At 68.0% G+C, this 57509-nt stretch carries 46 protein-coding genes and 2 pseudogenes (1 of these 48 running past the window's edge); 25 read left to right on the forward strand and 23 right to left on the reverse strand.

Annotated elements, in window-relative coordinates; genetic code table 11:
• Positions 1 to 326 precede the first annotated feature (326 nt).
• Both HWX14_RS35055 and HWX14_RS35060 read left to right on the forward strand, forming a co-directional pair.
• Complete coding sequence (locus HWX14_RS35055) at positions 327 to 1397, forward strand: porin (protein WP_175886623.1); 1071 nt, start codon at positions 327 to 329, stop codon at positions 1395 to 1397.
• 228 nt (positions 1398 to 1625) lie between these two features.
• On the forward strand, positions 1626 to 3032 hold the full coding sequence (locus HWX14_RS35060; RefSeq protein ID WP_175886624.1) for a methyl-accepting chemotaxis protein: 1407 nt from the start codon (positions 1626 to 1628) through the stop codon (positions 3030 to 3032).
• A gap of 21 nt (positions 3033 to 3053) precedes the next feature.
• On the opposite strand, the gene pbpC is transcribed toward HWX14_RS35060, so the two are convergent.
• Both pbpC and HWX14_RS35070 read right to left on the reverse strand, forming a co-directional pair.
• Positions 3054 to 5486 (reverse strand): penicillin-binding protein 1C, encoded by a 2433-nt coding sequence (gene pbpC, locus HWX14_RS35065; RefSeq protein ID WP_175886625.1) that lies wholly within the window; start codon positions 5484 to 5486, stop codon positions 3054 to 3056.
• Positions 5487 to 5540: 54 nt separating this feature from the next.
• Positions 5541 to 11549 (reverse strand): alpha-2-macroglobulin, encoded by a 6009-nt coding sequence (locus HWX14_RS35070; RefSeq protein ID WP_175886626.1) that lies wholly within the window; start codon positions 11547 to 11549, stop codon positions 5541 to 5543.
• Between the two features lie 295 nt (positions 11550 to 11844).
• Between HWX14_RS35070 and HWX14_RS35075 the strand changes: the two genes are divergently transcribed.
• The gene (locus tag HWX14_RS35075; RefSeq protein WP_175886627.1) at positions 11845 to 13113 is read left to right on the forward strand and encodes a lipoprotein-releasing ABC transporter permease subunit; all 1269 of its coding nucleotides are present in this window, start codon (positions 11845 to 11847) and stop codon (positions 13111 to 13113) included.
• Between the two features lie 26 nt (positions 13114 to 13139).
• Here the strand turns inward: HWX14_RS35075 and HWX14_RS35080 are convergent, their stop codons facing one another.
• The gene (locus HWX14_RS35080) at positions 13140 to 13961 is read right to left on the reverse strand and encodes a hypothetical protein (RefSeq protein WP_175886628.1); all 822 of its coding nucleotides are present in this window, start codon (positions 13959 to 13961) and stop codon (positions 13140 to 13142) included.
• Positions 13962 to 14514: 553 nt separating this feature from the next.
• Here HWX14_RS35080 and HWX14_RS35085 point away from each other — a divergent pair.
• Entirely contained in the window at positions 14515 to 16485 is a 1971-nt protein-coding gene (locus HWX14_RS35085) for a Xaa-Pro dipeptidyl-peptidase (RefSeq protein WP_175886629.1), read from the forward strand.
• A 236-nt stretch (positions 16486 to 16721) separates the two neighbouring features.
• Here HWX14_RS35085 and HWX14_RS35090 read toward each other — a convergent pair whose 3' ends face one another.
• On the reverse strand, positions 16722 to 17651 hold the full coding sequence (locus HWX14_RS35090; RefSeq protein ID WP_175886630.1) for a 2-hydroxyacid dehydrogenase: 930 nt from the start codon (positions 17649 to 17651) through the stop codon (positions 16722 to 16724).
• A gap of 167 nt (positions 17652 to 17818) precedes the next feature.
• Between HWX14_RS35090 and HWX14_RS35095 the strand changes: the two genes are divergently transcribed.
• The 6 genes from HWX14_RS35095 to HWX14_RS35120 all read left to right on the forward strand — a co-directional run bounded on the left by HWX14_RS35095 (position 17819) and on the right by HWX14_RS35120 (position 22992).
• A complete protein-coding gene (locus HWX14_RS35095) occupies positions 17819 to 18742 on the forward strand; it encodes an ABC transporter substrate-binding protein (protein WP_175808395.1) in 924 nt (307 codons plus the stop codon).
• Positions 18739 to 19917, forward strand: a complete 1179-nt coding sequence (locus tag HWX14_RS35100) for an ABC transporter permease (RefSeq protein ID WP_175886631.1) — start codon at positions 18739 to 18741, stop codon at positions 19915 to 19917. The genes HWX14_RS35095 and HWX14_RS35100 overlap by 4 nt, the downstream gene beginning before the upstream one ends.
• Positions 19914 to 20867: an ABC transporter ATP-binding protein gene (locus tag HWX14_RS35105; RefSeq protein ID WP_175886632.1), complete on the forward strand. Its 954-nt coding sequence runs from the start codon at positions 19914 to 19916 to the stop codon at positions 20865 to 20867. Before HWX14_RS35100 ends, HWX14_RS35105 begins: the two co-directional genes overlap by 4 nt.
• Positions 20864 to 21631 carry an ABC transporter permease gene (locus HWX14_RS35110; RefSeq protein ID WP_175886633.1) on the forward strand — a complete coding sequence of 256 codons (768 nt, stop codon included), beginning with the start codon at positions 20864 to 20866 and terminating at the stop codon, positions 21629 to 21631. Before HWX14_RS35105 ends, HWX14_RS35110 begins: the two co-directional genes overlap by 4 nt.
• 36 nt (positions 21632 to 21667) lie before the next feature.
• Complete coding sequence (arr, locus tag HWX14_RS35115) at positions 21668 to 22063, forward strand: NAD(+)--rifampin ADP-ribosyltransferase (RefSeq protein ID WP_175886634.1); 396 nt, start codon at positions 21668 to 21670, stop codon at positions 22061 to 22063.
• A 236-nt stretch (positions 22064 to 22299) separates the two neighbouring features.
• Positions 22300 to 22992, forward strand: a complete 693-nt coding sequence (locus HWX14_RS35120) for a lytic transglycosylase domain-containing protein (protein ID WP_175886635.1) — start codon at positions 22300 to 22302, stop codon at positions 22990 to 22992.
• 309 nt (positions 22993 to 23301) lie between these two features.
• Here the strand turns inward: HWX14_RS35120 and HWX14_RS35130 are convergent, their stop codons facing one another.
• The 8 genes from HWX14_RS35130 to HWX14_RS35165 form a co-directional block, all read right to left on the reverse strand.
• Entirely contained in the window at positions 23302 to 24654 is a 1353-nt protein-coding gene (locus tag HWX14_RS35130; protein WP_175886636.1) for a HipA domain-containing protein, read from the reverse strand.
• The gene (locus HWX14_RS35135) at positions 24654 to 24989 is read right to left on the reverse strand and encodes a helix-turn-helix transcriptional regulator (RefSeq protein WP_175886637.1); all 336 of its coding nucleotides are present in this window, start codon (positions 24987 to 24989) and stop codon (positions 24654 to 24656) included. The genes HWX14_RS35130 and HWX14_RS35135 overlap by 1 nt, the downstream gene beginning before the upstream one ends.
• 255 nt (positions 24990 to 25244) lie before the next feature.
• Positions 25245 to 25685 carry a dihydroneopterin aldolase gene (locus tag HWX14_RS35140; RefSeq protein ID WP_175886638.1) on the reverse strand — a complete coding sequence of 147 codons (441 nt, stop codon included), beginning with the start codon at positions 25683 to 25685 and terminating at the stop codon, positions 25245 to 25247.
• The gene (locus tag HWX14_RS35145; protein ID WP_175886639.1) at positions 25682 to 26314 is read right to left on the reverse strand and encodes a sarcosine oxidase subunit gamma; all 633 of its coding nucleotides are present in this window, start codon (positions 26312 to 26314) and stop codon (positions 25682 to 25684) included. The genes HWX14_RS35140 and HWX14_RS35145 overlap by 4 nt, the downstream gene beginning before the upstream one ends.
• A complete protein-coding gene (locus HWX14_RS35150; protein WP_175886640.1) occupies positions 26304 to 29315 on the reverse strand; it encodes a sarcosine oxidase subunit alpha family protein in 3012 nt (1003 codons plus the stop codon). Before HWX14_RS35150 ends, HWX14_RS35145 begins: the two co-directional genes overlap by 11 nt.
• On the reverse strand, positions 29312 to 29623 hold the full coding sequence (locus tag HWX14_RS35155) for a sarcosine oxidase subunit delta (RefSeq protein WP_006749887.1): 312 nt from the start codon (positions 29621 to 29623) through the stop codon (positions 29312 to 29314). Before HWX14_RS35155 ends, HWX14_RS35150 begins: the two co-directional genes overlap by 4 nt.
• Before the next feature lie 21 nt (positions 29624 to 29644).
• Positions 29645 to 30889, reverse strand: a complete 1245-nt coding sequence (locus HWX14_RS35160; RefSeq protein WP_006480591.1) for a sarcosine oxidase subunit beta family protein — start codon at positions 30887 to 30889, stop codon at positions 29645 to 29647.
• Positions 30890 to 30903: 14 nt separating this feature from the next.
• On the reverse strand, positions 30904 to 32289 hold the full coding sequence (locus HWX14_RS35165; protein WP_175886726.1) for an L-serine ammonia-lyase: 1386 nt from the start codon (positions 32287 to 32289) through the stop codon (positions 30904 to 30906).
• 286 nt (positions 32290 to 32575) lie between these two features.
• On the opposite strand from HWX14_RS35165, the gene HWX14_RS35170 reads away from it, so the two are divergent.
• From HWX14_RS35170 to denD, 8 genes are all read left to right on the forward strand, one after another.
• Positions 32576 to 33649 (forward strand): GlxA family transcriptional regulator, encoded by a 1074-nt coding sequence (locus HWX14_RS35170; protein ID WP_175886641.1) that lies wholly within the window; start codon positions 32576 to 32578, stop codon positions 33647 to 33649.
• A gap of 192 nt (positions 33650 to 33841) precedes the next feature.
• Positions 33842 to 34546: an FCD domain-containing protein gene (locus HWX14_RS35175; RefSeq protein ID WP_175886642.1), complete on the forward strand. Its 705-nt coding sequence runs from the start codon at positions 33842 to 33844 to the stop codon at positions 34544 to 34546.
• A 58-nt stretch (positions 34547 to 34604) separates the two neighbouring features.
• The gene (gene ltnD / locus HWX14_RS35180) at positions 34605 to 35495 is read left to right on the forward strand and encodes an L-threonate dehydrogenase (RefSeq protein ID WP_175886643.1); all 891 of its coding nucleotides are present in this window, start codon (positions 34605 to 34607) and stop codon (positions 35493 to 35495) included.
• A gap of 19 nt (positions 35496 to 35514) precedes the next feature.
• Entirely contained in the window at positions 35515 to 36816 is a 1302-nt protein-coding gene (otnK, locus tag HWX14_RS35185) for a 3-oxo-tetronate kinase (RefSeq protein WP_175886644.1), read from the forward strand.
• A complete protein-coding gene (locus tag HWX14_RS35190) occupies positions 36813 to 37451 on the forward strand; it encodes an aldolase (RefSeq protein WP_175886645.1) in 639 nt (212 codons plus the stop codon). The genes otnK and HWX14_RS35190 overlap by 4 nt, the downstream gene beginning before the upstream one ends.
• 131 nt (positions 37452 to 37582) lie before the next feature.
• Positions 37583 to 38905 carry an MFS transporter gene (locus tag HWX14_RS35195; protein WP_175886646.1) on the forward strand — a complete coding sequence of 441 codons (1323 nt, stop codon included), beginning with the start codon at positions 37583 to 37585 and terminating at the stop codon, positions 38903 to 38905.
• Positions 38906 to 38980: 75 nt separating this feature from the next.
• Positions 38981 to 39757 (forward strand): 2-oxo-tetronate isomerase, encoded by a 777-nt coding sequence (gene otnI / locus HWX14_RS35200; RefSeq protein WP_175886647.1) that lies wholly within the window; start codon positions 38981 to 38983, stop codon positions 39755 to 39757.
• A gap of 29 nt (positions 39758 to 39786) precedes the next feature.
• The gene (gene denD / locus HWX14_RS35205) at positions 39787 to 40758 is read left to right on the forward strand and encodes a D-erythronate dehydrogenase (protein ID WP_175886648.1); all 972 of its coding nucleotides are present in this window, start codon (positions 39787 to 39789) and stop codon (positions 40756 to 40758) included.
• 79 nt (positions 40759 to 40837) lie between these two features.
• Here denD and HWX14_RS35210 read toward each other — a convergent pair whose 3' ends face one another.
• On the reverse strand, positions 40838 to 41926 hold the full coding sequence (locus HWX14_RS35210) for a lysylphosphatidylglycerol synthase domain-containing protein (RefSeq protein ID WP_175886649.1): 1089 nt from the start codon (positions 41924 to 41926) through the stop codon (positions 40838 to 40840).
• Complete coding sequence (gene hpnI / locus HWX14_RS35215; protein WP_175886650.1) at positions 41923 to 43092, reverse strand: bacteriohopanetetrol glucosamine biosynthesis glycosyltransferase HpnI; 1170 nt, start codon at positions 43090 to 43092, stop codon at positions 41923 to 41925. The genes HWX14_RS35210 and hpnI overlap by 4 nt, the downstream gene beginning before the upstream one ends.
• A 143-nt stretch (positions 43093 to 43235) precedes the next feature.
• Here hpnI and HWX14_RS35220 point away from each other — a divergent pair.
• A pseudogene (locus HWX14_RS35220) lies at positions 43236 to 43391 on the forward strand (cytochrome b/b6 domain-containing protein); the annotation flags it as partial.
• Positions 43392 to 43567: 176 nt separating this feature from the next.
• Here HWX14_RS35220 and HWX14_RS35225 read toward each other — a convergent pair.
• Together HWX14_RS35225 and HWX14_RS35230 are read right to left on the reverse strand one after the other, a co-directional pair.
• Complete coding sequence (locus HWX14_RS35225) at positions 43568 to 43843, reverse strand: DUF4148 domain-containing protein (RefSeq protein ID WP_175886651.1); 276 nt, start codon at positions 43841 to 43843, stop codon at positions 43568 to 43570.
• Between the two features lie 72 nt (positions 43844 to 43915).
• Positions 43916 to 44260, reverse strand: coding sequence for a DUF4148 domain-containing protein (locus HWX14_RS35230; RefSeq protein WP_175886652.1), 345 nt, complete (start codon positions 44258 to 44260; stop codon positions 43916 to 43918).
• Positions 44261 to 44467: 207 nt separating this feature from the next.
• On the opposite strand from HWX14_RS35230, the gene HWX14_RS35235 reads away from it, so the two are divergent.
• From HWX14_RS35235 to HWX14_RS35245, 3 genes are all read left to right on the forward strand, one after another.
• Positions 44468 to 45157 (forward strand): aspartyl/asparaginyl beta-hydroxylase domain-containing protein, encoded by a 690-nt coding sequence (locus tag HWX14_RS35235; protein ID WP_175886653.1) that lies wholly within the window; start codon positions 44468 to 44470, stop codon positions 45155 to 45157.
• Positions 45158 to 45266: 109 nt separating this feature from the next.
• Positions 45267 to 45536 carry a MoaD/ThiS family protein gene (locus HWX14_RS35240; RefSeq protein WP_089500577.1) on the forward strand — a complete coding sequence of 90 codons (270 nt, stop codon included), beginning with the start codon at positions 45267 to 45269 and terminating at the stop codon, positions 45534 to 45536.
• Between the two features lie 76 nt (positions 45537 to 45612).
• Positions 45613 to 46761 carry an exo-alpha-sialidase gene (locus HWX14_RS35245; protein ID WP_175886654.1) on the forward strand — a complete coding sequence of 383 codons (1149 nt, stop codon included), beginning with the start codon at positions 45613 to 45615 and terminating at the stop codon, positions 46759 to 46761.
• A gap of 81 nt (positions 46762 to 46842) precedes the next feature.
• Here the strand turns inward: HWX14_RS35245 and HWX14_RS35250 are convergent, their stop codons facing one another.
• Positions 46843 to 47766 (reverse strand): LysR substrate-binding domain-containing protein, encoded by a 924-nt coding sequence (locus HWX14_RS35250; RefSeq protein WP_175886655.1) that lies wholly within the window; start codon positions 47764 to 47766, stop codon positions 46843 to 46845.
• Between the two features lie 147 nt (positions 47767 to 47913).
• Between HWX14_RS35250 and HWX14_RS35255 the strand changes: the two genes are divergently transcribed.
• Entirely contained in the window at positions 47914 to 48339 is a 426-nt protein-coding gene (locus HWX14_RS35255; RefSeq protein ID WP_175886656.1) for a PACE efflux transporter, read from the forward strand.
• A gap of 9 nt (positions 48340 to 48348) precedes the next feature.
• Here the strand turns inward: HWX14_RS35255 and HWX14_RS35260 are convergent, their stop codons facing one another.
• From HWX14_RS35260 to HWX14_RS35280, 6 genes and pseudogenes are all read right to left on the reverse strand, one after another.
• Positions 48349 to 48975, reverse strand: a complete 627-nt coding sequence (locus tag HWX14_RS35260; protein ID WP_175886657.1) for a trimeric intracellular cation channel family protein — start codon at positions 48973 to 48975, stop codon at positions 48349 to 48351.
• A complete protein-coding gene (locus tag HWX14_RS36830; protein WP_279611860.1) occupies positions 48972 to 49100 on the reverse strand; it encodes a hypothetical protein in 129 nt (42 codons plus the stop codon). Before HWX14_RS36830 ends, HWX14_RS35260 begins: the two co-directional genes overlap by 4 nt.
• Positions 49101 to 49276: 176 nt before the next feature.
• Positions 49277 to 50224 carry a choline ABC transporter substrate-binding protein gene (locus HWX14_RS35265; RefSeq protein ID WP_027808673.1) on the reverse strand — a complete coding sequence of 316 codons (948 nt, stop codon included), beginning with the start codon at positions 50222 to 50224 and terminating at the stop codon, positions 49277 to 49279.
• 104 nt (positions 50225 to 50328) lie between these two features.
• A complete protein-coding gene (locus HWX14_RS35270; protein WP_174385425.1) occupies positions 50329 to 51327 on the reverse strand; it encodes a GlxA family transcriptional regulator in 999 nt (332 codons plus the stop codon).
• A 107-nt stretch (positions 51328 to 51434) separates the two neighbouring features.
• On the reverse strand, positions 51435 to 52331 hold the full coding sequence (choW, locus tag HWX14_RS35275) for a choline ABC transporter permease subunit (RefSeq protein ID WP_006480571.1): 897 nt from the start codon (positions 52329 to 52331) through the stop codon (positions 51435 to 51437).
• Positions 52324 to 53615: pseudogene (locus HWX14_RS35280) on the reverse strand (glycine betaine/L-proline ABC transporter ATP-binding protein); the annotation flags it as partial. The gene choW and the pseudogene HWX14_RS35280, both read right to left, overlap by 8 nt.
• Before the next feature lie 485 nt (positions 53616 to 54100).
• Between HWX14_RS35280 and HWX14_RS35285 the strand changes: the two are divergent.
• Together HWX14_RS35285 and HWX14_RS35290 are read left to right on the forward strand one after the other, a co-directional pair.
• Entirely contained in the window at positions 54101 to 57475 is a 3375-nt protein-coding gene (locus HWX14_RS35285; protein ID WP_175886658.1) for a DUF2339 domain-containing protein, read from the forward strand.
• A protein-coding gene (locus HWX14_RS35290; protein ID WP_175886659.1) for a DUF3999 domain-containing protein crosses the window boundary here: on the forward strand, positions 57472 to 57509 show its 5' end (the start). It continues 1315 nt past the right edge of the window; 38 of the gene's 1353 nt are visible here — the first part of the coding sequence; it begins with the start codon at positions 57472 to 57474; its stop codon lies off the right edge, out of view. The genes HWX14_RS35285 and HWX14_RS35290 overlap by 4 nt, the downstream gene beginning before the upstream one ends.

Here is a 57509-nt window from a genome sequence, read left to right on the forward strand (position 1 = left end):
AGATCATGCGGCGCCTGCTGCGCTCGCTCGCGAAGGGCGAGGCGATCACGCAGGACACGTCCACGCTCGAGAATCCGGCCATCCTCGAGCAGTTGAACCACTCGATGTGACATCGCCCGCCACGGCGGGTGGATCGCTTCACCACGGCGCCGCAGTATGGCCGCTTGCCCCTCTCTCACACCGGGCTCTCGGTCGTGCTGCGGCGCCGGCGACAAGCATCGCCGTGCGTTCCCCGACGGCACGGCATGCAGGCGGCTCGCAATGATTCCGCCACTGCATTTTTAATTAGTTATACGTATTACAACACTCAAAAACGGAGACAGACGATGAAGAGCATGACATGGACGATTTGCGCGGCGCTGCTCGGCGCGGCGGCAAGTACGAACGGCTTCGCGCAGAGCAGCGTCACGCTGTACGGCGACCTCGACGCCGCATTGCTCTATACGAGCCGATCGCTCGACGCGACAACCGGCGGCAACGCCGGCCGCCAGTTCGCGCTGACCGACACGGGCATGACGCCGACCAACTTCGGCATCACGGGCACGGAGGATCTCGGCGGCGGGCTGCACGCGAGATTCAAGCTGGAAAGCGGCTTCAACATCACGGACGGCGCGTTCGGCCATTCGAACGGCAACTTCTTCGGCCGCCAGGCGTGGGTCGGGATCGACGGCGGCGTCGGCGAAACGAAGGTCGGCCTGCAGTTCTCGCCGTTCGTGCTCGCGATTCTCGGATCGGACCCGCGCAACGTGTCGCACTTCGGCGCCGCGCTGGTGCCGTACGTCGACAACGTGCTCGTCACGGGCCTCTTCAACCCGAACGCGATTTCGTACACGAGCCCGACGATCGCCGGGCTGACGGCCAGCGCGATGTTCGGTTTCGGCGGCAAGGCCGGCGACTTCCAGGCAGGACGCCAGTATTCCGGCAGCGTCACCTATACGAACGGCGGCTTCATGCTCAACGCGGCGCTCTACGACGGCAACGGCGGCACGTCGCCGACGCCGGTGCCGAGCACGGTCGCGTTCGTCGGCCGCACGATCGGCGCCGGCTATACGTTCGGGCCGGTGACCGGCAAGGCGTCGTTCACCAGTTACAAGGTCGCCGGTTCGTTCAGCAACAACGTGTATAGCGCGGGCCTCGACTACCGCGTCACGCCGGCTCTCGACCTGAACACCGGCGCGTGGTACACGACCGACCGCAACGATTCGCACAATCATTCGCTGCTTGCCGCGATCGGCGCCGACTACAGCCTGTCGAAGCGAACCGGCCTGTATGCGCAGGTCGGCGTGGTCAACAACCACGGCGCGATGAATACGGGCCTCGGCATCACGGGTGGCGCGTTGTACGGGTTGCCGGGCACGACGGTCGGCGTCAACGCCGGCATCCATCACGTGTTCTGATACAGCGCCCGAGGACGGGCGGCCACCACGAGCCGCCCGTCCGGCCACGGAAACGTCGCGCAAACGTCGCGCAAACGCGCCCCACCCGGCACCGGTCCGGCCATCCGGCGCGCCGATCTCGATGTTTACCCGACCTCAAGTCCGCGGCTGCGCAGCCGTCAAGTCAGGAACGCACGCCCAACATCCGCCGGGAACCCGGCGCGCATGCCCTCAAGGAGACCCACCAACGTGAACCTCTTCGGAATCGGCCGCGGCCGCCGCTCGTCGCGCGCGCTCGTCGGCGACATCGCCGAGCAGGCCGGCAGGCTCGGCATCGAGATCTGCGACGTGTCGGGCCACGTCGAGGAAGTCGCGGCCCGCGTCGCCCGGCAGGCGGAGGTCTGCCACACGCTGCGCGAATCGGCCGCGCTCACGCTGCGCGGCAATCACCGGATTGCCGAAGCCGCACAGCAGGTACGCGACGTCAGCGCCAACGCATCGAATGCGGTTCGGCAGTCGCAGCAGACGATCGAGGCATCGCTCGCGGACATTCACGGGCTCGTCGAGGGCGTCACCACGATCAGCGACCAGATGGGCGCGCTGCGGGACGCGCTCGATCACGTGCGCGCCGTGTCCGAGGAGATCTCCGTCATCGCGCGCCAGACCCACCTGCTTGCGCTGAACGCCGCGATCGAAGCCGCGCGCGCCGGCGAGTCGGGCCGCAGCTTCGCGGTGGTCGCGGCCGAGGTCAAGAACCTGTCCGCGAAGACCGGGCAAGCGACGGCCCAGATCGAGACGACCCTCGCACGGCTCGCCGAGCAGACCGAGCACCTGCTCGCGGAAGGCACCGACAACGCCGCCCGCGCGCATCGCGTGCGCGAGGGCACCCGCACGATCGGCGAGGTCGTGCACGCGACCGGCCACGCGATCACCGAGCTCGCGGGTGAAGCCGAACAGATCGCATCGCTGACGGACGAGATCGAGGCGCAGTGCCACCGTCTCGACGAGCAGGTGGGCGAGATGGCGTCGGGCGTCGAGAACTCGGCCGACAATTTCTCGCAGGCCAAGGACCGGCTCGGCAATCTGCTCTCCGTCTCCGAGACGCTGATCGAACTCACCGCCGCGACCGGCATCGAATCGCCCGACACGCGCCTGATCGATACCGCGCGGAACACGGCCGCCACGATCAGCAAACTCTTCGAGGACGCGGTCGGCCGCGGCGATATCACGCTCGATGCGCTCTTCGACACGCACTACGAACCGATTCCCGGCACCGACCCGCAGCAGTTCATGACGCGCTTCACGGCGTTTACCGATCGCGTGCTGCCCGCCATCCAGGAGCCGGTGCTCGACGTCGACGCACGCGTCGTCTATTGCGCAAGCTTCGACCGGCAGTGCTACCTGCCGACCCACAACCGCAAGTTCTCGCTGCCTCAGCGTGCGGACGCCGCGTGGAACGCGGCGAATTGCCGGAATCGCCGGATCTACACGGACCGGACGGCGCGCATGTCCGTCGCGCATGACAAGCCGTTCCTGTTGCAGACCTATCGCCGCGACATGGGCAACGGCCAGTTCGTGCTGATGAAGGACGTGTCCGCGCCGATCGTCGTCGGCGGACGGCCATGGGGCGTCCTGCGGATCGGCTACAGCGTTTGAACCGGCGCGCGCGAGCCGCGCCTATTGCTCCAGCCCCACCCCCAGCGGCCGCTGATCGCTGCGCCCGTGATCGTCGACCACGCGCACCGTATAGCTGCCGGCCGTAGGCGGTTGCCAGAACAGCGCATCGCCCGGCGCGCTACGGCCGACGTACGCATCGTTGACGAACCAGTACAGCGCATGCGCGCTCGCATCGGCGCTCGCGTTGAACGCGATGCGCGTTTCGTCGGTGCTTTTCACGCGCATCGCATACGTACTGCCGCGCAGCGGCGACGTGATGCGCGGCGGATCGCCTTCGACCTGCCCGGCATCGCGACAATCCGCATTCTGCGGCGGCCGCCGGCGCGGAATGCCGGCCTGCGCGAACACCTGCTGCAAGTCCGACGGCCAGAACTCGAAGATCTCGGTATGCGTGCGCTTGCCGTCGTACGGCGGGCACGCGGCCTTCCCCGTTGCATCGTCGATCACGACGGGCCGGTGCACGGTGCTCACGCGGATCGGCGACGTGCCCGGGATGAACCACGTCCAGCCCTGCTGCGGACACCACTCGTTCGGCAGGTCGCCGCTCGCGAGGCAGACGCGCACGCGCTTCAGTTTCGGCGGCACCGCGCGCGGCGGCTCGACGAGCGTGCGCTCCGCGTTCATCGCATCGACGACCTGAAAGAACAACGGCGCGGCCGCATCGACACCGACGAACGCGGTGTTGGTCGAATTGTCGAAATTGCCGACCCACACGACGAGCACGTACGGACCGAACACGCCGGCCGTCCACGCATCGCGAAACGACCATGACGTGCCGGTCTTCCAGTACACGGGCACGCTCGACGGCTGCGCGCCGCTCTTCTCGTCGGGGCGCAGGTGCTGGCGCAGCATGTCCATCGTCATGTAGCTCGCCTCGGCGCTCAGCAGACGCCGGCCGGGCAGCGCCGGCTCGTCCGCGCGCAGCCGCAGCGGCCGGAACTCGCCGCGATTCGCGAGCATCGCATACAGCGCCGCGAGATCCTGCATCGTCACTTCGCCGCCGCCGAGCACGAGCGCGAGCCCGTAGTGCTGCGCGCTCGCGAGCCGGCGCACGCCGGCGTCCTGCAGGAACCGGTACAGGTCGGGCGACTTGAGCTGCGACGCGACCCACACGGCCGGTACGTTGCGGCTGCGGTTCAGCGCGTCGGTCGCCGTGATCGGCCCGAGGAAATGGCCGTCGAAATTCTCCGGCGCGTACGGGCCGAACGACGTCGGCACGTCGCGCAGCACGGTCTGCGGATGCAGCACGCCCTGGTCGAAGCCAAGCGCATAGATGAACGGCTTGAGCGTCGAGCCCGGCGAGCGCCGCGCCAGCGTGCCGTTCACCTGCCCGTCGATCGTCCGGTCGAAGAAGTTCGCGGAGCCGACCAGCGCCTTCACGCCCATGTCGCGCGTATCGACGAGGATGGCCGCCGCGTTGCGCACGCCGCGCGTATCGTTGCGCGCGACATAGCGCGCAATCTGCCGTTCTAGCGTGCGTTGCAGGTCGAGATCGAGCGTCGTCGCGAGCCGCGCGCCGCCGTCGCTGTCGCTGTCGCGGTTGCCATCGGCCGCCGAGTCGCCCTGCTGCGTCGTGCGCCACGCGTTGCGTGCGGCCAGCGCCTGGTCGACCGCGTGCGGCGCATCGAACGGCAGCGCGGACAGCGGCCGCATCGCGAGCGGCAACGCGAACAACGGCTCGAGCGACGCATCGCCCGGATGCGTCGTCAGCCAGCGCGCATACAGCCGGTTGCGCGACGCGGCCAGCGCACGGTTGATCGCGTCCTGCCCGCCGCGCACGCGCCGCGCCGGGTCCTGCGGAATCACCGCGAGCGCAAGCGCCTCGGGCAGCGTCAGCGCGTCCGGCATCCGGTCGAAATAGACGACGCTCGCGGTGCCCGCGCCTTCGACGTTGCGGCCGTACGGCGCGTCGTTCAGATACGCTTCGAGAATCTGCCGCTTCGAGTAGAACAGTTCGAGCTGCACCGCGCGTGCGACCTGCTCGAGCTTGCCGGCCGGCGTGCGCGTGTTCAGCTTCCACAGCGAGCGCGCGAGCTGCATCGTCAGCGTCGAGCCGCCCTGCGGATTGCCGCCGCGCACATAGGTGATCCACGCACCGCGCAAGAGGCCGTACGGGTTGAAACCCGGATGCCACCGGAACCAGCGGTCCTCGTGCAGCATCACGGCTTCGACGAGCTGCGGCGACATCCGGTTCAACGGCACCCACAGCCGGTAGCGGTCGTCCTTCGCGAGCGTCAAGCGCAGCAGCCGGCCCTGTGCGTCCGTCACCGCGACCGACGACGGCTTCCAGTCGCGCAGCGGCGGATGCGGCCACAGCCGGCACGCGGCCAGCGCGCCGAACACGAGCAACGCGCCGACGAGCCAGTTCTGCCAGCGATGCAGCCAGCGGCCGGCATCGCGCAGCGCGCGCCGCACCACGGACGCGTCAGCCATGCCCGCTCGCTCCTTGCTTTCGACGTGGTCCGCGACGCGTGTGCCTCCGCCCCGTCATCGCACGCGCTCCACCGTCAGCGCCGTGCCGCCCGGCGCCTGCGCCTGCACGCGGCGGTCGTACATCGATTCGCCGTAGGCCGGCGGCGCAATGAAGCGGCCCGCGTTGCTCGCCTTGATCCGGTAGACGAACTCGCGCACGTCGGTCGTCGCGGTGCCGTAGATCACCACGCGATCCTCGCGGATATCGGCGAACTGCGGCTGCCACGTCGAACCCTTCACGCCGATCGGCGAACGCCACGGCGCGTCGGCCACCGGCGCCGACGCACTGCCGTCGCCGTTGCCGTCCTGCGTATCGGTCGCGGGCGGCGGCGCGATGACCGGATCGAAGCCGCCCGGCAGCAGGTCGACGATCGCGACGTTGCCGACGTTCGCCGAACCGGTCGCGCGAATCTTCAGGTGCACGTCGATCTCCTGGCCGAGCGTGATCTTCGCGAGCGGCTTGCCGTCGGTGTCGGTGTAGTCGCGCACGATCTCCAGCCCGTTCCTGATCGCCTTCGTCGACGTGCCGCGGTCGTAGCCCGACTGGCTCGCGACCCACCACGCCGGCAACGCGCTGCCGTTCACGAAGTCGACGCGCGATGCGCCGGCCACCCACGTGCCCGAGCGCACAAGTTTCGCCCGGATCGACGACACGTCCTTCGGCGCGGCGCCCGCGCGCACTTCATTGATCGCGAGCTGGTCGAGCTGGCCCGCGTTCGATGCCGCGTACGCGTCGAGCGCGAGTATCGTCATCGCCGACGACAGCGTGTTGTAGCGGTTGTCGACGAGCGGCGCGGCGAGGTTGTCCATCGCACGCGGCGACAGCTTGCGCACGCGCTCCGGGAAGTGCTTCGCGAGCAGGTACAGCACGCTAGCGTCGCGCGTCAGCGGGTCGATGTAGTAACCGGTCGCATAGTCGCCGTCGGACGCGCGCTTGCGTTCGAGCAACGCTTGCGGGCCCGCGATCAGCGCGGCGGCCTCCTTGTCCTGCTTCAGCAATTGATACGACGCCGCGAGCCACGCGGCCGCGAGATCGTTGTTCCAGTCGTTCGGATAGGTCGCCTGCAACCGCTTCTGCACGGCCGCGAGGCTGTTGGTCGTCACGTTGCCCTGGCGCGTGAGCAGATACACCGCGTACGCGCGCTGCCGCAACAGGTCGAGCGAGCCGAGCGAATCGTTCGCGGCGAGCCGCTCCAAGTACTGGTTGCCCGCGTCGAGCATGTCCTTCGGCACCGCGACGCCGCGCTCGCGCGCATCGAGCAGCACGTGCATCGCATACGCGGACACGAACGGATCGGCATCGGGCGTCGCGCTCCACAGGCCGAAGCCGCCCTGCGCGTTCTGCCGGCCGCGCAGCACGCCGAGGAACTGCGCGATCGCGCTCGCGTTCGCCGCGTCGGCGCCGGCGCCGGTGCCAACTTCGGGCGCATGCATCGCGCTCGTCAGCGCGCGCACCGACAGCCACTTCGCCGCGAACACGCGCGGCACGGCCGCGCTCACCATCTGCTCGCTGCAGTAGTGGTCGAAGTTGACGAGATACGACGACAGCCCTTCGGACAGCACCAGCGGCGCGGTCGAGATGCTCGCGTCGCGCGACGCATACGCGTCGTACATCGACCGCAGGCTCGGCACGCCGGCCTTCTTGCCCGGATCGAGCCGCGCGATGTCGAGCTGCGTGCGGAACGCGGCGGCCGGCCGCACCGACACGTCGACACGCTGCTGCGCGCCCTTCGCGCCGTAGCGCGCGCCGAACGACAGCGCGCCCGAGCCGAGCGTATCGGTCGCCTTCACGCGGAACAGCGCGACGCCTTCGTGCTGCGGCGCGAGCGCGACGTTCTGCGTGGCCGGCCCGATCACTTGCAGTTGCGGGCCCGTCTTCAGCGTGACCGCGACCGGCACCGGCTGGTTGCCGACGCCCGTCAGGTTGTTCGCGACGCCGACGCTGACGTCGGCCTCGTCGCCCGGCGCGAGCGTCGTCGGCACGTTCGGCGACAGCACGAAATCGCCGCGCACCGTCGTCGCGCCTTCGAACGTGCCGACGAGATCGGGCGACACCGACACGGCCATCACGCGCAGCTTCCCGTTGAAGTAGTCGGGCACCGTGTAGCTCAGGCGCGTGTCGCCGTTCACGTCGACGATCCCCGACCAGTAGACGACCGGCTTGTCGCGCTTGCGCTTGAACGGGTTCAGCTGGCGGCCGATCGCGTCGTCGGCGTCGCCGCCGGGCGCGGCCATCGCCATCAGCTTCTCGAAATCCGGCAGGATCAGGTCGAGGATCTGCGACGTGCCGACTTCGAGCATCCGCTTGCGGAAGAAGAACTTCAGCGGATCGCCGAGCTTGTAGCGCGCGACCTGCAGGATCCCTTCGTCGACCGCGAACACCACGACCTTCGCGGGCTTCGCCGAATGCACGGTGAAATTGACGGTATCGCCCGGCTTCACGAGCGCCGGCGCATCGACGCTCACCGCGTTGCGGCGCGCATCGAGGTTCACCGAGAACGGCACGACGCCGTAGCTCAGCGGGCTCATGAAGATCTCGTCGGACGACGGATCGCGGATGGTCTGCACGTTGATGTAGCCGTTGCCTTCGAAGCCGGCCGGCACCGTGATGTGCTGGATCGAGCTCGTCGTGTCCGCATGGAACCACGCATGCGCATACACCTTGTCGCGCTCGATCGTGATCAGGCCGCTGCCCGCATACGGCGCGCGGATCGCGATCTCCACCTGCTCGCCCGGCTTGAAGTCGTGCTTCGCAAGGCTCACCTGCAGCTCCGCGTTGCGGTCGAGCGAACGCGTGACGTTCGCGGCGCCCGTGACCGAATACTCGATCCGATTCACCGCGGCGCCATCGGCGCGGCGGATCACGAGCGCATAGCTGCCCGGCTTGTCGGTGCGCAGCGCGTAGTCGAGCCCGGCTGCCGGAATCGACAGCGGCTTGTCGTCGACCGGCACTTCCTTCAGCCGCGAATCGTATTTGTACGCGCCGGAATCCTGCCTGGTCAGCACCGACACGTAACGCTGCTCGACGAGCTGCGCGCGCAGGTCCTTCACGTCGATCGCCTTCGCGCCCGGATCGATCGCGACGAGCCGAACCGTGCGCGGGCTGCCGCGCTTCACGTAGCCGAGATCGTCGACCGACTTGTAGCCGACGAGCCAGTCGTTGTTCGACACGAGCGTCTGCGCGTTCGCGGCGACGTTGCGTCCGCCTTCCGCTTCATACGCCTTCGCCTGGAAGTAGAGCTGGTAGGTCGCGTCCGCGTACTTGTCGAGATCGAGATCGAACTCGGCATGGCCCTTGTCGTCGGTCGCGCCGTCCTGCAGCGCGGTCGTGTAGCCCTCCTTCGCACGGCGTGCGTCGAAGAAGTGATAACCCTGCCAGCTGCGGAACGACGGCCACACGGGACGCAGCGTCAGCGCGGCCGCGACGCGGCGTTTCTCGGCCGGCGTGCCGAACAGGTTCTGCGCATCGACGAGGCCCTTCAGCCCCTTCGGCTTCACCCACCCTTCGACGACCTGCTGCGACAGCTTCGCGTCGACCTTCATCCGGTCGGGCAGGAATTCCTTCACCTGCACCGTCGTGCTGCCGATCGGCTCGGCGCCCGGCTGGCCGTCCTTGACGATATACAGGTTGACCGTCCACGTACCGGTCGGCGCCGTTTCGGCGGTCGTGTAGCCGAGCTCGGTGAAACCCGTCGCGTCGACCGTCACCGGCTTGCGCTCGACGGTCATCCCGCGCGGGTCGACGATCTCGGCCTGCAGCGGCACGCCGGCCGGGCTGCGCGCCCAGCTGGCCGCGCGCACGATCAGGCCGATGTGGAATGGATCGCCGGGCCGGTACAGCCCGCGATCCGAGAACAGGTACGCGGACAGTTGCCCTTGGCCCGTCGCGTTGCGTTCGCCGTCGACGTCGAAGCGCGAGAAGTCGAGCTGACGATCGCGGCCGGCCACCGGCAGGAACGACAGGTCGGTGTCCTTCTTCACGACGTACAGTTGCGGCCGCTTCTCGCGGTCGAGCCCCTTGAACGCGGGGAAATGCACGACGCCGTCGGCGCCGGTCGTCTGCGTGAACAGCGCCTGCCCGTTCACCGCGAGCACCGACACGGTTGCGCCCGCAACCGGCTTGCCCGAGCGGATCGACTGGACGAACACGTCCTGGCTGCCGTCCAGCGCCTTCTTGACCAGCATCCCGAGATCGGTCACGACGATCAGACGCGTATCGCCGAGCGCGTTGTCGCCGTCGTCGCCGTTGCCGCTGCTGTCGCCGGAATCGGCGTTGTCGGACTGATCCTGGCTGCCGTCATCCGATGCCGAATCGCTGCTCTTCGCGTCGTCGGCTTTCTTCTTTTCGGCCGCCGGATCGTACTTCGACAGGTGCAGCAGGAACACGCCGCGCTTGCCGCCCTTCAGGTACTGGCCGAGATCGATGCCTTCGTAGTGGGCACGGCCCGGGTCGCCGGCCGGGAACGCACGGGTCTGCACGAAGCGCTCGACGATGTGATCCTCGCTGAACGAATACGACAGCTCGGGCCGCGCGAACGTGCCGTTGTTGAAGCTCACGAGATGCTGGATCTGGTCGGGCAGCACGCGGCCGATCTCGACCTTCATCCCCGGCAGGTTGCGCGACACGACCGACAGCCGCTTGCTGCCGCTCATCGACAGCAGCGAGCCGTCGGCCATGAAGCGCAGCAGCTTCGGATAGTCGGGCACCGTGAACGCGCTCGTCACCGGCGCGCCGAGCCGGTAGCCGCCCGCCGATTTCAGGTCACCGTCGAAGCGCACGACGACGCGCTCGCCCGGCGTCGCGTGGTACTTGAAGCTCTGCAGCGTCGCGAAGTCGTTCTCGGTCGGCACGACTTCGAGCGGCAGCGGCTTCGACTGCTTCAGCACCGCGTCGCTGATGTCGGCCACGTTCCATTCGTACGGCGGATCGTCGTCCGACTGCTCGACGCCCGGCTTGCGCTTGGGCAGCACCCACGCCTTCGCGCGCGCGGCCAGCTCGGCGCCGCGCACGCCGTCGGAGGTTTCGGCCACAAGCACCTGCTCCGGCTCGTAGCGCTCGTTGTCGACGAGCGTCGGCGCGATATTGCCGATCGACAGGCTGTACAGCCCCGGCACGCCGACCGACGCGTGCAGCACGTCCGGCGTGCCGTTGCCGCCGCGCGCGCTCTTCACGCCCTTGTCGACGTCGAGCCGCACCGCGAGCGGATCGCGCGGAATCTCGAGCGGCTGCGAGTGGACCCACGCGCTCGTCTTCATCTTGTCGTAGTTGACCGTATAGCGCAGCGGCGACACGGTCTTGCCGTCGCGGCCGACCAGCACGAGGCCGACGCGCTTCTCGAACTCGGCCGGATCGACCGGGTAGTTGAAGCGCAACTGCAGCAGCGCCTGCTTCTCCGCCGGATTGTCGGGGTTCTGGTAGAACTGGTTGTCGCCGAACGTCGCGGCGAACGCCGGCACGTCGAACGCGAAACGGTCGTCGCGCATCGCCACCTGCGGCGCGAACACGCGATGCACGGCGAAGCGCACCTCGACGTGCGCGCCGACCGGCCAGTCGGCGGCCGGCGTGAAGCGCAGCGTCTTGTCGTCGGCCCACTCCCACGCGCCCTTCAGCGCGGGCGTCATCTCGATGCCGTCGCCGGCCGGCTTGCCGACCTGCTCGATCGGCGCGGCCGATTGCGAGAACGCCACTTCCAGCGGGTGCACGGTGATCTTCGGCTTGTCGGTCTCGTCGACCTCGTAGGTCGTGATCGCCGGCGCCTTCACGGTGAAGCCGACGGTTTCGGGCTCGGGCGGCTTCGGGCGATGCTTGAACCAGTAGCCGCCGTAACCGAGCGCGGCCGCGAGCAGCACGATGCCGCCGGCATGCCACGGGCGGCGGCGCACGGCCGCGGCGGTGACGCCCATCCACGCGGGCGCCGTCCACGACACGTCGCCGACCAGCGGCCGCAGCGCGCAGCCGAGCAGCCACCAGACGAAGCCCGCCGCGCGAATCGGCAGGAGCAGCAGGAAGCGCAGCAAATCCATTTTGTTATTTCCTTGTCAAGGACATGCTGCCCGAGCGGCAACCTTCCCCGAATCGTTATGGGTCTGTGACGGCGCGGCCCGGTTGCGCCGTGAATACTTGGTATGTTCGACCGGATGCTGGGCGCCATTATCGATCAGACCCGAAACGATGGAAATATCGGCGTGCCGGCGCGCAACGCCGGCCGATAACCGGCCGGCCGGACGGATATCGGCGGATTTCGGGGCCGCCGCCCGACCTCTGCACACGGCCGCGCCGCGTTCGCTAGAATGCGCGGCTCGGCAGGATCGAACCGAAATGAAAGGAACTCGCTTGAAACTCCCGTTCGAATGGCAGATCGGGCTGCGCTACGCGCGCGGCGGCCGGCGCTCGGCCGGCGACGGCTTCGTGTCGTTCATCGCCGGCGCCGCGATGGCCGGCATCGCGCTCGGCGTGGCCGCGCTGATCGTCGTGCTGTCGGTGATGAACGGCTTTCGCACCGAGGTGCGCGACCGGATGCTGTCGGTGCTCGCGCACGTGGAAATCTTCTCGCCGTCCGGCGCGATGCCCGACTGGCGGCTGACCGCGCACGAATCGTTACAGAATGCTTCGGTGCGCGCCGTCGCGCCCTATGTCGACGCGCAGGCGCTGCTGACGAACGCGGGCAACGTGACGGGCGTCGCGCTGCGCGGCATCGATCCGGTGCTCGAGCCGCGCGTGTCCGAGATCGCGCGCAAGCTGAAGACCGGCCGCCTCGACGCGCTCGTGCCGGGCGAGATGGGCATCGTGCTCGGCGCCGCGCTCGCGGACGCGTTGCACGTGAAGATCGGCGACCGCATCACGTTCTTCGCGCCCGGCAACACCGCGCGCCTGGGCGACGCGCTGCCGCGGTTCCGCCAGTTCAACGTGGTCGGCACGTTCGAGTCGGGCCACTACCAGTACGACAGCGCGCTCGCGTACATCCATATCCGCGACGCGCAGCAACTGTCCAACGTGAACGCGCCGACCGGCATCCGGCTGCGCATCGACGATCTGCAGCGCGCGCCCGAGATCGCGCTCGCGCTGTCGCGCACGCTGTCGGGCAACCTGTACATCCGCGACTGGACGCGGCAGAACCGCACGTGGTTCGAAGCCGAGCGGCTGCAGAAACGGATGCTGTCCCTGATCCTGATGCTGATCGTCGCGGTCGCCGCGTTCAACCTCGTGTCGTCGCTCGTGATGACCGTCACGCAGAAGCAGGGCGACATCGCGATCCTGCGCACGCTCGGCGCGCCGCCCCGCTCGATCATGAAGATCTTCGCGATCCAGGGGATGACGATCGGCCTCGCCGGCACGCTGGCGGGCGTCGCGCTCGGCTGCGCGATCGCGGTGAGCATCCCGGTGGTGCTGCCGGCGGTCGAACAGTTGTTCGGCATCCACTTCCTGACGCCGTCCGTGTATTTCCTCAGCTCGCTGCCGTCGAAGCTGTCGGCGCTCGACGTGATCGAGATCGCGTCGGCCGCGTTCCTGATGTCGTGCGTCGCGACGCTGTACCCGAGCTGGCGCGCCGCGCGGGTGCGGCCGGCCGAGGCGCTGCGCGACGAGTAGGCGCGATTGGCGCGATTGGCGCGGCGTTACGCGATCTCGTGGAAGCCGACGCTGTTGCCGCCGTCGGGCGTGTAGCCGGCGAGCACGTCGAAGCCGACGTTGACGAGTTCCGCGCGTATGCCGTACGACTTGTTGCCGGATGCGTCGACGAAAATCGCCGCGCCCGACGACAACTGGCGCGCGGTGTTCAGCAGCGCGAGCGTGCCGCGCGCCGTGCCGGCCGACGGCTCGATCGTCAGCGTCGTGCCGTCCTGCGTGGTGAAGTGTCCGCCGGGCGCCACGGGCGGCGGGTTGTCCGCGACCGACCGGTCGAGCAGGCTCATGAAGTGAAAGCGCGCATCGGCGCGCTGGCTCGCCGCCGCGCGGTCGCTGTCCGTGAACGTGTCGCCGCGCACGGCCGCGCCTTGCGCGGCGATATCGACGGCCTCCTCGTGAAAATCCCGCGTCGCGAGCACGAGGCCGGCGTTCGCGTTCAGCGTCGATTCGACCCATGCGCGATCGCTGTCCGTCAGCGTCTTCGACACGACCTTGATCCGGCCGTCATCGGTCATGAAGTCGAACTGCGCATCGGCCAGATCCGGGCGCTTCGCGACGATGTCCTGCAGGCTCGTCGCGAGCGCGTCCGTCACGCCACGCAGCTTCATCGTCAAATCGCCCACCATCGACAACTGTTTCGTCATCGCCGCCTGCATCGCGTCCGGATCGATTGCCCGGACGCTGATCGGCGCGTCTTGCTGCGCGCCGGACGCCGTCGTGTCCGGCGTGTCCGTCGTCTGGCGCCCGTCGAGCGCCGCCTGCGCCATTTGCGCGAGCGTCAGGCCGCCCGCCGCCGTAACCGGTATCGTCATTGCCCTCTTTCTCTCTCGTTTTCAGCCTGTTTTTCCCTGTTTACGGACGGATTGCGGGGAAGTTAAGCGCGCATGCCGCACGCCTATCGAAACTTTGTTTGATTCAAGCTAAAAAAGTTTGACACGAACATTTCACTGCGATAACTTTTGCGCAAGCTTCCGGAAAGCAATCCGGCCAGCGTGCCGACTCGCGTCGCGCTTTCCTGCCGTTGCAGCACCGCCGTTCGCAACATTCCCGCCTCATCGCATCGTGCCGTTCCGTTTCATCCGAAACCTGAAGGAAGCTCGGGCATGCCCGCATTTGATTCGCACTCCTGCATTCGCAGCGAACCGCCGCACTGACGATTCCCGTTCGGGGCGATGCGCTCGCCTCGACGCCGGCCGGATGCGCGCCGCCTGACGCGCGCCGGCACCGGGCGAGATCCTCATCCGTCTCGCCCGCCGCTTTTGATGGTGCAGTTCCGCTTCATCCGACGCAGCACCCGGCCGGGCCGCAGGGGGCGTATCGCGAGCCGGCCGGTTCCAGACAAACACAAGAGACGAGGTCCATCCAATGAACATTCATCGAACCGGAGTGCGGCGCGCATGGTTGCCCGCGCTCGTGGCGGCCGCGACGCTCGCCGCGTGCGGCGGCGACGACGGCGGCAGCGTGGCGGGCGTGTCAGCGCTCGCGCAGGGCCAACAGGAGGGGGCCGCCGCCGCGGCCGATACATCCAGTGCGCAATCGCTCGCGTCGCGCTTTTCGCCGTCGGGCGTGCCGTACGCGAACCCGGCGAGCGGCGGACGCTACAAGCCGGTGATCAGCAACGGCCAGGTGCAGCCGTCGCTATCGGGCGGCACGATCGAGGAGAACGCGTGGGTCGACACGCCGGTCGATTCCGACGGCGACGGCACGCGCGACCGCATCCACGTGCGCATCGTGCGGCCGTCCGAAACGGCGAGCGGCGCACGCACGCCCGTCATCGTGCTCGCGAGCCCGTATTACGCGGGGCTCGCCGACAGCCCGAACCACGACGTCGACGTCGAACTCGACGGCACGCCGCATCCGGCCGCGACCGCCGGTGCCGCGGCATCGGCGTCCACGCGCATCCTGGCCGCCGCGCCGCAATCGCGGATGCTGCAGCAGGTCGAGGCGGCCGCCGCCGGCCGCTCGTGGATCGAAAGCTACTTCGTGCCGCGCGGCTTCACGATCGTCTACGCGGATTCGCTCGGCACCGCCGGCTCGGACGGCTGCCCGACGATCCTGACGCGCGACGAATCGGTCGCGATGGCGTCGGTGATCCGCTGGCTCGGCCGCGACGCGACCGCGAAGGACGCGAACGGCAAGGCGGTCGTCGCGAACTGGTCGACCGGCCACGTCGGCATGTACGGCGTGTCGTACGACGGCACGCTGCCGAAGATGGTCGCGAGCCTGCGCACGCGCGGGCTCGACGCGATCGTGCCGATCGCCGGGCTGTCGAACATGTACGGCTACTACCGCTCGGGCGGCCTCGTGCGCGCGCCGGAAGGCTATCAGGGCGAGGATGTCGACGTGTACATCAAGGCGCTGCTGACGAACGCGCATCCGGAGCGCTGCACGCACCTGATCGACGAAGCGCTGCAGCAGGAGGACCGCAAGACCGGCGACTATTCGCCGTTCTGGGCCGCGCGCGACATTCCGACCGCGTTCGCGGTCGCGCCCGCGCTCGTCGCACAGGGGCTCACCGACGACAACGTGCGCGTCGACCAGTCGACGTCGTGGTATCTGGCGATGCGACGCCAGGGCGTGCCGACCCAGCTGTGGCTGCATCGGCTGAAGCACACCGATCCGACCCGCGTGCCGGCGATGGCCGATGCCTGGACGGCGGAGGTGAACCGGTGGTTCACGCGCTACCTGATCGGCTATGACAACGGCGTCGAGCAGGATCCGCGCGCGGTGATCGCGCAGGCGGACGGCACGCTGCTGAAGGAAGCCGACTGGGCCGCGCGCCACGCGACGCCGATCACGTACTTTGCGGGCGGCGACGGCGCGAGCACCGGCACGCTGCTGCGGCTGCCGAGCGGCGGCCCGCTCGCGCGCTTCACCGACGATGCGCGTATTCCCGCGCTCACGCTGGCGAACACAGCGACCGGCGAAAACCGCAGCCGCTTCGAGACCGCCCCGCTGACGGCCGCGGCACGCCTGTCCGGCGCCGCGACCGCACGCGTCAGGCTGACCTTCACGGGCGTCGCGAACGTGACGGCCTTGCTGGTCGACCGCGCGCCGGACGGCACGGCGACGATCGTCACACGCGCATGGACCGACCCGCGCAACCGGCTGTCCGAGTGGGTGTCGCAGCCGGTGCTGCCCGGCATGCCGTACGACCTGAAGCTGACCTTCATGCCGCGCGACTACAAGCTGGAAGCCGGCCACCGGCTGGGGCTCGTCGTCCTCTCCAGCGACTACGAGGCGACGCTGCGGCCGACGCCGGGCACCGGGCTGACGCTCGATCCAGCCGGCACGTCGGTGACGGTGCCGCTGGCTTCGCCGTCGACGGGCGCGTAATCGTGCGCCGGCTGCCGGCGTAACGCACCGTCTCCCCCGCCTGCATGCCCGTCGATGCGGGCGGGGGATCGCTTCATGAAGGGAGTGCCGGGCCGATCGTCGCGAAATCGTGCCGAGCGACGAGTACAACCCGTTCGGCTGGATCGATCTCGATGCCGACAAGCCGGCGAACCTGCCGGATTTCTACCGGGCATTCTGCACGCGCGCGAAACTGATTCGATGCCGCCGCCCGGCGCTCACACCGGCGTCAACACCGGCTGCCCCGCGAAATGCCGCGCCGCGTTGTCGAGAAACTGCCGCACCGAACGATCGAGCGCCTCGGGCGACCAGCCGCCCATGTGCGGCGTCAGCACGACGCTGTCGAGATCGGTCAGCGCACGTGGCGGCTCCGGTTCGCCTTCGTACACGTCGAGCCCCGCGCCCGCGATGCGCCGCTCGCGCAGCGCGTCTGCCAAAGCAGCGGTATCGACAACACTGCCGCGCGACACGTTGACGAGAAAGCCGCCGGGGCCGAGCGCGTCGAGCACGGTGCGACCGATCAGGTGCCGCGTGCCCGCGCCGCCCGGCGTCGCGACGATCAGGAAATCGGCCCACTGCGCGAGCGCGTCGACCCGGTCGAAATAGCGGTACGGCACGGGCTTCTCCGAGCGGTTGTGATAACCGATCTCGATGTCGAAGCCGGCCGCGCGGCGCGCGCACTTCTCGCCGATCTTGCCGAGCCCGACGATGCCGAGCTTCTTGCCCGACACGTTCGGCGGCATCGACAGCCCGTCGCGCCACACGCCCGCACGGGTTTTCGCATCGAGCTGCACGACGTTGCGCACCGCCGCGAGCAGCAGCGCGAACGCGTGATCGGCGACGCAATCGTCGTTGGTGCCGGCGCCCGTGACCACGGTAATGCCGCGCGCCTTCGCGTGCGCGACGTCGATGTGCTCGTAGCCCGCGCCGAGCGCGCTGACGAACGTGAGCTGCGGCAGCCGGTCGATCTCGGCGGCGGTCAGCCCGGTGCTGCCGTTGGTCAGCACCGCGCGAATCGTGCTGCCGTGTTCGGCGATCGCGCGTTCGCGCGCGTCGGCAGTCGGGGCATAACGCACGTCGAATGACGCGGCGATCTCGCGATGCGCGTCGCCGCGCAATGCGATGAGGACCAGCAGCTCGGGCTTCATGTCAGCAAATGTCCGCAGGCGGGGAACGAATTTCAGTGTAACAAGCCCGCATGACGGATGCGGGTTATCCCCACACCGGCTGTGGACACGCCGCCGCACGCGGTTTGCCAAAGCCCGCTCAGTCAAGTAACTTTCGGCGTACGCCCCCGTCCTGGAGATTGGCCCCGATGAAGCTCGCCCTGCCCGCCCGGATCCTGGGCCTCGCGTTCGCCGCCGCGATCGTCGCGCCCGGCGCGCATGCCGACACGCCCGTCGTGGTGTCGTCGAAGATCGACACCGAAGGCAACCTGCTCGGCAACCTCATTTCACAGGTGCTGAAGGCCCACGGCATTCCCGTCACCGAAAAGATCGCGCTCGGCACGACGCCGATCGTGCGCAAGGCGCTCACGAGCGGCGAGATCGACGTCTACCCCGAATACACGGGCAACGCCGCGTTCTTCTTCAACAAGGCCGACGACCCGGTGTGGAAGAACGCGAGCCAGGGCTACGACACCGCGAAGCAACTCGACTACGCGGCGAACCATCTCGTGTGGCTCGCCCCGGCGCCCGCGAACAACACGTGGGGCGTCGCGCTGCTCGCGCCCGTCGCGCAGTCGCAGCACCTGAAGACCTTCTCCGACTTCGGCAAGTGGGTGGCCGGCGGCGGCAAGGTGAAGCTCGCGGCGTCGGCCGAATTCGTGAACAGCGCGTCCGCGCTGCCGTCGTTCGAGAAAGCGTACGGCTTCAAGCTGAAGCCCGAGCAGCTCGTCGTGCTGTCCGGCGGCGACACGGCCGCGACGATCAAGGCCGCCGCGAACCAGACCGACGGCGTGAACGCCGCGATGGTCTACGGCACCGACGGCGGCATCGCGTCGAGCGGCCTCGCGGTGCTCGACGACGACAAGCACGTGCAGCCCGTCTATGCGCCGGCGCCGGTGATCCGCGAAGCCGCGCTGAAAGCGCATCCGCAGATCGCCGACTTGCTGAAGCCGGTGTTCGCGAGCCTCGACCTGAAGACGCTGCAATCGCTGAACGCCCGCATCCAGCTCAACGGCGAGCCGGCGGCCGGCGTCGCGAAAAGCTACCTGAAAGCGAAGGGTTTCGTGAAATGACGCAGCGCGCGGCAGCGTCCGCGCGGCGCGTCACGCTCGACAAGGTCGGCATCCTGATCGGCATCCTGACGATCGTCGCGGTGTTCGGCCTGTCGTTCGCGGTGCTGCGGCCGAACCGGATCGCGGCCGGCACCGGGCTGTCGGTGTTCGCCGCGCTGCCGCCGATGCAGGGCGCCGCGCTCGCCGCGCTGTGGACCGTCGGCGCGCTGTGGGCGATGACGGCGAGCCGTCCCGCGTGGCGGCTCGTGGCCGGCTGCGCGGGGCTCGCAACGCTCGCGTATGCGGTCGGCGCGGCCGCGGCGCACGCCGTCGCGCCCGACGACATGCTGGCCCGCGTGTCGCCCGATGCCGGCGTCTGGCTGCTGCTGTTCGCGTGGGCCGTGCTGATCGCCGACGCGCTCGCGCGCCTCGCGTTCGGCCCGTGGCGGCGCCTCGCCGCGCTCGCCGTCGCGATAGCAGCGGTTTCCGTGCCGCTCGCGACCGGCTGGTGGGACGGCCTCTCGGTGATGCGCGAATACGCGGTGCGCAGCGACGATTTCTGGCGCGAGGCGATCCGTCACGTGTCGCTCGCGGGCGGCTCGGTCGCCGCCGCGCTCGTCGCGGGCGTGCCGCTCGGCATCGCCTGCGCGCGCATCGCAACGGTGCGCACCGTCGCGATGCCCGTGCTCAACATCGTGCAGACGGTCCCCAGCATCGCGATGTACGGGCTGATGATGGCGCCGCTCGGCCTGCTCGCCGCGCACGTGCCGCTCGCCGCCGCGCTCGGCATCCGCGGCATCGGCGTCGCGCCGGCCGTGCTCGCGCTGTTCCTGTATTCGCTGCTGCCGATCGCATCGAGCGTCGTGGTCGGGCTCGAACAGGTGCCGCCGCACGTGACCGAAGCCGCGCGCGCGATGGGCATGACGCGCACGCAGCGGCTGTTGCGCGTCGATCTCGTGCTCGCGCTGCCGGTGATCCTGAGCGGCGTGCGCATCGTGCTGGTGCAGAACATCGGCCTGACCGCGGTGGCCGCGCTGATCGGCGGCGGCGGGTTCGGCACCTTCATCTTCCAGGGGATCGGGCAATCGGCCGCCGATCTCGTGCTGCTCGGCGCGATCCCGACGATCGCGCTCGCACTGGCGGCCGCGGTCGTGTTCGAAGCCGCGACGTCGCTCGCGAAGGGACGTGCAGGATGATCGAGATCGAACGGGTCGGCAAACGCTTCGGCGACGCGGTCGCCGTCGACGACGTATCGCTGACGGTGCAGCGCGGCACGATCACCGCGCTCGTCGGCGCATCGGGCAGCGGCAAGTCGACGCTCCTGCGCATGATCAACCGGTTGATCGCGCCGACCAGCGGCACGATTCGCATCGACGGCGTCGATACGGCGACCGTCGCGCCCGAGCAATTGCGGCGCGGCATCGGCTATGCGATCCAGGGGCACGGGCTGTTTCCGCACTGGAGCGTCGCGCGCAACATCGCGACCGTGCCGCGCCTGCTCGGCTGGCCGGCCGAGCGCATCGACGCGCGCGTGAACGAACTGCTCGACCTGTTCCATCTCGCGCCGGCCGAGTTCGCGGGCAAGCTCCCGCACGAACTGTCGGGCGGCCAGCAGCAGCGTGTCGGCGTGGCGCGCGCACTCGCCGCCGAGCCCGCGATGCTGCTGATGGACGAGCCGTTCGGCGCGCTCGATCCGATCATCCGCAACAAGGCGCAGGACGACCTGTTCGCGCTGCAGCGCCGCCTCGGCATCACGGTCGTGATCGTCACGCACGACATCGAGGAAGCGCTGAAGCTCGGCGACACGATCGCGGTGATGGACGGCGGCCGGCTGCTGCAGGTCGCGTCGCCGGCCGAGATTCTCGGCAAGCCGGCAGCCGGTGTCGTCGAACAGCTCGTCGCGGGCGTCGACCGGCCGCTGCGCCTGCTCGCGCTGACGCCGATCGACGCGGTGGCCGAACCCGGTCACGCCGACGGCGAACCGATCGCGGCGACGCGCACGCTGCGCGACGCGGTGTCCGAACTGTTGTGGCGCGGTATCGATGCGCTGCCCGTCGACGATACGGCCGACGGCAGCCGTCACGCACACGGCCCCCGCCGCATCACGCTCGACGCGATCCGCTCGCACGCGAGGAAGCCCGCATGACGACGCGCGGCAACGTGCAGCCCAAGCGGTCTTCGCTTCCCGCGTACGTCGCCCGCGCGGCCGCGCTCGCGCTGCTGCTCGTGCTGCTGTTGCGTCCCGCGTGGCTGCAGGGCCTGTTCGCGCCGTTCGCGGACAACGGCGCGCCGGTGATCTACGATCGCGCGAGCCTGCTCGATCTCACGCTCGCGCATCTCGGCACGGTCGCGCTGTCGAGCCTGATCGGCACGGTCGTCGCGGTCGCGGCCGGCATCGCGGTCACGCGGCCGTTCGGCGCGGATTTCCTGCCGGTCGCGCGCAGCGTCGTCGACATCGGCCAGACCTTCCCGCCGGTCGCCGTGCTCGCGCTCGCCGTGCCGGCCGTCGGCTTCGGCCTGAAGCCCGTGCTGATCGCGCTCGTGCTGTACGGGCTCCTGCCGGTTTTCGAAAGCACGATCGCGGGGCTCGAGGACGTGCCGCGCGACGTCGTCGACGCCGCGCGCGGGATGGGGATGAGCGGCTGGCAGCAACTGGTGTCCGTCGAGCTGCCGCTCGCGTTCCCGGTGATCGTCAACGGCATCCGGCTCGCGGTCGTGATCAATCTCGGCACCGCGACGATCGGCTCGACGGTCGCCGCGCGCGGGCTCGGCGACGTGATCATCGCGGGCCTGCAGACCTCGAACACCGCGTTCGTGCTGCAAGGCGGCGTGATCGTCGGCTTGCTCGCGGTGCTCGTCAGCGATGCGATCGGCGCGATTGCGCGGGCGGCGAGCGCGCGGCGCGCGTAGAAGCCAGCCGTCACGCAGTTTTTCGAAGGAGCGACCATGGCTGTTCTCGACACCGGCCCGTTTTTTCATGGCACGAAAGCGGATTTGCGGATCGGCGACTTGCTGACGGCAGGCTTCCGATCGAATTACCGGGACGACGTCGTGATGAATCACATCTATTTCACGGCCCTGCCCAAAGGCGCCGGCCTGGCGGCGGAAATGGCCAAGGGCGACGGCCGGCCGCGGGTCTACATCGTCGAGCCCACCGGCGAATTCGAAAACGACCCGAACGTCACGGACAAGAAATTCCCCGGCAATCCGACGCGATCGTATCGAAGCACATCGCCTTTGAAGATCGTTGGCGAACTCGATAGCTGGGAACCGTACGATCCGGCGTTCATCCAGCAGCTCAGAACCCGCATCGAAACCGGCATCGGCGAGATCATCAACTAGCGTTTCGTTCGCGCCGATTCGCGAATCATGACGTTCCCGCGATAGCGCGGACGAATCCCGGGAAAAAACGGAAACGCCCGGTTCGTGCGGACTCCGATGCGTGTCCGCGCAACGATCGGCGCGTCGATGATCTCGAATGTGACAAGCCTACACGTCGCTTTCATTCAAACCCGCGCTCGACCACTCGCCGCGATTGGTCGATATACTGTGCGCCTCCCATTTCCCCGCACTCCACCATGCGACGACGGTTCTTCTGGCTGATCGTGCTTTCGCTCGGCATTGCGCAACAGGCCGCGGCGCAGCAGACGCCTGCATTGCCTGCATCCGCACCCGACGCACTGGCATCGGCGCCGACTGTCGCGTCCGCGCCGCTCGCCAATGCCAACGATCAGCCCAACGAAGCAAACCGCCGCATCACGTCCTACCTGACGAAGAAATTCGGCGTCGCACGAGAAAAGGCCGCGAAGCTCGCGGATATCGTGAGCGTCACTGCGACGAAATATTCGCTGCCGCCGGCACTCGTTTACGCGATTATTTCGATCGAATCGCGCTTCCAGGAAAAGGCACGCGGCCAGCACGGCGCAACGGGGTTGATGCAGGTCGTGCCGGCGGCGCACCGCGGCATGCTGCGCAACGTGAAGGACCTGACCGAACCGAATGCGAACGTCGAAGCAGGCTCGCGGATTCTGGCGGGCTACGTGAAGGCGGCCGGCGGCAACGTGCAGGCCGGGCTGAAGAGCTACAGCGGCGGATCCAGTGCGTATGCGGCGAAAGTGATGCAGCGGGTCGATTCGTTCCGGTTCGTGCTCGAACCTGAAGACGATGCGAAAGGCGCGAATACTCCGAACGATGCGAACGACGGGAAGGCGCACATGGTGCCGGTCAGTGATCCGTCAGCGGCGCCCACCGCGAACCGCAACGCGAAGTAAGCAATGGGCACCCGCGTTCGTACTGCTTCGGCCCGACGCTGCGGCCGGACTCGCGAAATCGCAGACGAGTTGGGCCGCCTTTGCCGGCGATACTTGCGACTACGTGAAGACCGCTAATCCGCAGCAGACGATTCCGAGTGACGCGTGGCTGAACTGTTGGGTGGATTTCAGTCAGGCGCGCGTGCGCATCCTGAAGAAGTGGGAAGCCAGTTGACGCGCCCGAACTGAACTGCCGCCCGTCCCGTATCGCCCGTCATTCCTGCACGCAATGCGCGCCGGGATCGGTGTATATGGTCGATGAGCACTCGCTCAAAGCAGCGCGACGTCGACCTTCGGCACCATGGGCGAAATGCGCAGAATACGCTCGGCCTGAGTACGTATGTAATCCGAAATGCGATCCACCCATGCGCGCTCGTCGCCCGTGTAGACGCCTGATTCCGCCAGCTCGGGAGCCAGTTCCGCAGCCAACGTCGCCATCCGCGTCATTTCACGGGCAACGAGTGCCGGCCGGATTCGTGCACGATGCGCGAAGTCCGCGAGCGCGAAAGCGGTCAGTTCCTCCGTGCGAAACACGTCGCCGTACGCCATCGCCATGTCCTGCACATAAGCGTCGCCGTACACGTTCACGCATACCAGATCGTAAAACGGCGCCGGCTCGAGCCCGGTGCTGCTGACAAAAAACGAAATGTTCTTGCCATGCGCGTCGCTGTTGCCGATCAGCAGTTGCAGCAACGCCCAGCGCAGCATGACCGTGCGCGCGGCGGCCGGTGTCTCCAGAAACGACGTCAGCGAAAACAGCTTCTCGAAGCTCACGCCTTCGCGAATATTGCGCACGTCCGCGTTGTTGCCGAGATTGCGTTCGTATTTGAGCGTCGCCGGCAAGTCGAGGGCCTGGCATCCATCGATGACATGAAGCCGTCGCACAGCGCTCACGCGCTGCGGATCGGCCGGGTCGGTCGTCACGAGCCGGTCGAATCTCTCGATCAACAGAATGGGCTCGGGGATACGTCGAATCTCGACATGCGCGACCGGCAAACCCATGCGGGCCGCCAACGTCATGCAGAAATGCTCGTTGGCGACCATGAACGGCGCGTTCGCGCTGCGCGACTCGGGCTTCAGAATATGCGAGCTGCTCAGCGTCCCGTCCACAAGGGCAAACTGCTCGCCTTCGACGAGCACCTGCAACTTGTCCTGATGACCGGCGATCGACAGGCGCACCCGATCGTCCCAGACGGGAAACGGGATCGCATCGCGCTTGCGAATACGGTCGGCCAGTTCCTCCGCGGAGATCGGTCGGCGCACGGGTTCGAGAGGTTCGGATGTCCGCGCGGCCTCATCGTCGTCCGGAACGAAGCTCAACGCACCAACGGGCTCCTTGCCAAGCATCCGGATGAGACCGAATACGTTGTCCTTCGATATCTGATACATCGATGCGGCCACGTCGAGTGCGCGGCCCTCGGGAAGCAGATTGCCCACGAAGCGCTGGATCGCGCCCACCGGCGGCTTGCCGCCATCGAGCGGAATGCATGGCGACAACGCAAACGCGTCTGCCCACGCGAGCCACGAAGGATCGTAGGAAAAACCGTAGTCATCGCGGCGGGCATCATAGGTCAGTTGTCCGACCGGCGAGCCGTCAGCCGAAATCCGCAGGCGATGGATCATCACGCGCCCTCGGACGAACGGGACGTGCCAGGCGAAGCGGCACGCATCGTCGCGTGATCGCGCACTGCCTTGCGCGCCACCTGAACGTCGCGTTTCGGCACGACGAGCAAATTCAGGCCAAAGCCGTCCAGCACCTTGAACAACTTGTCGAGACTCACCGCACGCCCGTTTTCGAGGCGTGACAGTACGTCCTTGGAGACGCCAAGCATGTCGGCTGCATCGTCGATCCGCATGTGGTTCTGCGCGCGCCGGTTGCGCACAAGCGCCCCCAAGGCGGTGAGATCCAGTGCGAGCGGGTCAGGTATCGCGACGGGTTGCGGTAGGGTGCGGGCCATAATTCCGGAATTTCAGGAACAAAGCGCCATCGAAGGTCGATCGACAGCATAGTTACGGGAATATCGGAATTATAGTGGTTCGTCGGCCAGATCGCCAATTGTTCCGATATTTCAGGAATAAAAACGCCAAAGGCCGGCGGCGGCCCATTATTCTGATATTTCAGGAACTATAAACGAGTACGGCGGCGCATTCGCGCCGCCGCCCCATGGAGTCACCGGATCACCTCCCTCGTGCCTTGACCCGGCCCCCTCTGATCAAAGCTGCCCCGCCGCCCCCGTCCACCGCAGGTAATCCCCGCGCGTCCAGTCGAGCGACACACCCACGCGCTTCGTCCCCGGCCGGATCTTCGGCTTGTACACCGACAGCGTCAGCGACTCCAACGCCGGCCATTCGCGAAACGACATCACAGCGACATCCGCGACGAGCGTTTCGAGCAACCGCGTATGCGGCTTGTGCGCCAGAAACGCCGCAACACGCGCGCAGTACCCGTCGTAGTCGATCCACTCGCCCTGCTCGCTCGGCTCGCAGCGATACCCGAGCCTCGCATCGATCACGATCGGCTGCGGCGCTTCATGCTCGTGCGCATGAATGCCGATCCGCGCGGGCACCTTCAGTTCGTCGACGAACACGCTCCAGCCGCGCCCGCGCAGGCGCGGCGCGTCGATCGCCACGAACGGTTCGTCGAACGGCTTCATGATGCAAGCGGCGCCGCGGCGTCGAGCATGATGCGCACGAAATAGTCGGCGAAGCTGCGACGCAGGACGATCTCGAACGTGTCGTCGCCGGTCGGGATCAGCGTGATCGGCGACTTGAAGTAGTGCGACTGCGCGCACTGGCCCGGCTTGAACACGCGCGGATGCAGATCGAGCGGGCAGCCGCGCGCGATCACGTCGCGCACGCGTTCGCCGCTGACCTCGACGACCGTGTAGCCGCTGCCGACGTCCACGGCCGCCGCATACAGGCCCTGCACGGCCTCCGCCAGCTTCGCTTCGAGCACGCCGGCCTGAACCGGCCCGTTCGACCGCACGAGCCATTCGTCGGGGCCGAGCCACAGCACGTCGTACTCGGCGCCGCGCGCTACCGTGTTCGGCGCCGCGGGCGGCCGGCAGCCGACCACGCGCTCGAACGCGGCGACGAATGCCGGATCGCTCAACTCGCCGCGCACGTTGACGAGATCGAGGAACGGCCGCTCGCGCAGCGTGAACTTCTTCGATGCGCGCGCCTGGTGCGCTTTCAGCACGTCGGCCGCGCCGACGAACGGCGATTCAAGCGTCACGCCGCCCGCACCCGCCACCTGCGTCTGGTTTCTCGTTTCATTCCACATGCTGACGCACCCCTTCGGTATCGTAGAAAACCGGGCTCGAGATCTTCGCGGTGATGCGCTTGCCGTTGGCCAGCGGAATCACGACGCTCTCGCCCATCTTGTTCAGGCCGCCCTTCACCACCGCAAGCGCGATCGAGCGCTTCAGGATCGGGCTGTAGTAACTCGACGTCACGTGGCCGATCATCGGCGTCGGATCGACCGCCGACACCTGGGTATCCTTCGCGATGATCTGCGCGCCTTCCGGCAGCACGAACTGTTCGTCTTCGGTCAGCAGGCCGACGAACTGCTTGCGGCCTTCCTTCGCGGTATCCGAGCGCGACAGCGAACGCTTGCCGAGGAAGTCCTTCGACTTCGCGACGACGCCGCCCATCCCGAGGTCGAACGGCGTGATCGAGCCGTCGGTGTCCTGGCCGACGATGATGTAGCCCTTCTCCGCGCGCAGCACGTGCATCGTCTCGGTGCCATACGGCGTGATGTCGAACTCGGCGCCGGCCGCCATCAGCGCTTCCCACACCGCGCGGCCCGCGTTCGCCGGCACGTTCACTTCGTAGGCCAGCTCGCCCGAGAAGCTGATCCGCATCACGCGCGCCTTCGCGCCGGCAACCGTGCCGTTGCGGTAGCTCATGAACGGGAACGCTTCATTGCCGAAGTCGATGTCCTGGCACACCTTCTGCACGACCTTGCGGCTCTTCGGGCCGACCACCGCGAACGTCGCCCAGTGATCGGTAACGGACGCGAGCCGCACCTTCATGTCGGGCCATTCGGTCTGCAGCCAGCGCTCGAGCCACGTGAGCACGCGCGCCGCGCCGCCGGTGGTGGTCGTCATCATGAAATGCTGGTCGGCGAGGCGCACGGTCACGCCGTCGTCGAACACCATCCCGTTTTCGTCGAGCATCAGCCCGTAGCGGCACTTGCCCACTTCGAGCTTGTTCCACGGGTTCGTGTACATCCAGTTCAGCAGCTTCACCGCGTCCGGGCCCTGGATGTCGATCTTGCCCAGCGTCGACGCGTCGAGAATGCCGACGCCGTTACGCACCGCGAGGCATTCGCGCTTCACGGCCGCATGGAGATCCTCGCCGTTCTTCGGGAAATACCACGGGCGCTTCCAGTTGCCGACGTCCTCGAACATCGCGCCGTGCTCGACGTGCCATTCGTGCACGGCCGTCTTGCGGATCGGGTCGAGGAAATCACCCGTCTCGCGGCCCGCGAACGTGCCGAACGACACCGGCGTGTAGTTCGGGCGGAACGTCGTCGTGCCCGTTTCCGGAATCGTCTTGCCGAGCGCGCCCGCGAGGATCGCCATCCCGTTGATGTTGCCGAGCTTGCCCTGGTCGGTGCCGAAGCCCATCGCCGTGTAGCGCTTCACGTGCTCGACCGACTCGAAGCCTTCGCGCGCGGCGAGCAGGATGTCGGCCGCCGCGACGTCGTTCTGGAAGTCGACGAACTGCTTCGGCCCGCGTGCCGCGACCTCGCGGCTGCCGACGAGCCACAACGGCTGCAATGCGCCTTCGACGGTTTCGGCGACCTGCGGTGTAGCGGGACGCTGCGCGGCCGTGAAGCCCGCCGCCTTCGCCGCTTCCACGCCCGCATCGACCGCGAGCCGCAGCGCACGGGCCAGCCCGAATTCGCCGGCCGCCGCGCCGATGCTCGCTTCCGCCTGCACGGGCTTGCCCGGCAGGAAACACGCCTTGTCGTCGTTCCAGCACGCCTTGCCGCCCGACTGCGCGAACAGGTGCAGCACCGGGCTGAAGCCGCCCGACATCGCGACGAGGTCGCACGGCAGCGTCTGCAGCTTGCCGCCGGTCTGGCCGTTCGAGTAGGACGCGACGTCGACCGACGATACGCGCCACTTGCCCGAAGCGGCCGTGACGACCGCACCGCTCATCACCGTCACGCCCTGCCGCTTGGCCGCCGCCGGCAGCGCGCCGTTCGACGATGCACGCGAATCGACGACCGTCACCTTCGCGCCGCACGCCTTCAGGTCGAGCGCGGTCTGGTATGCGCGGTCGTTGTTCGTGAACACGACCACGTTGCGGCCCGGCAGCACGCCGAAGCGATGCACGTAGGTCGACACCGCGCCCGCGAGCATCACGCCCGGCAGGTCGTTGTTGCCGAATACGATCGGCCGCTCGTGCGCGCCGGTCGCGAGGATCACGCGCTTCGCGCGGACCTTCCACAGCAGTTCGCGCGTGCCCTTGCGCATCGATACCGGCAGGTGATCGGTCAAGCGCTGCGTGACCGTCACGAGGTTGTGGTCCTGATAGCCGAACGCGGTGCTGCGCGACAGGATCGTCACGTCGGGCAGCTTGCGCAGTTCGGCCTCGATCTTCTCGACCCATTGCAGCGCGGGCTTCGCGTCGATCTCCGCGCGGCACGACAGCAGGCTGCCGCCGAGTTCGCGCTGGTCGTCGACGAGGATCACGCGTGCGCCGGCGGTCGCTGCCGCGTGCGCGGCGGCGAGGCCCGACGGGCCACCGCCGACCACGAGCACGTCGCAGTGCGCGTAGCACTTGTCGTAGCGATCGGCGTCGAGCACCTCGGGCGCCTTGCCGAGGCCGGCCGCTTCGCGGATCTTCTCTTCGTACTTCGGCCACATGTTGCGCGGCCACATGAACGTCTTGTAGTAGAACCCGGCCGGCATGAAGCGCGAGAACTTCTGGTTGATCGCGTACTTGTCGTTCTCGAGCGTCGGCTCGGCGTTCACGCTCGTCGCGACGAGGCCCTGATACAGCTCGATCTCGGTCGCGCGTGCGTTCGGCACCGTGTACGGGCCGGTTTCGAGCTGCACGACGGCATTCGGTTCCGCGACGTCGGCCGTCACGATCCCGCGCGGACGGTGATACTTGAAGCTGCGCGCGACGAAGTGCACGCCGTTCGCGAGCAGCGCGGACGCGAGCGTGTCGCCCTGGAAGCCCTGATACGTGCGGCCGTTGAACGTGAACGTCAACGGAATCGCGCGATTGATGCGGCCACCGGTGCCGAGGCGGTCTTTCTGGCTCATTTGCTCGTGCCCTCTTCGTGTGCGTTGCCGGCAGCGGCGCTATTGGCAGCCCCGCCGAACTTTTCGTAGCCCTTGATATCGTAGGTGACCGTGTCGCGCGTCACCTTGAACCAGCGGCGGCACCCCTGCGTGTGCAGCCATTGCTCCTTGTGCAGCCCGCGCTTGTTCTCGCGCATGAACACGTATTCGCCCCATTCGCGGTCGGTCATGGTCTCGTTCGCCACCGGGCGCACGATGTCGGCTTCGCCGCCGCACGTGAACTCGGATTCGGCGCGCGGCCCGCACCACGGACATTCGATCAGCAACATGTTTCTTTCTCCTCAGTGCGGTTAGTGCGCGACGGCGGCAGCGCCGTGCTCGTCGATCAGGTGGCCCGTGTAGAAACGGTCGAGCGCGAACGGCGCGTTCAGCGGATGCGGTTCGTCGCGGGCGATCGTGTGCGCGAACACCCAGCCCGAGCCCGGCGTCGCCTTGAAGCCGCCGGTGCCCCAGCCGCAGTTGAAATAGAGGCCCTTCACGTCGGTCTTGGTGATGATCGGGCACGCGTCCGGCGACACGTCGACGATGCCGCCCCACTGGCGGTTCATCCGCACGCGCGAGAACACCGGGAACATCTCGACGATCGCCTGCAGCGTGCTTTCGATGATGTGGAAGCTGCCGCGCTGGCCGAAGCCCGTGTACTGGTCGATACCGGCGCCGATCACGAGGTCGCCCTTGTCGGACTGGCTGATGTACGCGTGCACCGCGTTGGACATGATCACCGAGTTGACGACCGGCTTGATCGGCTCGGACACCAGTGCCTGCAGCGGATGGCTTTCGATCGGCAGACGCACGCCGGCCATGTCGGCGAGCGTCGTCGTGTTGCCGGCCGCGACCACCGCGACCTTCTTCGCCTTGATGAAACCCTTCACGGTGTCCACGCCGACCACCGCGCCGCCTTCGCGGCGAATGCCCGTGACCTGGCAGTTCTGGATGATGTCGACGCCGGCGCGGTCCGCGCCGCGCGCGAAGCCCCAGGCCACCGCGTCGTGACGCGCGACACCCGCACGGCGCTGGATCGATGCGCCGAGCACCGGGTAGCGACTGTTCAGGTTGATCGTCGGCTCGATTTCCTTGATCTGCGCGGGCGTCAGGAATTCGGCGTCGACGCCGTTCAGCCGGTTCGCGTTCACGCGGCGCTCGGTGTCACGCACGTCCTGCAGCGTGTGCGCGAGGTTCATCACGCCGCGCTGGCTGAACATCACGTTGTAGTTCAGGTCCTGCGACAGCCCTTCCCACAGCTTCATCGCCTTCTCGTACAGCGCGGCCGATTCGTCCCACAGATAGTTCGAGCGCACGATCGTCGTGTTGCGCGCGGTGTTGCCGCCGCCGATCCAGCCTTTCTCGAGGATCGCGACGTTCGTGATCCCGTGCTCCTTCGCGAGGTAGTACGCGGTCGCGAGGCCGTGGCCGCCGCCGCCGACGATCACGACGTCGTATTCCTTCTTCGGCTCCGGGCTCTTCCACTGCTTTTCCCAGTTCTCGTGATACGAGAGGCCGTTGCGGAACAGGCTGAATATCGAGTAGCGGCTCATGTTTGGATCCTTCGTTAGCATTCGATGACGTTCACGGCGAGACCGCCGCGCGACGTTTCCTTGTATTTCGTCTTCATGTCGGCGCCGGTTTCGCGCATCGTCTTGATCACGGAATCGAGCGATACATAGTGCTGGCCGTTGCCCTTGAGCGCCATGCGCGATGCGTTCAGCGCCTTGATCGCGCCCATCGCGTTGCGCTCGATGCACGGGATCTGCACGAGCCCGCCGACCGGGTCGCAGGTCATCCCGAGGTTGTGCTCCATGCCGATCTCGGCCGCATTCTCGACCTGGTCGGGCGTGCCGCCCATCACCGCGGCGAGCGCGGCGGCGGCCATCGAGCACGCGACGCCCACTTCGCCCTGGCACCCGACTTCCGCACCGGAGATCGACGCGGTTTCCTTGTAGATGATCCCGATCGCCGCGGCCGTCAACAGGAATTCGACGATGCCGGCTTCGTTCGAGCCCGGCACGAACTTCACGTAGTAATGCAGCACCGCAGGGATCACGCCGGCCGCGCCGTTGGTCGGCGCGGTGACGACGCGGCCGCCGGCCGCGTTCTCTTCGTTCACGGCCATCGCATACAGGTTGACCCAGTCGAGCATCGACAGCGGGTCGCGCAGCGATTCTTCCGAACGCGAACGCAGGCGGCCGTTCAACTCGGCCGCGCGGCGCTTCACGCGCATCGGGCCCGGCAGGTCGCCCTCGACCTTGCAGCCGCGCTCGACGCAGGCGGCCATCGTGCGCCAGATCGCGAGCAGCCCGGCGCGCACTTCGTCGGCGGGGCGCAGCGCGCTTTCGTTGCGCAGCATCAGTTCGGCGATCGACAGCCCGTGTTCGCGGCACTGGCGGATCAGGTCGTCGCCGGTGCGAAACGGATACGGCACCTCGACCGCCGCGCGCACGCCGTTCACGCGATCGCCGTCGCGGTTCACGACGAAGCCGCCGCCGACCGAGTAATACTCTTTCTCGACGAGCAGCTGGCCGTGTTCGTCGAATGCCTGGAAGCGCATCCCGTTCGGGTGCACGATGCTCGTGCCGCTCATCAGCTTGCGATAGAAGCCGATGTGTTCCTTCTCGTCGAAGCGCACCGTCTGCTTGCCGAGCAGCGACAGCGACTTCTCCGCGCGAATCTCGGCGAGCCGCGGCTCGATCAGGTCCGGATCGATCGTGTCGGGCAGGTGGCCCTCGAGGCCGAGCAGCACGGCCTTGTCGGTGCCGTGGCCCTTGCCGGTCGCGCCGAGCGAGCCGTACAGCTCGACCCGCACGCGGCGCACGAAGCCGAGCAGGTTCGCGTCCTCCACGTGCGACGCGAAGCGGCACGCGGCGATCATCGGGCCGACCGTATGCGAACTGGACGGGCCGATGCCGATCTTGAACAGGTCGAACGCGCTGACGTTCATCTGGCTTCCTTTGGGTTGCATGCGTGAAATGTCGTTGGGCACCAGTACATCAAAGCGTAAAATCGGCCGATAGAACAAAAACGGCATCGGCGTGGGATAGCGCCGCCAAGCGCCGCGCCGGCCGGCCCGAAAGTGCGTTTTGGCGATGGTTCGCGACGTAAAACCACAAGTCCGGCCACGGCCGATCGGCGACGCTGGCTGCATCCGCGCCGCCCCCGGCAGCCGTAACCCGCAACCAGAGTGAAACGAGTGAGACCGCCTGCCCGGCGTGACGAGATTGGCCGCGATGACCCCCGACGTACCCGCTTCCCCCCTCGCAGAACCCGCGCCGCGGCGCATCCGCTTCGGCATCGTGCTGCTGCCGAACTTCACGCTGACGGCCTTCTCCGGCTTCGTCGACATGCTGCGGCTGTCGGCCGACGATGGCGACTACAGCAAGCCCGTGCGCTGCGCGTGGAGCGTGATCGGCGAGACGCTCGCGCCGGTGCGCGCAAGCTGCGGGATCCAGATCACGCCGTGGGAGACGTTCGACGCGGCCGAGCCGTTCGACTATGTGGTGGTGGTTGGCGGGCTGCTGCATTCGGGGCCGCAGGCCGGCCCTGAAACGCTCGAGGTCATCCGCCGCGCGGCTGCCGGCGGCGCGACGGTCGTCGGCATCTGCACCGGCGTGTTCACGCTGATGCGCGCCGGCGTGCTCGACGGCTACCGCACCTGCGTGAGCTGGTTCCATTACTGGGACTTCATCGAGCGCTTTCCGTCCGCCGATCCCGACCTGCTGATCGCCGACCGGCTGTTCGTGATCGACCGGCGCCGGATCACGTGCTCGGGCGGCCGTGCGTCGATCGACGTCGCCGCCGCAATCCTGCTGCGCCATTTCGATCATGCGACCGTGCAGAAGGCGCTGCGCATCCTGCTCGTCGGCGAGATGCAGAAAGGCAATGCGCCGCAGCCGCATCCGCCGGGCCTCGAGCCGGCAACGCATCCGAAGGTCAAGCGCGCGATTCTTCTGATGGAACAGCACGTCGGGCGTGCGCTGCCGCTCGAGGAACTCGCGTGCAAGCTCGACCTGTCGACGCGGCAGCTCGAACGGCTGTTCAAGGCCGAGACCGGCAAGAGCCCGCAGGCCTTCGCGAAACAGGTGCGGCTGCGCACGGCCGCGTGGCTGCTGACGAGCTCGGACCGCACGGTCGCCGATATCGCGTCGAGCTGCGGATTCGCCGATGCGTCGCACCTCGGGCGCGAATTCCGCAAGCAGTTCGGCGTGCCGCCGGCGACGTATCGCGAGCGCGGCGGTGAAGTAGCCGAAGTCGGCGCGACGCCCGATGCGTCGGCCGACGCCGTCGAGGACATCGCCGACTGACGGCTCCGGGGGCGGCCCGCCCCTTCCCTGATCGATCGCAGGACAACGCACGTTCGCGCCGGTTTCGATTGATTTGAAACCGGTTCCAGTCAAATTGGCCGAGGTTGCCCACGGCAAACGAGGGTTATTCCGGATGCTGATGCACGCTCAAATTTGTATGATGACCACATCACCTTACAAACCTGAGCACCCATGTTCGAGAAAATTCCCGCCCGCGCGATGAGCGACCATGTCGCGCAGCAACTGCTCAAGCAGATCGAAGTGGGCAGTTTCTCGGCTACCGGCAAGCTGCCGACCGAAGCCGTGCTTGCGCAGGAATTCGGCGTGAGCCGCACCGTGATTCGCGAGGCGATCTCGCGGCTGAAGAACGAAGGCGTGGTCGAGCCGCGCCAGGGCAGCGGCGTGTTCGTGAACCAGCACGGCGCGATCCGGCCGCTGCGGATCGACTACGCGGAAGCCGTCGAGGCGAGTTCGCTGCCGCACCTGCTCGCGGTGCGCCGCGCGATCGAGGCGGAAGTCGCGGCCGAAGCCGCGCTGCACCACACCGCCGACGACATCGCCGACATCGACGACGCGCTGCGCAAGATCGATGAAGCGGTGGCCGAAGGGCGCGACGGCGTCGCGGAAGACGTCGCGTTCCACCGCACGATCGCGGCCGTCACCGGCAACCCGTATTTCCTGAAGACGCTGCAGTTCCTGAACCAGTACCTCGAAGCCGGCGTGAAGGTCACGCGCAGCAACGAGGCGACGCGCGAGGATTTCTCGCGGCAGGTGCGCGACGAGCACGCGGCGATCGCCGATGCGATCCGCGCACGCGACCCGATGGCCGCCCGCAACGCGGCGCGCACGCACATGTACAACGCGGCCCGCCGTCTCGCGGAAGCCGGCATCTGCTGAAGCCGGCGGCGCCCGCCGCCTTTGCCCGGAACCTCTCCCGAATCGATCAAGGTTGACCATGTCAAGAAATGTTGGAGTCATCGGCCTCGGCGCGATGGGCCTCGGCGTCGCACGCTCGCTGCTGCGCGCCGGCCTGCGCGTCCATGCATGCGACGTGCGCGACACCGTGCTGCAGGCGTTCGCCGCCGAAGGCGGCATCGCGTGCGCGACGCCGGCCGAACTCGGCGCGCGGTGCGACGTCGTCGTCACGCTGGTCGTCAATGCCGCGCAAACGGAAACGGTGCTGTTCGGCGAACACGGTGCGGTCGCGGCGATGAAGCCGGGCGGCGTCGTGATCGCGAGCGCGACCGTCGCACCCGAATTCGCGGTCGCGCTCGGCGCACGCGTCGAAGCGGCCGGCCTGCAGATGCTCGACGCGCCCGTGTCCGGCGGCGCCGCGCGCGCGGCCTCCGGCGAGATGACGATGATGACGTCCGGCCCGGCCGCCGCCTATGCGGGCTGCGAGGACGTGCTCGCCGCGATCGCCGGCAAGGTGTACCGCCTCGGCGACGCACACGGCATCGGCTCGAAAGTGAAGATCATCAACCAGTTGCTGGCCGGCGTGCATATCGCGGCCGCCGCCGAAGCGATGGCGCTGGGCCTGCGCGAAGGCGTCGATGCCGACGCGCTGTACGACGTGATCACGCACAGCGCCGGCAATTCGTGGATGTTCGAGAACCGCGTGCCGCACATCCTGAACGGCGACTACACGCCGCTGTCGGCCGTCGACATCTTCGTGAAGGATCTCGGCCTCGTGCTCGATACCGCGCGCCGCAGCAAATTCCCGCTGCCGCTGTCGGCCACCGCGCACCAGATGTTCATGAGCGCGTCGAGCGCCGGCCACGGCGGCGAGGACGATTCCGCCGTGATCAAGACTTTCCCCGGCATCACGCTGCCGCCCGCCCGCTGATTCGAACGACGCGCCTGCCATGACTGCTTCCGCTTCCCGCCCCCTGCTCGGCTGCATCGCTGACGATTTCACCGGCGCCACCGATCTCGCGAACATGCTCGTCAAGAGCGGCATGCGCACCGTGCAGACGATCGGCGTGCCCGCCGACGGCGCCGCTGCCGATGCGATCGTCGACGCCGATGCGATCGTCGTCGCGCTGAAGTCGCGCACGATCCCCGCCGCCGACGCCGTCGCGCAATCGCTCGCCGCGTACGAATGGTTGCGCGCGCAAGGGTGTCGCCAGTTCTTCTTCAAGTACTGCTCGACGTTCGATTCGACCGACGCGGGCAACATCGGGCCGGTGGCCGACGCGCTGCTCGACGCGGCGGGAGGCGACTTCACGATCGCGTGCCCGGCGTTCCCGGAGAACGGCCGCACGATCTATCGCGGCCATTTGTTCGTCGGCGACGTGCTGCTGAACGAATCGGGAATGGAGAACCATCCGCTCACGCCGATGAAGGACGCGAACCTCGTACGCGTGCTTCAGCAGCAGACGAAGTCGCCGGTCGGCCTGATCCGCTACGACACGATCGCGCTCGGCGCGGCCGCCGTGCGCACGCGGATCGACCAGCTGCGCGCGGAAGGCGCGCGTTTCGCGATCGCCGACGCGCTGTCGGACCGCGACCTCTACGTGCTCGGCGAAGCGTGCGCGGGCCTGCCGCTCGTCACCGGCGGCTCGGGCATCGCGCTCGGCCTGCCGGCGAATTTCCGTCGCGCGGAGCAACTGCCCGAGCGCGACAACGCGGCGTCGCTGCCGCGCATCGAAGGGCTGTCGGCCGTGCTCGCCGGCAGCGCATCGAAGGCGACCAACGCGCAGGTCGCCGCGTGGCGCGCGACGCGGCCGAGCTTCCGCATCGATCCGCTCGCGGCGTCGCGCGGCGAACCCGTCGTCGAGCAGGCGCTCGCCTTTGCGCGCTCGCACCTGCCGCAGCCCGTGCTGATCTATGCAACGGCCACGCCCGACGAAGTGAAGGCCGTCCAGCAGGCGCTCGGCGTCGACGCGGCCGGCCATCTCGTCGAAAGCACGCTCGCGGCGATCGCCCGCGGGCTGCGCGAACTCGGCGTGCGCAAGTTCGTCGTCGCGGGCGGCGAGACGTCGGGCGCGGTCGTACAGGCGCTCGACGTGAAGTCGCTGCAGATCGGCGCGCAGATCGATCCGGGCGTGCCGGCCACGGCCACCATCGACGCGCAGCCGCTCGGCCTCGCGCTGAAATCCGGCAACTTCGGCACCACGGACTTTTTCGACAAGGCGCTGCGCGCGCTGGACGGAGCCGCACGATGAGCGACGAAGCGAAACTGCGCGAAGAGATCTGCGTGGTCGGCGCGAGCCTGTATGCGCGCGGCCATGCGGTCGGCAGCGCCGGCAACATCAGCGCGCGCCTGACCGACGGCTGGCTGATCACGCCGACCGACGCCTGCCTCGGCCGGCTCGACCCGAACGACATCGCGAAGGTCGGCACCGACGGCCAGCCCGTATCGGGCGGCAAGCCGTCGAAGACGCTCGCGCTGCATCGCGGCATCTACGCGCGCAACGCGGAGGCGAACGGCGTCGTCCACACGCATTCGACGCATCTCGTCGCGTTGACGCTCGCGGGCGTGTGGCGCGACACCGACGTGCTGCCGCCGATCACGCCGTACTACGTGATGAAGGTCGGCCACATTCCGCTGATCCGTTACCGCCGCCCCGGCGACCCGGCCGTCGCGGCCGAAGTCGCGGCGCACGCCGACCAGGTGCGCGGCGTGCTGCTCGATCGCCTCGGCCCCGTGATGTGGGGGCCGTCGGTATCGCACGCGTCGTATGCGCTCGAGGAGCTCGAGGAAACCGCGCGGCTGTGGCTGATGACGCAGCCGAAGCCCGAACCGCTGTCCGACGCCGCGCTCGACGAACTGCGCCAGACCTTCGGCGCGCGCTGGTAACGCATCGCGCCCCGATCACGCAGTAGTCCGTATCGATTTACACGCCCGCCGTGTGCACGGGCCCTTCCGTCAGCACACACACGATCCGGCCGCGTACGCGCCGCCGGCACACGATAGTCCAGGAGACGACGATGACTGCTCTCGACGCGGCCGCAAGCCGCTCGCCCACCGCGGCCGCCCAATCGGGCGAACTCGACCGCACCTACAAGAAAGTGTTCTGGCGCATCGTGCCGTTCCTGATGCTCTGCTACGTGGTCGCCTATCTCGACCGCGTGAACGTCGGCTTTGCGAAGCTGCAGATGTCGCAGGATCTCGCGTTCAGCGAAACCGTGTTCGGCCTCGGCGCAGGCATCTTCTTCCTCGGCTACTTCCTGTTCGAACTGCCGAGCAACCTGCTGATGCACCGCCTCGGCGCGCGCATCTGGATCGCGCGGATCATGATCACGTGGGGCCTGCTGTCCGCGCTGTTCGCGTTCGTGCAGACGCCGACGCAGTTCTACGTGCTGCGCTTCCTGCTCGGCCTCGCGGAAGCCGGCTTCTATCCGGGCGTGATCCTGTACCTCACGTACTGGTTCCCGTCGCATCGCCGCGCGAAGATCATCGCGGTGTTCATGTCCGCGATTCCGGTGTCGGGCATCTTCGGCAACCCGCTGTCGGGCTGGATCATGGAGCGCTTCCACGGCGGCTCCGGCTTCCACGGCTGGCAATGGATGTTCATGATCGAGGCCGTGCCGGCCGTGCTCATCGGCATCGCGACGATCCTGTATCTCGACAACAGCATCCGCGGCGCGAAGTGGCTCGACGAGCGCGAGAAGCAACTGCTCGAAGACGAAATCGCCGCGCAGCCGCAGGAACAGCAGCACGGCCATTCGCTGAAGGCCGTGTTCGCCGACCCGCGCATGTGGTGGATGTCGCTGATCTACTTCGCGTTCGTCACCGGCCAGTACGGCCTCACGTTCTGGATGCCGACGCTCGTCAAATCGACCGGCATCACCGACACGCTGCAGATCGGCCTGCTGTCGGCGATTCCGTTCGTCGTCGCGATCGTCGTGATGAACCTGTTCGGCCACAGCGCGGACAAGCGCCGCGAACGCCGCTGGCACCTGATCGTGCCGGCGCTGATGGGCGCGGTCGGGTTTGCTGTGGCCGCGTCGTACTCGCACAATACGGCGGTGTCGATCGTGTTCCTGTCGCTCGCGGCCGGCGGCGTGCTGACCTGCGCGCCGCTGTTCTGGTCGCTGCCGACCGCGTTCCTCGCGGGCTCCGCGGCCGCGGCCGGGATCGCGATCATCAACTCGGTCGGCAACCTCGCCGGTTTCGCGAGCCCGTACGTGATCGGTTACCTGAAGGACGCCACGCACAGCACCGCGTCCGGCATGTACGTGCTCGCGGCGATGCTCGTGCTCGGCGCGATCGCCGTGTGGTTCACGCCCGCCAGACTCGTGAACCGCTGATCCGCCGCCGGCCGATTCGTCATTCGACGCGGGGCGCACGCCGCCCCGCCCCATTCATTCACAGGACCCGCCGCCATGCCACGCTTCGCCGCCAACCTCTCGATGATGTACACCGAGCATGCGTTTCTCGAACGCTTCGCCGCTGCCGCCCACGACGGCTTCAAGGCCGTCGAGTACCTGTTCCCGTACGACTTCGCCGCCGAGGACATCCGCGCGCGCCTCGACGCGCACGGCCTCGAACAGGCGCTGTTCAACGCGCCGCCGGGCGACTGGGCCGCGGGCGAACGCGGCATCGCATCGCTGCCGGGCCGCGAGGACGAGTTCCGCCGCGGCATCGACCAGGCGCTCGACTATGCACGCGTGATCGGCAACAGGAAGCTGCACGTGATGGCCGGCATGGTGCCGCCGGGCGCCGACCGCGCACGCCATCGCGATACGTATCTGGCGAACCTGCGCCATGCGGCGCACGCCGCCGCCGCGCACGGCGTCACGATCCTGATCGAGCCGATCAACCAGCGCGACATGCCCGGCTATTTCCTGAGCCGCCAGGACGACGCGCAGGCGATCTGCGCGGAAGTCGGCGCGCCGAACCTGAAGGTGCAGTTCGACTGCTACCACTGCCAGATCGTCGAAGGCGATCTCGCGATGAAGCTCAAGCGCGATTTCGCGGGCATCGGGCATATCCAGATCGCGGGCGTGCCGGAACGCCACGAGCCGGATGTCGGCGAACTCAACTACCCGTACCTGTTCGCGCTGATCGACGCGCTCGGCTACGACGGCTGGATCGGCTGCGAGTATCGGCCGAAGGCCGGCACGTCGGAAGGCCTCGGCTGGCTCAGGCCGTACCTGTGATTCCCCGTATTCCCCAGAGGATGAAGAACATGAAAGTACTGATCACCGGCGGCGCCGGCTTTCTCGGCCAGCGTCTCGCGCGCAAGCTGCTCGAGCGCGGCGAACTCACCGGCCCTGACGGCCGTATCGAGAAGATCGACGAACTGGTGCTGCTCGACGTCGTCCAGGGCAGCGATTTCGGCGATGCGCGCGTGACGTCGATCGTCGGCGACATCGCCGATCGCGCTGTGCTCGACAGCGCGATCGACGTGCAGACGGGCGCGATCTTCCACCTCGCGGCGATCGTCAGCGGGCAGGCCGAAGCCGATTTCGATCTCGGCATGCGGATCAACCTCGACGCATCGCGCACGCTGCTCGAAGTGTGCCGCGCACGCGGCCACCGGCCGCGCGTCGTGTTCACGAGCTCCGTCGCGGTGTACGGCGGCGCGCTGCCCGACGTCGTGCAGGACGACACCGCGCTCAACCCGCAATCGTCGTACGGCGCCGAGAAAGCGATCGCCGAGCTGCTGCTGTGCGACTACGCGCGGCGCGGCTTCGTCGACGGCCGCGTGCTGCGGCTGCCGACCATCAGCGTGCGGCCCGGCCGCCCGAACGCGGCCGCGTCGTCGTTCGCGAGCGGCATCATCCGCGAGCCGCTGAACGGCGAGGAAAGCGTGTGCCCGGTGCCCGGCTCGACGCGGCTGTGGCTGCTGTCGCCGCGCGGCGCGATCGACGCGCTCGTCGCCGGTTGCGAGATCGACGGCGCGCAGCTCGGCAACAAGCGCGTGATCAACCTGCCGGGCCTGTCGGTGTCGGTCGACGAGATGATCGCGGCGCTGCGCGAAGTCGCGGGCGACGAGGTCGTGAAGCTGATCCGTCATGCGCCCGACGAACGCGTCGAGAAGATCGTCGGCAGCTGGCCGGGCCGCTGGGATACGTCGCGCGCGGAAGCGCTCGGGCTGAAGGGCGATACGTCGTTCGCGGACGTGATCCGCAGTCATATCGCGGACGAACGGCGTTGATGGCCACGCCGCCCGACGGGCAAACGGCTGCGTGGGCGTCTCCGCTGCCCGCCCGGCATGCCGGCCACGCCGGGCCGCATCAGCGCGGCCCGGCGGACTCCCCGACGGGCATCGATGCGCGCTCCCCACCGGCCGCCGGGCGCGCCGTGCCGGCCGCATGCTGCCAGGCCAGCAGGCCCGGCAGATAGAGCAGCAGGTCGCGCACGCGGCGCGCACCGGCCAGCGCGAGACAGGTCGGCGGATCGAACCCGAGCAGCCCGCCGATCAGCACGAAGCCGCCCTCCTGCACACCCAGGCCGCCCGGCATCAGGAACGCGATGCTGCTGACGAGCTGGATCAGCGCCTCGATCGCCAGCGCCTGCACGAAGGTCGGATCGGCGCCGAGGAAGGTCAGCGCCAGCCAGATTTCCAGCGCATAACCCGCGAACTGCAGCGTCTGCCAGATCCCCAGATAGCGCACGACGACGCCGGTCCTTCTCCAGATCATCCGGATCGACTGATCTGTGCGCGCCGATTCGCCGACCAGCGCGACCACCTTGCCGCTCGTGACGCGGTTCAGCACACGCATCGCGCGTTCGAACGGCCGCGCATGCTGCACCAGCGCGAACAGCAGCAGCACCGGCACCAGCGCGGCCATGCCGAGCGCGAGGTTCGCGGCCACCCGCGCGGCATCGGACGACACGTGTTCGAGCACATAGCCGATCGCGGCCAGCGCGAAGATCAACTGGCTGATCAGCGTCAGCTGCATGTCGGCGACGAGGCTGGCCACGGCGGTCGCGGGCCGCACGCCCGCCTGCCGCAGCAAGCCGAACGACACGATCTCGCCGCCGATGCGCGCGACCGGCAGCAACCCGTTGATCGATTCGCGGATCCACACGAGTTTCAGCATCGCCATGAACGACGGCCGGCGCGGGCCGCGAATCAGCATGCGCCAGTCCCATGCATTCGCGAGCATCGGCAGGATGTGCGCGAGCGCGGCGACCAGCAGCCCCGCGCCGGCGATCCGCAGGCGATGCAGGATGTCGAGCGGATGCTCGCGCCAGATCAGCCACACCGCGAGCGCCAACCCGCCGAGCGCGGCCGCGCGGCCCACGTGACGAAGCCGTGCATCGCCTCGCGAAGCGAATGGGTTTGCACCGGTCGCGGCCGGGTTCGTCTTCGTCGTCATGATTCTCCCGCCGTCGACAGCAGCCCTTCCCGGTCGACACGAAAACGCGTGCCGCGCCACACGACATGCGACGAGAAGAAACTCGACACGAAGACCCCGAATTGCACGAGATCGACCAACGGCAACCAAAGCGCGCCGCGCAGGCCGGCGCCGGTCGCGCGGCTCGTTTTCAGCATCAGCAGTGCGCGCGCGGCGAGCGCCGCGACGGTGAGCCCGAACGCGACGGCCGCGCCGCCGGAGAACAACAGCGCCAGCAGCGCGAGCGGTACCGGATGCATCAGCACCGACCCTGCATGACCGAGCCGATCCGCCGCGCGGATCGTGCAGCTCCAGCGCAATTCGTGTGCGTACAGCCGTGCGAATCGCTCCTCGACACACGCATGCCCGACGACGAACGGCGGAATGACGACCTGCGCGCCGGCTTGCCGCACCGCTTCGCCCAGTGCGTGATCTTCCGCCAGGTGATGCGCGAAACGCGCGAGCCCGCCGATGCGTTCGAGCGTCGCGCGCGTGATCGCGATCGTCTGCCCGAAGCACGGCCGCGCGCGCCCGATGAAGAGCCCGGTGATCACGCCCGGCAGGAAGTGATAGTTCGTCATCGCGACGGCGACTCCGGGCCAGAAGCCCGGCGACGCGACGCCGCGATACACGCTCGTCACGATGCCGACATCCGGCTGCTGTAACGCGCCGACCACGGCGCGCAGATAATCGCGCTCGACCAGCACGTCGCTGTCGGCGAAACAAAGCACCGAATGCTCCGCATGTTCGAGCATGTTCACGAGATTGGCGATCTTGCGGTTCGGCCCGTACAGCCGCGCATCGGCGACGACCTTGATGTTCGCGTCCGGGTAGCGCGCGCGCAGCGTCTCGACGGCCGCGAGCGCCGCGTCGCCGGCATCGTGCACGCCGAACAGGTGCTGGATCGGCCCCGGATAATTCTGCACGAGGAAGCTTTCGAGATGCTGTACGAGATCCCATTCGTCGCCGTGCAGCGGCTTCGCGATGGTGACGCCCGGGTACGTGTGCGGCTCGGCCGCCGCACGCGCAAAGAACCGGCCGACCAGCACGCTGGCCGCGATCGTGTACGCGATGCCCAGCAACACGCCCGCTCCGCAGACGATCGACATCGCGCCGGCCAGCGCGCGCAGCACATGCAACAAGACCATGCTATTCCCCAGGAGTGATCCGGGCGACGGTACGCGCAATCAGATGACAGAACTATCGTGCGACGATCGATTCCGGTCACGCACATCGTTTCGCATGCGCCAGCAGCTTCGAGCGCCGCATCGGCAAGCTTGCAGGCCGAAAGAATCGTGCCGGCTCCGGATTCGGTCACGCGATGGGCGACGTGCACGGCATCCTCGCGTGGGTGCTCTTCGCCGGTATCTGCGTGCACGTGGCGGCCGCACTGCTGCACTGCTTCGTGCTTCGCGACCAGATCGTGCAGCGCATGATGCCGTGGTGATCGACCTGCCGCTCACCGGAACCGGCTGACGAACTGATCACGATGCCGCGCGAAGCGGCGTGCGATGAGCGGCATCGCAGCCGGCGCCCGTCGGCCGCGTCGCGTGGCGCGAAGGGCATGCGGTTTGCCGTCGCGCGCACACGACGGCCACACTTCACACACGATCATGTCAGCACCTAGTTGCTGGTTTGCGCCGGCATGCCGGGAGCCGGCGCATGCGCGGCCGACGCCGCCATCCGTGCGCGATCCTGCTCGGCGAGCTTCGCTTCAGCGGCCTGGATGTCGGCCGGATACTCGCCGTCGTCGCCCTTCGCCGGGTCGTACCCGGCCGCTTCGAGACGCATCAGTTCGTCGCGAACCTGCGCACGCGTCAGCGGCGCGGCCGATTGCGCGAATGCCGACTGGCCGATGATCGCTCCGATCATCGTCAGTACTGCGATATATGTTTTCATCATGAACTCCTTCAATGTGACGTATCGATCAACCCTGGGGGTATGCGTAACCTGCCGATGCAGGCGCGTGTATCAGCTTCCGAAATAGATCGTGCAGAAGCTCGCGGGGCCGACGCATGCGACGGCGCCTTGACGAGGCGACAGCGCCGCCGGCTTGCCCGCTTCGGACGACATGGCCGGATCGCTGCCGACCGCCGTGCTGGCCTGCCGCTGCGGCATCCGCTCGGCCTGCTGCTGGAACAGCGGGCTCACGTCCGGATACGACGTATCGGTCACGAAGCGCAGCCCGTTGTTTTCGGCGTCGATCAGTTCCTGCCGGACCTGCTCGCGCGTGAGCGCCTGTGCCGACGCTTGCGTCGCGACACCTGCGAGAGAAATCGCCGCCACCGTGGCGGCCACCAGCCAGTGCGTGTTCATGTCCACTCCTTAATCAGTCAACGAGACGATGTGCTACACCCGTATGACGACGGAGGGGCCGGGTTTATTCCCGGCTTTCATGCGCACCTGCCGGACCTTCATCGAACTGTCATTCATTCGTCAGCCGGCGTAACCTGACGTAACGCAGTGCCCGCCGTGCTTCGGGCAGACTGACCCCCACTTCATTCGGACCGCCATCGATCGACCATGTCCGCCGCTTACGACCATGCCGCCGCCCTGCTGCGCACGCTGTACGACCGCCATATCGACAGCGGTGCGGTGCTCGACGCGTCCGCATTCCCGGACGCCGAGCGTTTCGTGCGCGCGTGGCCCGCGATCCGCGCGGAGGCGCTGGAGGTAGCACGCGACATGCCGCGCATCCCGCGCTTTCACGAAATCATGCGCGAGCAGTACGACATCTCGGCCAACGATGCACGCGACTGGCGGATGTTCATCATGCAGGCGTACGGCCAGCCGTTCGCGCGCAACCTGTCGCGCTGCCCGACCGTCGCGTCGCTCGTCGCGGCGTCGCCGGACGTGCTGTCCGCGTCGCTGTCGTTCCTCGCGCCGGGCAAGCACATCCCGCCGCATCGCGGGCCGTTTCGCGGCATCCTGCGCGGTTATCTCGTGCTGTCGATGCCGAAACGGGCGGACGGCACGCCGGCCGCCGTGCTGAAGGTCGACGGCCACGAATACCGGCTCGACGAGGGCCGCTTCCTGCTGTGGGACGACACGTTCACGCACGAGGTGTGGAACGACAGCGACGCCGTGCGGATCGTGCTGCTGCTCGATATCCGCCGGCGCGGGATGCCGCGCTGGCTCACGTGGCTGTCGAATGCGGTGATCGGGGTCGTGCGGCTCGGGATCCGGATCAGGGGGCGGTCGATTCCGGTTTAGCGACGACACTACCCACGCCGCGCACGGCGGCTCCATTCCGCCTTTCGGTGTTCGCCGAATCGCCTAAACTACAAGCCGTCCCTTCGAGCGGCTCCTGCCAGCTACCGCCATGGCGCACCTCTTCTTCGCCGCGTCGATCCAGCGGCATGTCGAAACGCCCGAGCGCGACATCGACGCGCATACGGTCGGCGAAGCATTCGACACCATTTTCAGCGAGCAGCCGCGGCTGCGCGGCTACATCGTCGACGACCAGGGCGCGCTGCGAAAGCACCTGTCGGTGTTCATCGACGGCCAGCCGATCCGCGACCGGCAGCGCCTGTCCGATGCACTCGGCGACGCGAGCCGCGTGTATGTCGTGCAGGCGCTGACCGGCGGATAAAGGGACCGATGCACAGGCGCATCCCCCCATACCAAGCGCCGTCGCGCCAAGGCGGACCATCCGGAGACATCGCACAATGAACGATCGACTGCTCGTCGCCACCCGCAAGGGCCTGTTCGTCCTGCAATCCGACGGTAGCGCCGGCTGGACGCTCGGCGAACCGCATTTCATCGGCGAGCCCGTCAGCATGGCGCTCGCCGACCCGCGCGACGGCACGCTGTATGCGGCGCTCAATCTCGGTCATTTCGGCGTGAAGCTGCATCGCCTGCGCGCAGGCGCCACCGACTGGGAAGAATGCGCCGCGCCGGTTTATCCGCCGCAGCCCGCCGATGCGTCGCCCGCCCGTGCCGACCCGCACGCCGGCAGCGGCGACACCGACGACGAGCCTGCCGGGTCGCCGCAGCCGCCGTGGACGCTTCAGCAAATCTGGTCGCTCGAAGCCGGCGGCACGGACGAGCCCGGCGTCCTGTGGGCCGGCACGATTCCCGGCGGCCTGTTCCGCTCCGACGACCACGGCGATTCGTGGGTACTGAACCGCCCGCTGTGGGACCGCCCCGAACGCCTCGAATGGGGCGGCGGCGGATACGACGCGCCGGGCATCCATTCGGTGATGGTCGATCCGCGCGACAGCCGGCACGTCACCGTCGGCATCTCGTGCGGCGGCGTGTGGCAGACCGCGGACGGCGGCGCGACGTGGCGCGTGACCGCGGAAGGCATGGAAGCCGACTACATGCCGCCCGAGCGACGCGGCGAACCGAACGCGCAAGACCCGCACCGCGTCGTGCAGTGCGCGGCCAACCCGGACGTACTGTGGACGCAGCATCACTGCGCGATCTTCCGCTCGACCGACGGCGGCGAACGCTGGCGGCGGATCGAGGCGCAGCCGTCGAGTTTCGGTTTCGCGGTGGCCGTGCATCCGCACGAACCGGACACCGCGTGGTTCGTGCCGGCCGTGAAGGACGCGTGCCGGATTCCGGTGAACGGCCGGTTCGTCGTCACGCGCACGCGCGACGGCGGCCGCAGTTTCGAGAGTCTGTCGAACGGGTTGCCGGCCGCGCCCGCGTACGACCTCGTGTACCGGCACGGGCTCGCGGTGGACGATTCCGGCACGCGCCTCGCGATGGCGTCGACGACGGGCGGGTTATGGACATCCGCCGATGGTGGCGACCACTGGCGACAGGTATCGGCGCATTTGCCGCCGGTGTATTGCGTGCGCTTCGGATAATCACGCGCGGGCGCCGAACGAAATGCAACCATCCGCACATTGCCGAACGGAATTCGCGCGCTGACCTAACCGACCGACGCTTCACGCAGCCGGCGCTATCCGCCCGACCGCCGCTCGCGTCTGCGCGATTTCCGCGTCGAGCCAGTCGAGAAACCGCCTGACTTGCGGCTCGCGCTCCCGCCCCGGCCGGCACAGCGCGACGAAGCGCGCACCGTCGAGCCGCACCGCGGGCTCGATCGGCATCAACGCACCGCGCTCGACATGCTCGGCGGCCAGCACCGAGCTGAGCAGCGCGATGCCCTGCCCGTGCAGCACGGCCTGCAACGCGTAATGCTCGTCGTCGTAATGACGAAACACCGCGCGTTCGAGCCACGCTTGCCGGCCCGCCGCACGACACCACGACGCCCAGTCGATCGACACCGGCAGCGGCGTATCCCACACGGTCTCGATCAGGTCGAGCGGCTCGTCGGTGCGATGCGCATTGAACCCGACGGCCGCATACGCACCGAAATACTCGTCGATCAACGCAATCTCGTGCAGCGCGGGAAACTTTCGCGACGTCGCGCGAATCGCGAGATCGATCCGTGCATCCCGTTCGAGATCGACGAGCGCGTTTCCCGTTTCGACCTTGATGTGCAGATGCGGATCGACGCGACGAAACGCGCCGAGACGCGGAATCAGCCACATCGCCGCAAACGCCGGCGTGGTGGTCAGCACGAGCGAGCGCTCGCCGGCCGCGTCCGGCCGCACCGCGTCGAGCCCGCGGCTCAACGCCAGCAACGCATCGTGACTCGCGCGAAACAGCCGCTCGCCTTCTTCCGTCAGCCGCACGCCGCCCGCGCCGCGCTCGAACAGCAGCACGCCGACGCGGCTTTCGAGCGACTTGATCTGGTGCGACACGGCGGCCGGCGTCACGGACAGTTCATCGGCGGCGGCCTTGAACGTGCCGAGCCGCGCCGACGATTCGAATACACGCAATGCAGTCAGGGGAATTTTCGAGAACACGGGGCCTCGCGGGCCGGATGCGGCCGGGTTGAATTCGATTCAATCGGGGTGAGATTAGGTGAATTGAAGCGGGTGCGCAACGCGGATAGCCTTGCGGGACGTCGCGGCATGCCGCCGCGACGATTGCCGTCGAACCGGAGGAACCCCGTGCAAGGCCTACCGCGCAGGATCACGCAGGCGGTGCTCTACGAAGCGATCGCCATTTCCTGCATCTCGCCCGCGATCGCGGCGATCTTCAAGCAGGATCTCGTCTATTCGGGCGCGCTGTCGGCGACGATGTCGGCGATCGCGATGCTGTGGAACATGATCTTCAACGCGCTGTTCGAGCGCTGGGAAGCGTCGCGCCGGCAACCGACGCGCACGCTCGGACGGCGGATCCTGCACGCGACCGGATTCGAGGGCGGGCTGATCTTCATCCTCGTGCCGGTCGTATCGCGGTGGCTCGACATCTCGTGGTTCGACGCGTTCGTCGTCGATATCGGGTTGTTCGCGTTCTTCTTCTGCTACGCGTTCGTGTTCCAGTGGGCGTTCGACCGCGTGTTCGACGTGCCGGCGGCGACGAAGCAGTCGTGAGCCGGGCGCCTACGCCCCCGTGGCAATTTTCGGCAACTGCCAGTCGAACCGCACCGCCGCCATCCGCAGCGCAAAGCACGCGACGCCGCCGAGCACGGCCGCGACGACGGGCGGGCAACCGAGTCGCCGGCACACCACGACGACGACCGCGCCGAGCAGCGCCGCGCTCGCATAGATGTCCGTGACCAGCACGACCGGTATCCGCGCGAGCAGCACATCGCGCACCACGCCGCCCCCGCAGCCGGTCACGGCGCCCATCAGCGTTGCAATGAACGGGTGGACACGGAATTCGAGCGCCTTCACCGCACCCGCGACCGCGAACAGCGCGAGGCCGGCCGCATCGAGCGTCGTAAGCAGCGACGGCGAAAACGACGCGACCCGCGCATGAAACACGAATGCGAACAGCCCGGCGGCAAACGCGAGCGCCGGATAACGCCAGTCGCTCACCGCGCTCGGCGGCCGCGCGCCGATCAGCAGGTCGCGAATCACGCCGCCGCCGAGCGCGACGACGAGCGACAGCACCATCACCCCGAACAGGTCGAGTCCGGCGCCGATCGCCGCATTGGCGCCCTCGATCGCGAATACCGCCGTGCCCGCGAGATCGGCGGCGAGCACGACTTGCTCGATGCGCTTCATGCGAATGAACGGCCGAAGTACCGGATCGTCCGGTTGCAGCCGGCGTCGACGGAAGCGGCCACGTTATTCGGCCGCATGCCGGCTGCGGGTTGCCGTCCGGATGCATCAAGCGGGTTGCGGGTCATTGCCGTCTCCTCGATCGGGGATCGAGCAGTCTAGCGCATCGCCCGCCGGCCGTCGGCGCGAGCGCGAAGCACGCAGCGCGCAGCAAAAAGCCGGCGCAAGCAGGTCACCCCGCTTACGCCGGCTCAATCTTCACGTCAGGCTTCGGGCCGCAGCCGCCAAGCCCGACAGGTCGTGCTCAATGCACGCCGAGATACGCCTTCACAGCCGGCAGCCCCGGCTTGCCGTCGAGCGTCGTCACGCCGGCCAGCCACTTGTCGAGGGCTTGCGGGTTCGCCTTCAGCCAGTCGGCGGCGGCCTTGTTCGGATCCTGCTTGTTCATGATCGGCGCCATCACGTGGTTCTCGATCGACGTCGTGAACTGCAGGTTCGACACGAACTTCGCGACGTTCGGGCAGCGCTGCGCGTAGTCGGGCGGCGTCGCCGTCAGCACCTTCGCTTCGCCGTAGTTCGGGCCGAACACGTCGTCGCCGCCGGTCAGGTAGTCGATCTTCATCTGCACGTTCATCGGATGCGGTTCCCACCCAAGGAACACGATCCACTGCTTGTCGCGGGCCGCGCGATTCACCTCGACCAGCATCCCGGCCTCGCTCGACTCGACCAGCTTGAACTTGCCGAGACCGAACTGGTTGCCGTCGATCATCTTCTTGATCAGCGCATTGCCGTCGTTGCCCGGCTCGATCCCGTAGATCTTGCCGTTGAGCTTGTCCGCGTATTTCTGGATGTCCGCGAACGACTTCAGGCCGCCCTGGTACACGTAGTCGGGCACCGCGAGCGTGTATTTCGCGCCGGTCAGGTTCGGCGTCGCGAGCACCTTGATCGTGCCGGCCTTCGTGAACGGCTGGATGATCGGGTCCATCGTCGGCGACCAGTAGCCGAGGAACACGTCGATCTGCTTGCTCTTGATCCCCGCGAACGTGATCGGCACCGACGCGATCGTCTTCGTCGGGTTGTAGCCGAGCCCCTGCAGCATCGTCGACGCGAGGCCCGTGGTCGCCGCGATGTCGGACCAGCCGACATCGGCGAAGCGCACGTTCTTGCATACGGGCGGATCGGCTGCATAGACGGCCGACATCGGCGCGGTCACTCCGATCCCGCACACCGCTGCGATCAATAGGCGCTTCATCTTGCTTCTCCTCAAAGTGATGTCGTTTGCTTGAATGCGGGATCGTTTATTGAAGCCGCGCGCCGCGATCCCGGCGACGTCGCGGAGCGAATGATTGCCGCGGCTCAGCGCCCCGGCAGCCGGCGCTCGTAGCTCGGCGCATGACCGAACTGCGCGCGGTATGCCTTGCTGAAATGACACGGCGAATGAAAGCCGCAGACCGTCGTCACGCGCGCGATCGATGCATCGGTCGTGCGCAGCAGGTCGCGTGCGCGTTTCAGGCGCAGCGTCAGGTAATAGTGGGTCGGCGATACGTTCAGGTACACCTTGAACATGCGTTGCAGATGCCGCTGCGACAACCGCACGAGCCGCGCGAGCTCCTCGAGCGACAGCGGCTCCTCGATGTTCGCCTCCATCAGCCGCACGACCTCGATCAGCTCCGCGCGCGAGAAGCCGACGCGCGCATCGACCGGGATCGGCTGCGTATCGGTCGAACTGCGAATGCGCTCCAGGATGAACTGCTCGGAGACCTGCGCGGCGAGCTGCTGGCCGAACCGCATGCCGACGAGATTCAGCATCAGGTCGAGCGGCGCGGTGCCGCCGGTGCAGGTCAGCCGGTCGCGATCGACGACGAACAATTCGTCGGCGAAGCCCACCTGCGGAAATTCGGAATGCAGCGCGGACAAGTTCTCCCAGTGCACGGTGCAGCGATAGCCGTCGAGCAGCCCGCTCGACATCAGCGCGTACGCGCCCGTGCAGATGCCGCCGAGCGGCAGCCCGCGTTCGGCGAGCGCCGCAAGCGTATCGCGCGCGCCCTCGTCGACCACGTCGCGGATGCGGATGCCGCCGCAGACGATCATCACGTCGGGCAGGTTCTCGTAGTCGAGCGCCTGCGTGGGCCGCACCGCGATGCCGTTGCTGGCATGCGCGGGCGCACCGTCGAGCGAGTAGATCGACCACTTGTAGTGATCCGCCCGGCCGACGTAGTTCGCCATCCGAAGCACTTCGACCGCGCTCGAGAACGCGATCATCGAGAAGTTCGGCAGCGTCAGGAAGCCGAAATGGGCGAGGGACGAAACCGGTGAAACGCAGGCGGCGGGCGCGACAGCGACGGCGGACGTCACATCGGTCTCCTGGCGAGGAGGTTGTGGAGGGCCAGCCCCGCGGCCGAAGCCGCGGGAGCCGTTATCCATTCAGGGTGAGCGGCCAGCGCGTTGCCGGCCGCCGGAGATCAGGCCTGCGCGGGCGCGGCCTTCACGCGAAAGAGCTGCTTGAGGCCCGAGAACAGCGGCGCCTTCACGGTGCCCGGCGCGCGGCCGAAGCTCTCGGTGATGCGGTCGAGAATGATCGCAAGCAACACGACCGACAGGCCGCTCTCGAAACCGAGGCCGATGTCGAGGCGCTGGATACTCGCGAGCACGTCGTTGCCGAGGCCGCCCGCGCCGACCATCGACGCGATGATCACCATCGACAGCGCCATCATGATCGTCTGGTTCACGCCCTGCATGATCGACGGCAGCGCGTTCGGGAACTGCACCTTGTACAGCAGCTGCCACGGCGTGCAGCCGAACGCCTGGCCGGCTTCGACGATCTCACGGTTCACGTGACGGATGCCGAGGCTCGTGAGGCGCACGGCCGGCGGCATCGCGAAGATCACCGTCGACAGGATCCCCGGCACGCGGCCGAGGCCGAACAGCATCGCGGCCGGAATCAGGTAGACGAAGGCGGGCATCGTCTGCATCAGGTCGAGGATCGGGCGCACGATCGCGGCGACCCACTTGCTCTTCGCGGCCCAGATGCCGAGCGGGATGCCGAGCACGAGGCTGATGATCGTCGACGACAGCGTGAGGCCCAGCGTGATGACCGTCTGATCCCAGAAGCCGGTCGCGAAGATCAGCAGCAGCGACAGCGTGGTGAACAGCGCGAAGCGCCAGCCCACCCGCCACAGCCCGACGCCGATGAAGATCGCCATCATCAGCCACATCGGGATCGCCTGCAGGCCATGCTCGACGAATGCCGCGAGCCCCTCGATCGCTTGACCGATCGCGTCGAACGTCTTCGCGTCGTGGTCGAGCAGGTAGTGAACGGACTGGTCGACCCAGGTGCCGAGCGGAATCATTTCAGACATGGGAGCCTCGCGAACGCGTGATGGCCTTCAGGATGAGCGCACGATCGACCGAGCCGCAGTAGCAGCCGTCGTCGTCGACGACGGGCAGTGCATTCGGGCTCGCGACCACGCGCGCGACGACATGTTCGAGCGACGCATCGCGCCGGATGCTTTCGATCGGCCGCACGGACGGCGTGTCCTGACCGAGCGCCTCGCGCGTGACGAAGCCGCGAATCTTGCGCGCGGCATCGAGCACGAACGCGTATTCGGCGCTGCCGTTCAGCGAAGCCGCGACGTTCGCGGCATCGCACTTCGACACGAGCGGCACGGCGCCCGTCTGCATCAGGTCGCCGGCGGTGAGGTAGCGGCTGGTGTCGATGCCGTCGAAGAACGCGCGCACGTAATCGTCGGCCGGGTTCGCGATGATGTCCTGCGGCGTGCCGACCTGCACGAGGCGGCCGCCTTCCATGATCGCGATGCGGTTGCCGATGCGCAGCGCCTCTTCCAGATCGTGCGACACGAACATGATCGTGCGGCGCTGCTCCTTCTGCAGTTGCAGCAGCACGTCCTGCATTTCGCGGCGCTTGAGCGGATCGAGCGCGGAGAACGCCTCGTCCATGATCATCAGCGACGGGTTCACGGCCAGCGCGCGGGCGAGGCCGACGCGCTGCTGCATGCCGCCCGACAGCTCGGACGGCAGCTTGTGCGAAAACGGTGCGAGGCCGACCTGCTCGAGCACTTCCATCGCGCGGCGTTCGCGCTCCTTCTTGCCCATGCCCCCGACTTCGAGCCCGAACGCGGCATTCGACACGACGGTGCGATGCGGCATCAGCGCGAACGACTGGAACACCATGCTCATGTCCTTGCGGCGCAGCGCGGTCAGCGCCGAGCGGCGCGCCGACGCGACGTCGAGCCCGTCGATCAGCACCTTGCCGGCGCTCGGATCGACCAGCCGGTTCACGAGGCGGATCAGCGTGGACTTGCCGGAACCGGACAGGCCCATCAGCACGAAAATTTCGCCTTCCTGCACATCGAAGGAGACGTTGTGCACGCCGACGACCTGGCCGGTGCGCTTGAGCACATCGTCCTTCGTCGCGCCGGCGGCGAGCATGTCGAGCGCCTGCTGCGGGTTACTTCCAAATACCTTGCACAGACCTTCGACCACAACCTTGGGGGCATCCATCGAAACCTTCTCCTCGTGTAGCGGGGACTCGCGCTTGTCATAGCGTGCCTACATAGTTGCCAGAAAAAACCCCGGCCTGCCGACGAATTACGACAAACGCTTGCGCAAATACGACACGGCCGCCAGCCCCGCCGGGCGGGCCGCGCCGCCGATTGCGGCGGCGCAATACGCGCCCGGCCAGCAACGACGGGCATCGCCCGCCGGACTTGTGCGCAGCAGCGCGGCGCGCGGCACTTGAGGTTTTGCGTCAGGCGGCATCGGGCACGCGTCGCTTTGCGACAAATTCACGTCCGTTCCGGCGTCGATCCCGTCAGACGAAAGCGCCCCGCGCATTCGCCAGTAAAAAGCATGACCGTGCAAAAAAACCGTTCGGCGACACCGGGCGGCGCACGCCACGATACCGCGTCAAACCCGGAAATCGGTGAACGCACGCTGTGATACATTCCCCGCAAACACGCCGATCGCGACGTTGCCGCGGGCCTTTCGCGCGAGGGCCCAGCCGCACGGCGCGCACATGCCGGTTCGCCTGCCGGCCGTGCTGAAACCGCCTCGATCCGGTGCGATCCGCGATCGAAGGACGATAACGACAGTGAGAGGGAGCAGGGCGTTGAACTGGGCATTCGCCGTAATCGGATTCATCGTGGGCGGCATCGCTGCCCTGATCGGGGATTTCTCGGCTGCAAGCGGCTCGCTGCTCGGGGCCGCCGCCGGGTTCTGGGTCGGGCACACGCTGCGGCAACGCAAGCGGCAGAACCCACGCGCCGCGCCCGATGCGTTCGCGATCTCCGCGACGCCGCCGCCTACCCCGCTACCGCTCGGCGAGCGTGTCGCGCGCCTCGAAGCAACGGTCGACACGCTCACGCGCGAACTCGACGCACTACGCGCCCAACTGGCGGGCGCGAAGGCCGGCGCGGCGACCGCCGGCGGCATCGCGCCAACGGCTTCGGCCGACGCCTCCGCCGCGCCGCTGCCGGCGCACGTCCCGGCCACGCCCACGCAACAACCTGTCGCCGCGCGGGCCGACACACCGGCATCCACTTCGACGCCGGCACCTGCCGCGGCACCCGCACCGGCAAGCGCAGCGAGCACCACCGCTGCGTCTACCGACGCTAACGCCGCCGCACCCGCCGCCCCGATCCGCACTGCCCCGCCCGGACCGCCCGCCCCGCGCGAGCCCGGCCTCGCCGAACGCGCGTTCGGCGCCGCCCGCGACTGGCTGCTCGGCGGCAACACGGTCGTGCGTGTCGGGATCATCGTGCTGTTCTTCGGCGTCGCGTTCCTGCTCAAGTACGCGGCCGACAACGACATGCTGCCGATCGAATTCCGCCTCGCGGGCACGGCGCTCGCCGCGGCCGCGCTGCTCGCGATCGGCTGGCGCGTGCGGGCGCGCCGCGCCGCGTACGGGCTCGTGCTGCAAGGCGGCGGCGTCGGCATCCTGTACCTGACGATCTTCGCCGCGACCAAGCTGTATGCGCTGCTGCCCGTCGGCGCCGCGTTCCCGCTGATGGTCGCGGTCTGCGCGCTGAGCGCGTTCCTCGCGGTGCGGCAGAACGCGCTGCCGCTCGCGTTCATGGGCAGCGCGGGCGGCTTCCTCGCACCGATCCTGCTGTCGACCGGCCAGGGCAACCATGTCGCGCTGTTCAGCTACTACGCACTGCTGAACGCGGGCATCTTCGCGATCGCGTGGTTCAAGGCCTGGCGCCCGCTGAACCTGCTCGGCTTCGTGTTCACGTTCACGATCGGCGCCGCGTGGGGCGTAACGGCCTATCGCCCCGCGCTGTTCGCGAGCACCGAGCCGTTCCTGATCCTGTTCTTCCTGATGTATGTCGGCATCGCGCTGCTGTATGCGGTGAAACGCGAACTCGCGCTGCGGCACTACGTGGACGGCACGCTCGTGTTCGGCACGCCGATCGTCGCGACCGCGCTGCAGGCGTCGCTCGTGAAAGGCATGCCGTTCGGGCTCGCATGGAGCGCGGTCGCGCTGTCGGCGTTCTACGTCGCGGTCGCCGCCTGGCTCGCGCGGCGCCGCGACCGCCTCGGGCTGCTGTTCGAATCGATGCTCGCGCTCGCAGTCATCTTCGCGACGCTCGCGGTGCCGCTCGCGTTCTCGGGGCCGACGACCAGCGCCGCGTGGGCCATCGAAGGCGCGGCCGTCGTATGGCTCGGCGTGCGCCAGAAGCGCCTGCTCGCGTTCGGCTTCGGGCTGCTGATGCAGGTCGCCGCGGCCGGCGCGTTCTTCACGAGCCTGCTCGGGCCGGCCGACACGACCGCGCTGCCGGTGCTCAACAGCCCATACATCGCGATGCTGCTGATCGCGCTCGCCGGCCTGTTCACCGGCTGGTGGCTGCACGGGCGCGGCGAAGCCCGCGCGTGGCACGCATGGATGCCGGAGATCGGCGTCGCGGCCGCCGCGTGGGGGCTGCTGTGGTGGGTCAGCGGCGGGCTGCACGAGATCCTGCTGTATGCGAGCCGTCACGTCGACCTGCATGCCGACCGTTTCGTCGTCGATACGACCGCGCTGTTCGCGGCCGGTACCGCATGGCTCGCGCACGTCGCGCGCCGCCGTCTCGCGTGGCCGCTCGCCGAATGGCCCGCGCTCGCGCTCACGCCGGTGCTGGCGCTGCTCGCGCTGCGCGCGTTCGATGCGCATGAAGCGCCGCTGTCGGGCATGGGCGCGTTCGCGTGGCCCGTGGCCGTCGGTGCGGGGTTTGCGCTGCTGTGGCGCCAGTCGCGCGGCACGAACGGCGCCACCGATGCGAACGGCGCGGCGCCCGCCGTCGCAGCGCGCATCCTCGCGCCGCTGCATACGCTGACGTTCTGGACCGTGTGCGGGCTGCTGTCGCTCGAAGGTTTCTGGCGCCTGCGCGCGTTCGTCCCGGAAGGCGCATGGAGCTGGAGCGCATGGGCGTACGGCTTCGGCGCGCTGCTCCTGCTCGTGTCGGGCCCGGGCTCCCGCCTGCGCTGGCCCGTCGCGGCGTTTCCGCGCGCCTACCAGGTGTGGGGGGCCGCGCCGCTCGCCGCGCTGCTGTGGCTGTGGAGCGTCGCCAGCACGGTCAGCGACGGCGACGCAGCGCCGCTCTTCTGGCTGCCGCTGCTCAATCCGCTCGACATCGCGCAAGGTCTCGTCTTCGTCGCCTTCATCACGTGGCTGCGTCGCCTGAAAACGCTCGGCATCGCGTGGCATCCGCGCGTCGTCGACTATCTGGCGATCGCGACCGTGTTCCTGTGGTTCAACGCGCTGATGCTGCGCACGCTGCATCACCGCTTCCACTTCGGCTACGACATCCACACCGTGCTGTCGTCGTTCGGCATCCAGCAGGTGTTCATGGTCGGCTGGAGCCTGTTCGCGTTCGCCGGGATGTGGCTGACGCGCCGCGACGGCATCGCCCGCCTCTGCGCATTCGCGTCGCTGCCGCTGATCGTCGTGATGTGGGCGTGGACGTTCTACGCGAACTTCACGCAGGACGGCGGAAGCTGGGCGCGCGTGCCGCTGTTCAATCCGCTCGATCTCGTGCTCGCGGTCGTCTATGCGCTCGCCGCGTCGTGGTTCGTGCGCGCGCGCAAGCTCGGCTGGTCGTTCGATGCGTATCGCGTGGAGCTGCTGAGTGCGGCCGGCGCGACCGGGTTCCTGTGGCTGAACGCGATCCTGCTGCGCACGCTGCATCACTGGGCCGGCGTGCCGTACGAATTCGGCGCGATGGCCGAATCGACGCTCGTGCAGGCGTCGGTGTCCGTGTACTGGACGGTCTGCGCGCTCGCGATCACGATCTGGGCGACGCGCCGCGGGCTGCGACCGCTGTGGTTCGTCGGCGCCGCGCTGCTCGCGCTCACGGTCGTCAAGCTGTTCCTGTTCGACCTGTCGCACGTCACCGGCATCGAGCGCATCGTGTCGTTCATCGGCATCGGCGTGCTGCTGCTGTTGATCGGCTATTTCTCGCCGCTGCCGCCGAAGGCCGCCGCGCAACAGGACGGCCAGCCATGAAACGACGCGCCGCCCTGCTCGGGCTCAGCCTCCT

Origin of the sequence: Burkholderia sp. BCC0044 (genome assembly GCF_902832955.1) — a bacterium.
In the GTDB taxonomy this organism is placed as follows: Bacteria; Pseudomonadota; Gammaproteobacteria; order Burkholderiales; family Burkholderiaceae; genus Burkholderia.

What these genes read in the sequence shown, in the direction of transcription:
- HWX14_RS35210 (WP_175886649.1), bottom strand. Translation starts at nt 41,926, where the DNA reads ATGACGACGAAGACGAACCCGGCCGCGACCGGTGCAAACCCATTCGCT.
- HWX14_RS35055 (WP_175886623.1), top strand. Translation starts at nt 327, where the DNA reads ATGAAGAGCATGACATGGACGATTTGCGCGGCGCTGCTCGGCGCGGCG.
- HWX14_RS35265 (WP_027808673.1), bottom strand. Translation starts at nt 50,224, where the DNA reads ATGAAGCGCCTATTGATCGCAGCGGTGTGCGGGATCGGAGTGACCGCG.
- HWX14_RS35095 (WP_175808395.1), top strand. Translation starts at nt 17,819, where the DNA reads ATGAAGCTCGCCCTGCCCGCCCGGATCCTGGGCCTCGCGTTCGCCGCC.
- choW (WP_006480571.1), bottom strand. Translation starts at nt 52,331, where the DNA reads ATGTCTGAAATGATTCCGCTCGGCACCTGGGTCGACCAGTCCGTTCAC.
- HWX14_RS35155 (WP_006749887.1), bottom strand. Translation starts at nt 29,623, where the DNA reads ATGTTGCTGATCGAATGTCCGTGGTGCGGGCCGCGCGCCGAATCCGAG.
- arr (WP_175886634.1), top strand. Translation starts at nt 21,668, where the DNA reads ATGGCTGTTCTCGACACCGGCCCGTTTTTTCATGGCACGAAAGCGGAT.
- HWX14_RS35110 (WP_175886633.1), top strand. Translation starts at nt 20,864, where the DNA reads ATGACGACGCGCGGCAACGTGCAGCCCAAGCGGTCTTCGCTTCCCGCG.
- HWX14_RS35100 (WP_175886631.1), top strand. Translation starts at nt 18,739, where the DNA reads ATGACGCAGCGCGCGGCAGCGTCCGCGCGGCGCGTCACGCTCGACAAG.
- HWX14_RS35245 (WP_175886654.1), top strand. Translation starts at nt 45,613, where the DNA reads ATGAACGATCGACTGCTCGTCGCCACCCGCAAGGGCCTGTTCGTCCTG.
- pbpC (WP_175886625.1), bottom strand. Translation starts at nt 5,486, where the DNA reads ATGGCTGACGCGTCCGTGGTGCGGCGCGCGCTGCGCGATGCCGGCCGC.
- HWX14_RS35160 (WP_006480591.1), bottom strand. Translation starts at nt 30,889, where the DNA reads ATGAGCCGCTACTCGATATTCAGCCTGTTCCGCAACGGCCTCTCGTAT.
- HWX14_RS35120 (WP_175886635.1), top strand. Translation starts at nt 22,300, where the DNA reads ATGCGACGACGGTTCTTCTGGCTGATCGTGCTTTCGCTCGGCATTGCG.
- HWX14_RS35130 (WP_175886636.1), bottom strand. Translation starts at nt 24,654, where the DNA reads ATGATCCATCGCCTGCGGATTTCGGCTGACGGCTCGCCGGTCGGACAA.
- HWX14_RS35150 (WP_175886640.1), bottom strand. Translation starts at nt 29,315, where the DNA reads ATGAGCCAGAAAGACCGCCTCGGCACCGGTGGCCGCATCAATCGCGCG.
- HWX14_RS35170 (WP_175886641.1), top strand. Translation starts at nt 32,576, where the DNA reads ATGACCCCCGACGTACCCGCTTCCCCCCTCGCAGAACCCGCGCCGCGG.
- HWX14_RS35230 (WP_175886652.1), bottom strand. Translation starts at nt 44,260, where the DNA reads ATGAACACGCACTGGCTGGTGGCCGCCACGGTGGCGGCGATTTCTCTC.
- HWX14_RS35190 (WP_175886645.1), top strand. Translation starts at nt 36,813, where the DNA reads ATGAGCGACGAAGCGAAACTGCGCGAAGAGATCTGCGTGGTCGGCGCG.
- HWX14_RS35175 (WP_175886642.1), top strand. Translation starts at nt 33,842, where the DNA reads ATGTTCGAGAAAATTCCCGCCCGCGCGATGAGCGACCATGTCGCGCAG.
- HWX14_RS35240 (WP_089500577.1), top strand. Translation starts at nt 45,267, where the DNA reads ATGGCGCACCTCTTCTTCGCCGCGTCGATCCAGCGGCATGTCGAAACG.
- HWX14_RS35075 (WP_175886627.1), top strand. Translation starts at nt 11,845, where the DNA reads ATGAAAGGAACTCGCTTGAAACTCCCGTTCGAATGGCAGATCGGGCTG.
- ltnD (WP_175886643.1), top strand. Translation starts at nt 34,605, where the DNA reads ATGTCAAGAAATGTTGGAGTCATCGGCCTCGGCGCGATGGGCCTCGGC.
- otnK (WP_175886644.1), top strand. Translation starts at nt 35,515, where the DNA reads ATGACTGCTTCCGCTTCCCGCCCCCTGCTCGGCTGCATCGCTGACGAT.
- HWX14_RS35165 (WP_175886726.1), bottom strand. Translation starts at nt 32,289, where the DNA reads ATGAACGTCAGCGCGTTCGACCTGTTCAAGATCGGCATCGGCCCGTCC.
- HWX14_RS35145 (WP_175886639.1), bottom strand. Translation starts at nt 26,314, where the DNA reads ATGTGGAATGAAACGAGAAACCAGACGCAGGTGGCGGGTGCGGGCGGC.
- HWX14_RS35195 (WP_175886646.1), top strand. Translation starts at nt 37,583, where the DNA reads ATGACTGCTCTCGACGCGGCCGCAAGCCGCTCGCCCACCGCGGCCGCC.
- HWX14_RS35235 (WP_175886653.1), top strand. Translation starts at nt 44,468, where the DNA reads ATGTCCGCCGCTTACGACCATGCCGCCGCCCTGCTGCGCACGCTGTAC.
- HWX14_RS35080 (WP_175886628.1), bottom strand. Translation starts at nt 13,961, where the DNA reads ATGACGATACCGGTTACGGCGGCGGGCGGCCTGACGCTCGCGCAAATG.
- HWX14_RS35140 (WP_175886638.1), bottom strand. Translation starts at nt 25,685, where the DNA reads ATGAAGCCGTTCGACGAACCGTTCGTGGCGATCGACGCGCCGCGCCTG.
- otnI (WP_175886647.1), top strand. Translation starts at nt 38,981, where the DNA reads ATGCCACGCTTCGCCGCCAACCTCTCGATGATGTACACCGAGCATGCG.
- HWX14_RS35260 (WP_175886657.1), bottom strand. Translation starts at nt 48,975, where the DNA reads ATGAAGCGCATCGAGCAAGTCGTGCTCGCCGCCGATCTCGCGGGCACG.
- denD (WP_175886648.1), top strand. Translation starts at nt 39,787, where the DNA reads ATGAAAGTACTGATCACCGGCGGCGCCGGCTTTCTCGGCCAGCGTCTC.
- HWX14_RS35225 (WP_175886651.1), bottom strand. Translation starts at nt 43,843, where the DNA reads ATGAAAACATATATCGCAGTACTGACGATGATCGGAGCGATCATCGGC.
- HWX14_RS35085 (WP_175886629.1), top strand. Translation starts at nt 14,515, where the DNA reads ATGAACATTCATCGAACCGGAGTGCGGCGCGCATGGTTGCCCGCGCTC.
- HWX14_RS35105 (WP_175886632.1), top strand. Translation starts at nt 19,914, where the DNA reads ATGATCGAGATCGAACGGGTCGGCAAACGCTTCGGCGACGCGGTCGCC.
- HWX14_RS36830 (WP_279611860.1), bottom strand. Translation starts at nt 49,100, where the DNA reads ATGACCCGCAACCCGCTTGATGCATCCGGACGGCAACCCGCAGCCGGC.
- HWX14_RS35135 (WP_175886637.1), bottom strand. Translation starts at nt 24,989, where the DNA reads ATGGCCCGCACCCTACCGCAACCCGTCGCGATACCTGACCCGCTCGCA.
- HWX14_RS35090 (WP_175886630.1), bottom strand. Translation starts at nt 17,651, where the DNA reads ATGAAGCCCGAGCTGCTGGTCCTCATCGCATTGCGCGGCGACGCGCAT.
- hpnI (WP_175886650.1), bottom strand. Translation starts at nt 43,092, where the DNA reads ATGGTCTTGTTGCATGTGCTGCGCGCGCTGGCCGGCGCGATGTCGATC.
- HWX14_RS35070 (WP_175886626.1), bottom strand. Translation starts at nt 11,549, where the DNA reads ATGGATTTGCTGCGCTTCCTGCTGCTCCTGCCGATTCGCGCGGCGGGC.